The sequence below is a fragment of the Haloarcula sediminis genome (genome assembly GCF_035656455.1).
In the GTDB taxonomy this organism is placed as follows: Archaea; Halobacteriota; Halobacteria; order Halobacteriales; family Haloarculaceae; genus Haloarcula; species Haloarcula sediminis.
Genome location: NZ_JAYMGA010000006.1, coordinates 1 through 57,671 on the forward strand (window position 1 = coordinate 1; position 57,671 = coordinate 57,671).

The window sequence follows — 57,671 nt, forward strand, 5'->3', positions numbered from 1 at the left end:
AGGAGGTCGATAGACTCGGGGTGTGCGCGTCGAGGTAACGAGACGTTGAGCCCACGAGCACTAACAACTCAAAGCCACAATCATACGCACTGTGACTCTTCACCGACGATTACTCGTCGGACTGAACGAGTCCAGGCGCAAACTGGATCGCACGTACGAAACATCTGGAAACTGAGAGCGGTATATCATCGTGGTTCGACTCCACGACTCAGCGTTAGGCGGCCATAGCGGTGAGGTTGCCTCCCGTACCCATCCCGAACACGGAAGATAAGCTCACCAGCGTTCCGCGGAGTACTGGAGTGGGCGACCCTCTGGGAAATGCGGTTCGCCGCCACCATTCATTGCCTACCGGAGAGAGGTATCTCTCCCCGGTGGGTTTTTCGTATTTACGGAGAGTGGCAACGCTGTCGCGTTCGGAACCAACCGAAGAGCTCCGTACAACCCGAGCCAGCAAACAGTTCCAGCAGTTTCGCTGGGTGGTCTGCGTTGAGAGGTAGCGGGGAATTGAGCCCCGAACGGTTTGGGTCACTGAACTCTTTGTCCCAAGCACTGTGAGTAACGATATGACACTCGCTCCGGCTGTGGTTATCCTTCCAGCGTTCACGAACGCGGAGTACACTGGTGACGCGTCGGAGGTAGCCCCCTGGCGTGCTCGATACGACTTCGACCGGCAGGTGAATATCGCCGGGGGCAAACACGAGCTGCTGTATGCCAGCGACTCCGACATCGCCCTCATCCCGACCGGAATCGGCAAGAGTGCGGCTGCCACGACGGTCGCTGCGCTCGCGGCTGGCGACAGGGTCGCACTCGACGAAGCGACAATACTGACCGTCGGTATTGCCGGCTGTAATCCTGCTGCCGGGACGTTGGGCAGTGTCTTCATCACGGATAGGGTCGTCGACGGCGATATCAAACTCCGCATCGGCGAGACCAGACGGCGGATGCAGTGGCTCGTCGATGAGTACGTCTGGGAACTCGACCCGGACCTCGTTGACCGGGCGATTTCGGCTTCACGGGACGTGTCGCTGGCGGATAGTGAGCGGGCACAGGAGATTCGAAACGACTACGACGACGGCCGGTCACCGACTGTCGACACCGGTGTGACTGTTTGTGGCGACGAAGTCTACCACGGGAGAACAGCGGCCACACAGGTTTCGGAGCTCTGTGAGTCGTACGGCATCGATGCGTTCGCCACGACGGAGATGGAAGACGCCGGGACGGTGACGGCGCTGGAGCGGTTCGGACTGCTCGACCAGTATCTCTCCGTCCGAGCAGCGTCGAACTTCGACCGCGAACCGGTGGGCGGTGAGCCGACCGAGAGTATCGAACGCGACGTCTTCGGGTTGGGGACCGAGAACGCAGTTCGTGTCGGTCACGCAGTCGTCCAGGAGTTAATCGAGTAAGTCCTGTCAGAAACGCGGCGAAGGCGGGGCCGTGAACGAGCAGCGCAGGGACGGACCGACCATACACCAGCGGGAACTGCGACAGGAGCCTCCGCATCGAGATGTGCCTCCCATTCCGTCTCTCACTCCATTCGTGCGCTGTTCGCGCCGAGTTGCTGTGGGCGAACCAGCGACTCGTTTTCCGCCCTGTCGAGGACCATCGCGAACAGGAGGAAGGCCACGCCGGCCACCACCAGTAGCGGCGAGAGCACCCCGCCGAAACCGACGCCCGACCCCGCAGCGAGGCCACGCCAGAGGGTGTACACACCGCCGAGGGCACCGAGTCCCACGGCGCCCGCGCCGAACAGGTAAAAAAAGACCAGCGGGTGGAAATCCAGGATGAGGTATTTCGTCTTCAACCGCCAGAGGAACCCCCGCAACAGCAGCGTCGACACGCGTGGCACGTACGAGGAGTACCGGATGTGGCTCTCCTCGTCGGCGTACTCGACGTCGGTCGGTACGTCCGCGATTCGCGTGTCGGCGACGTTGAGCCTGATGAGCAACTCGTTGCAGTAGCCGTAGTCCTCGTAGAGGTTCGTCACGCCGACCGATTCGAGGGCCTCCCGGGAAATCACGGTGTAGCCGTTCTGCGGGTCCATCACCCGCCAGTAGCCGCTCGCGATCTTCGTCAGGAACGTCAGGATGAAGTTACCGACGAGTCTGAGCGTCGGCATCTCGCTGCGGTACTCCCGCCGTAACAGCCTGTTCCCCTTCGTGTAGCCGATGTCGTCTTCGGCGATAGGGTCTATGAGGTCCGAGAGGACCTCGGGGTCCATCTGCCCGTCGCCGTCGATGGTCGCGACCGCGTCGACGCCGTCGACGAGCGCCGCGAGGTACCCGGTCTTTATCGCGCCGCCCGCGCCCTGGTTCGAGCGGTGCTGGATGGAGACGACGCGCCCACGCAGCCGTATCTCGCTCGCCCGCTCGGCGAGGGCCGCGCGAACGCTGTCCCCGTTCTGTGCCATCGATTCGACGCTCCAGGCGCGCTGTGATGTGGGGCGCTCGTCCGACCGGCTCCGGTGGGGTATTTCGGTCGGGTCCGGGCCGTCGCTCGCTGGCTCCCGGTCAGTTCCCCCGTCGCTCGCTGGCTCCCGGTCGGTCTGTCCGTACCGACGGTCGGCACTGCCGTCGCGCGACGCTGCCAGAATCTCGGTCCACGTGTCGTCGGTCGAGTCGTCGTCGACGACGTAGATACGGTCGACGTACTCCGGAATCTCACGGAGTACGTCCCCGATGAACTGTTCCTCGTTGTACGCCGGGACGACCACGCCGACGCGCTCGTCGCCGTACATTACAGGCCCCGGTAGATGAACCCGGACTCGGCCGCCGCCTCGTCCTCGTAGGTACCTGTCACGTCGACCAGTACCGGCGGGTCGTTCATCTCGCTGCTCAGAGCGTCGAGGTCCAGCGAGGTGAACCGGTCGTGTGGGGTCGCCAACAGCACCCCGTCGAACCCGCTGGCGGAGAGTTCCTCCTGGACCGGCACGTCGAAATCGCGCCGGACTCGCTCGTTCGGGACGTGGGGGTCGACACCGACGACGTCGACGACGGTCTGTAGCTGCTCGATGGCGTCTTTCAACACCGGTGAGCGGATATCCGTGGTGTTTGCTTTGTAGGCGAACCCGAGAACGAGCAGCCGGGGTGTCTCCCCCGTCGGTCGCGCTACTGTGTCTACGTTCCTCCCGTCCGCTACCTGTCCCCCGTCGGTGTTGACGACCTCACGTTCGCGGTCCAGCCGCCGCGTCCGCTCGGTGAGCGCGTCGATGGTGGTCGTGACCATCTGGCCCGCGAACCCGTCGTTGACCGTTCTGGCGGCCCGCATGAGCGCCGAGTCAAAGCCGTGTTGCTCGAACTGCCAGATGAGGTAGTTCGGGTCGACGGGGATGCAGTGGCCGCCGACGCTCCCGGGGTGGTACTCGTGGAAGTTCCACTTCGTGGCGGCGGCGTCGATCACCTCGCGGGCGTCTATCGGGAGATCGAGCTGCTGGCAGCCGAAGGCGAACTCGTTCATGAGCGCGATATTGACGTCCCGCTGGGTGTTTTCGAGGCACTTTGCGGCCTCGGCTGTCTCCATCGTCGGGGCGCGGTGGAGGCCCGCGTCGACGATGTCGCCGTAGAGCGCACAGAGCCGTTCGAGCGCGGCGTCGTCGTGTCCGCTGACTATCTTGACGATGTCCGCGAGCCCCTTCTCGGCGTTTCCGGGCACGATACGTTCCGGGGAGTAGCCGACGAAAAAGTCCCTGCCCGCCGCCAGCCCCGATGCTGCCTCAAGCACCGGCAGGAGTACTTCCCGGGTGGCCCCCGGATACACCGTCGACTCCAGCACGACGGTCGACCCGTCGGTGAGGGCCTCGCCGACGGTTTCCCCGGCCGCTTCGACGTACGAGAGGTCCGGCCGTCCGCCCTCGTCTATCGGCGTCGGAACGGTGATGACGTAGTAATCGCTCCCGCCGATCTCGCTTGCCTCCGTCGTGAATCTGATCTCGCTTCGGCTGACGGCCGCAGGACCGACCTCGTCGGTCGGGTCCTCGCCGTCCCTGAACCGAGCTGTCTTCTCCTCGTCCGTGTCGAAACCCACGACATCGTGCCCCTCCGCGTCGAACGCCAGCGCGAGAGGCAAGCCGACGTATCCCATTCCGACGATGCTCAGGTGCGCCATCTTGTCCGGTACCCCCAGTGGGATATGAATAGTTATAGATAGCTTTGCAACAAATAGTGCGAATATAGGCTCGATCCGGTGGTCCGTTCGCCTACTTGTACGTGACACAGCGCGAGAAAATATCGCAGTTTTAGGCGTTGAAGGTGGTGAAAAGCGCGAAATAGTGTTCTTTCCGCTCACGGGGATTCTGTATCACTTCCCGGAGCTATCCTAATTATCAAAAGACCGTGGTTTCATTCGGTACAATCGGCGAGATAGTATGGCCCCCGTCGTCGGTCGTCCCGCTGTGGCGGTTTGTACGCTCTTACCGCGGCGTCCAGCGGTACGGGGTATCGGACGTTTCGGGCCCGTTGTGGGGGCCTATTCGGATAGTCCGGCATTACGGGGGCAGCGCCCAGTCCCGCACGTCGGCCAGACGCTTTCCGGACAGTTCGGTGCGTGCCGCGTGTGCTTTCCGCGCGAGGACCATCAGGTCCGACTTTATCTCGTAGTTGACGACGGGCTCCCCGTTGAACTTGCTCTTGTACCGTGAGATACGCCGATTGAGCGCGTTCCCGAGGTGATAGCGTTCGACGCGCTCCAGTGCGGGGTCCTCGAGGATATCCGTGAGTATCTCCCAGTGGAGCAGGCTGTTGACGCTTACCCCCTCGTAGCTCGCTTTCGTGCCGCCCTGCCAGAATATCGCGTCGCCGTTCGCATACAGGAGTGTGATGCCGCCGAGGAACGCACCGCCCGGTCCGCGCGCGACGTAAACTCTCGTGTTGTCCTCGAAGCGGGTGGCGACCGCACGCGCGAAGGACCGCGGCGTCGGATACGCGAGCCCCTGTGCGGCGTGGCGCTCTTTGAGTTCGCCACAGATTCGCTCGGCCGCGGCCGCCCCCTCTGTCGTGATGGACACGTCGATATCGTTGCCTTTGCGTATCTCCTTTCGCAGGTCCCGCGTGAACGATTTCAGAACCGATTCCGTATCACGCTCGGCCAGTTCGAGGACGTGGTTGAACCGCGGCGCCACGTTCTGGCCGTTCCAGAGATACGGCCGGGGGTCGGCGTACTCGGGGCTCCCGACGATGCCAAACAGCGTCCGGGGCTCACCGGCGCCGACCGCGTCGAGTGCCGCCTCGGTGAACTGCTCGTTGCGCTTCTCCCGCTTGCGCTGTTTCGGACTGGCGGGTAGCAACACCGGGCCGAGCCAGGGCACGGCGAGGTCCGGCGGCGGCGAGATGACGAACTTCAGTCCGAACAGCCTGCGCACGAACACCGGGAGGAGACCGACCGGTTCCTGCCCGCGGAAGCCGCCGAGCAACTGCAACTCCCCGTCCTCGTACTCGTCTATCAGTGCGAGCATCTCCGGCTGGTGGAACGGACCGGTCCCGGAGTCCGGGAGCACGTCCGCCCATTCGTCGAGTGAGAGTCGCTGTATCTCCATACCGGTCAGATGCCGATCTGTTTTCGCACCTGCGGGCCGACCACGCGTGTGACCGACAGCGGGAGGCGCTTCCAGACTTCCTTCGCCCGCTCGTACTTGTCTTCCTCCGGGTCGGGCAGGGCGACCTCCGCTTTCGGGAAGTAGTGGAGGTCGTCGTACCAGGTCTTGGTCCCGCCGAAGCTCTTCTTGAACATGTAGACGCCCGACCCCTCCCGCGTGCGGCCGAACTCGTAGGTATCGAACCCCTCGGCCGCGGCGCGTTCAAGAGACTTCCAGAGGAGGAGGCTGCCGCCGTTTAGCTCCCGGTAGTCGTAGTTGTTCACGACGCCCCACTGGTAGACGGTCGACCCCAGCGAGAGGTCGACCATCCCGTTTATCGCCTCTCCCTCGCGGAGTATCAGGCTGAGACGAAAGTTGCCGTCCGCCTGCATCCGGTCCCAGAGCGTCTCGAAGAACTCGAAGGAGTGAGCCGGGCTCCCGTGGCGGTGCATCGTCCTGAGATAGAGCCGGTAGTACGTCTTCAGGTCGGCCATCGAGTCCGCGACCCTGAACTCCAGTGTGTCGTTGTCGGCGGCCTGGGTTATCTGGCGCAGCCGGCTGTCCCGGATGCCGTCCCGGACCGCCTCGGGGCCGTCGTCGGTCGACACCCGGAACGTGACGTATCTGTTTTTCACGTCGAACGCCTCGGCGCCGGTGTCCCGGCCCCCTCGGAGGCTGACGTAATCGACGCCAAGCTCCGCGGCCATCCGTTTCGTCTGTTCCAGCAGGAGCTGTCTGGCTGTCGACGCGCGTTCCGTCTCGGCACAGACGACCCCGCCGCGCTCGGCGAACGCCGGGGACAGCAGCTTCGATCCAAACAGCCGGCTCTCGACGTGGTACAGCGGCAGTGCGGCCGCTATCTCGTCGCTCTCTCGCTTGCGGGCGACGAGGTGCCATCGGTCGTGACCGTACGACGCGACCGCGTCGCTCCACCCCCAGTGGTTGTACGCCGGCCCGTCCGTTCGCTCGAGGAACTCGTTCCACGCTCGACTGTCGGTACATTCGTCTACGGTGTACTGTTCGGTGGACTGGACCGCGTTCAGCATCGTCGTGTCCCCCCCGCGGTGTGTCCGCGTGACGGGAGCGGTCTCTCCCACACTCGGTGTGGCGCCGGCGACAAAGCAGCTGACATATCACTCCGACCAAACGCGGGTTCGTGTGGTTAGTATACAGGAGTTATTTCGGGGTAGAAACACGTGTGACCGGCTGTGCAGTGACTGTCTCGCCGGCGGCGGTCGCGGACCCGGGAGCTCGCGGGGCGTGCCCCCGCTCACGGGGGGACGTTCTGTCGTGCGGTGGCACCCGCGGTACAGCGCTCGTACACGTCGGTCATCGTGACGAACGAGAACCCCTTCCGCCGGAGCGTGTCGACGACCCGCCTGAACACCCGCTCGGCGTTGTCGATGTTCCGGCCGTAAAAGAACCGCTTGGGGTAGTCGAGTTCCTCGTGGGCTCGCGTGTGATAGAAGTCCTGGAGGTGGGTGTTGAACACGACCACGTCCTGGAGCGGGACGTGTCGAAGCACGGGGAGAAACGGCGTCTCGATGGCCTTGACGTAGGCCTGGGACAGGGGGATTCTGAGTTTCGGCACCACGCCGACCGGAATCTCGTACAGGCCGCCCGCCCGGTACGGTTCGATGGGCGTGTCGAGGTTGTTGTAGACGCCCGGGCGGTACGTCGGGAAGACGCTCGAATCGAACAGGAACCCCTCCGATTCGAGCAGCTGCAGGTCGGACCGCTCGACCCGTCCCTGCGTCGACCGGTACCCCTTGGGCTGTCGGCCGAAAAAGGACCGGTAGGCCCGCTTCCCTCTGCGGACCTCGCGTCCGAGGTCGGCCGTCCCGGAGAGGTCATGCGAGTACGAGTGGAGGTGGAACTCGACCTCCAGGCGCTCCCGGAGCCGGTCGATGGCGTCCGGGCGCTCCTCGATGGTCTCGCCGACGACGAACACCGACAGCGGGAGGTCGAGCGCGTCGATGAGGTCGATGTACTCCTCTAGGTGTTCGAACGTCGCGTACTGCAACTTCGGGTCGTCGAAGTTCCAGTTGTTTTCGAGGTCGAGCGTGACACAGGCCTGTCGCCGGCAGTCGGCCGTCATCCGGCCGCCCTCACGCTGCAGTCGCGGTCGTCGACCGAGTGTCCGGGCCGACCGCCGAGACGTGGTTGGACACTTCCGAACCCCGCTGCACGGGGACAGTCCGAAGACGGACGTCGTCGACCCGTGCCTGACATGGCCGGCATACTCACACCGAACGTAGCAGTGGCAACTCTCATTCGAGCACTGCCGGCTACTGTCACCGAAATATTAGTAATAGCGACGATACGGCCGGTTCGACACTTCCTTTCGCCACCTCACTCCCGAACGGTACCGCAGTTCCCGGCGGTATCGGCCGCGGACCGGGGGGTCGATACCCCGGAACGCGACCCCGGACGCGGACCCGCTGTCGGCGGTTATGGCCGGGCTATCCCCGGACAAGATATTGATACTTATCTCCGAAGTTACACTACGGTCGGAACGTAGGTGCCACATCGGTAATGACAATCGCATCCGACCAACCGGTATCCCGGCGAGCCCGTGCTGTCCGCTCAGCCGCTGGCTCGTCGATACCCACACGCTCCGGGGTTGCTCACTCCCGGCGAGGGCTATGAGCGCATCGTTCCCGAACAGCGCGCCGCGTCGACCGACACGGGGGCTGGTTTCCGCCGACTCACTCCGGCGAGAGACGGGGGCATATCGTGGGTAGCAGCGCTGCGTCGTCGCTGAAGGTGTTGCAGATATCGAGCGCCGGGATGGAGTTTTTCCTGAACCAGCTGGACGTACTCGAGGAGCTTGGCATCGACTGCGACGCGGTGTACACCGGCGACTTCCGGGACGGGGGCCACGTCTACGGCGGGGAGAGCATTCACACGGGCCTGCTGAGCAGTATCGCCGGACACAACCCGGTTTACTACGCGATCCGCGGGTCTATACTGTACCCCCAGATACTCAAATCGTCGCTGGTCGAGGACTACGACTTGGTCCACGTCAACTCGGGCGTCGTCGCGCCCCTGGGGCTGGGCCAGCCACAGCGACCGGTCGTCATGACTTTCTGGGGCGACGACGTGCTCGGCGACCGGCTGGGCGGGTTACAGCCGAAGCTGACGAAGCTCTGTGCCACCCAGAGCGACCACGTCATCGTCCGGAGCCAGGAGATGAAAGACGCCCTGCCCTGTGACGCGACGATTATCCCGAGCGGTGTGGACATGTCGCTGTTCAGCCCGATGGACCAGGCCCAGGCTCAGGAGGCCGTCGGCTGGGACCCGACCGAGCGCCACGTCATCTTCCCCTATCACCCGTCGAACGACAAAAAACGCTACCCCGTCGCAACGGAGACAGTCGAGCGCGTCGACGACGCGGTCGAGGAGACGGTCCGGCTCCAGGTCGTCGACGACGTGGACTTCGACGACATGCCGCTGTACTACAACGCCGCGGACGCACTCTTGATGCCCTCGCTCCGCGAGGGGTCGCCCAACACGGTCAAGGAGGCGATGGCCTGTAACCTCCCTGTCGTCTCGACCGAGGCCGGCGACACACGGACGCGACTGGGCCCGGTGGAGAACTCCTACGTCAGTTCGACGGACTCCGGGCTCGCCGATGGCCTCATCGCCGTTCTGCAGTCGGACGCACGCTCGGACGGTCGGGAGCACGTCGAGGAGGTCAGCCTGGAGCGGATGGGCGAACGGATACTCTCCATCTACGAGTCGGTGCTTGACGACCGATGACCGTGCCGGCGGACAGCCACGCGGCCACGCCCGTCGGCGGACAGGCTCCAGCGGGGACGTTCCCCCCGGGCTCGCACGTCTGTTTCATCAGCCCGTACATCCGGGCGTATCTGGAGCCGGGCGCCGAGACACACGTGGGCGGGGCCCAGCGACAGCAGTACCTGCTCGCGACGCAGCTACAAGAGCGGGGACACAGAGTCTCGTTCGTCTCGTTCGAGTCCGGGGGCGACACCCGCGAGCGCATCGACGGGTTCGACGTCTGGAACACGCTCCCAGCGACGAACGACGTTGCCGATGCGCCGAAAGCACTCGCGAAGATATTCCGGACCATCCGTCGCGTCGACGCGGACCTCTTTTATGTCCGCGGGAACCCGCCCCTCTGTATCCTCGCGAGCTACTGTTCGGCCCTGCTTGGCGAGTCGCTGGTCTACGTCGTGGCCAACGACTCGAACGTCGAGCTCTCGAAGCTCCCGACCCACCACGGGATGTTCGAGCATACCGCTCCCAAACTGGCGTACGTCGACGCCATCAGACGGGCAGACGGGGTCGTCGCACAGACCGACCACCAGCGCGATATCCTCGGGGACGTCTTCGGCATTCCGTCGACGGTCGTCCCGAACGGCTACACCGTCCCGCCCGACGACGCGGTCGTCCCGCCGGCCGAGCGGGGCCACGTGCTGTGGGTCGGGACGCTCGACCCGGACCAGAAGCGGCCGGAGCGGTTCCTCGACCTGGCCGAGCGGCTTCCCGACGTCGAGTTCCGGATGGTCGGCTGGTCCGACGACGTCGACTACCGGACCAGTATCACCGACCGCGCGGACGCGCTTCCGAACCTGCGCTTCGAGGGGTTCGTCCCGCCCGACGAGATCGACCGGTACTACCGGGACGCCGTCGCCTACGTGAACACGTCGGCCCACGAGGGGTTTCCAAACACGGTCCTCGAATCGTGGCGCTTTGCCGTCCCGGTCGTCTCGCTGCGTGCCGTCCTTGATGGGCTGCTCTCGGCGGAGGCGGTCGGCTACCAGACCGACACGATGGACGCGCTCACCGAGACCGTAGAGCGGCTCTGGCACGACCGGGACGAGGTCGCGACGACCGGGCGGAACGGCCGGGAGTACCTGCGGGACAACTACGCGCTGGACGCGGTCTACGAGACGTATGTGGGGATTTTCGGTGATGTCGTCTCGGGGGAGTGACTCGGCGGGGCGGAGCCCGACCGACGCCGCGCGCTCGTTCGCGACGGCCCGTCCGGACCCGGCCCCCGGCTCCCCCTGCTCGGCCTGCTTGCCGTGAGTTGCCCCTTCTTACCGCGGAGTTGGCCGGACATAACCATGGTACCGTTGCCGACATACGGTAGTAGAAACCGACACGATGCGAGTACACACACTTGCGAAGAGCGCGCTTTTCGTCGGGTATCTCGGGATTAGCGTCGCGGTCGCCGTCGCGTACACCAACCCGGTGACGGGCTACGAGCTGGATATCTACGCCGGCACGCCGACGGCCTTCTGGGGGCTTGTCGCCCTGGCGCTCCTGCTCTCCGTGCTGGTTGTGTTCTCGGCGTCGAACCCGCACGTGCGCGCCGCGGGTGGCTTCCTCGGCCTGCTGACGATGACCGTGACGGTCTCGCTCCCCATCGTCCGGGGGTATCACTACATCGGCGACCACGACCCGCTGTCCCATCTCGGGACGGCCAAGCTCCTCAGCGCCGGTGGCATGCAGATGACGGAGAGCCGCTATCCGGTCGTGCACACGCTCGGCAGCGCGCTTCACGCGGTGACCGGGCTCTCTGTCCGACACGCGATGCTCGCGACCGTCGTCGTGTTCCTTGTCGCCTTCTTCGTGTTTGTCCCGCTTGTGGTCCGGGAGCTGACGGGCGACACCTGGACGACGTACGTCGGCCTCTTCTCGGGGCTGTTGTTGCTCCCCATCAACCACCTCGGGGCCCACCAGTACGTCTTCCCGACGAGCCAGGCGGTCCTGTTCGCGCCGGCGTTTCTCCTGGTCTTTTTCCTGGTATTCCACCAGCGAACGGCCGGGCTGTCGGTGCTGTTTCTCGTCCTCGCGACGGCCTTCGTCATGCTGCACCCCCAGCAGGCGGCGAATCTGCTCCTTCTTTTCGGCGTCGTCGCCGCGGGACAGGTCGCTTACGACTTCTGGCGAGGGGTAAACACCGAGGAGTGGAGGCGGTGGCTCCTCCCCGAAGTCGGCTTCTTTGCGACCGTGTTCTCACTTTGGGTCTGGAACCTCGATATGTTCTGGGGGACGCTCCAGCGGGTCGCGATGATCCCTTTTCAGGATACGACCGTTGGCGGGAAGGCCGCGACGCGGACCGGCTCGCTGGAACAGATCGGCGGCAGTCTGCTTGGCATCTTCCTGAAGCTCTTCTCGGTACAGCTGCTGTACGTTCTGCTGACCGGTCTCTTGCTCGTGGTGGTCGTCAGGCGTGTCCGCGGGAGACGGCTGTGGGACACTCGGGCTGGCAGCACTAACGGACAGATGCTGCCGATGTATCTCTACGGCGGGCTCGTCGGCCTCGTGCTGCTGTTCGTCGTCTTTCTCGTCGGTGGCATCTCCGACCAGTACTTCCGCCACCTCGCGATGATGATGGTGTTCGGGACGATCCTCGGCGCCATCGCGCTCGGGCGGGGGCTACAGTACTTCCGGGAACGCGTCTCGCCCGCCGCGTCGAAGGGACTCATCGCGGTCGTGCTCTGTCTGTGTCTCGCGCTCTCGCTACCGGTCGCCTTCGCCTCGCCGTACATGTACTACGACTCCCAGCACGTCACTGAAAAGCAGATGCACGGCTACGAGACGACCTTCGAGTACCAGGACAGGGAAATCTACTTCGACGACATCCGTTCGAGCACGTACCGGTACGGGCACGCGGTCCGGGGCACGGACCGACCGGGCGGCGCCTACTACCCTGATGGGGATGAGGGACTCCACTCCGGGGACCACGGTATCCCGGACCACTTCGCCAACCGCTCCCTGCGGACCTATTACGACCAGCAGCGGTACATCCCGGCCCCGGAGTCGGACCGGGTCCGCGACCCCGTTCTCTGGGACGGCTTCCGGTTCAGCCACGAGGACTTCGCGTATCTGGACGGGGAACCCGGAATCGACAAGGTCCAGGCCAACGGCGGCTACGACCTGTATCTGGTCCACCCGGCCGGTAACCGAACGTCCGGTGCGTGAACCGACACTGCCTGGCCGTCCCTGTGTGCCTGGACGAGAGGCCGTGGAGACAGCCACTTCGCCATCGCTCAAAACGCCCGTGGCCGCGCGAACTCCTCGCTGTGTGCTGTCCTGCCCACCGCGGTGTCACACCAGTCTGGCGGTATCCCCCGGAAATAGCCCGCTACCGTGACAGTATGGCTGTGTTACGCGCCGCTCTCGGGGACTCTCGGCCAGTAGTGTAGGTGTTACTATATAATCTGGCTGAAATAATTTCGGCAAGTATCTGGGGTACGGAACTGACTTACTGGGCGCCAAGCCAGTCCAACGGTAGCGAACTTGTAATAATACTTATCTTAGAAAAAGGGCCCTACCAACACATGGTTCCTGACCATACCCGAGCGACGGACCCGATAAGCTCTCCCTGCTTGGGGGGTGGCGTATCGAGCCGGCGCTCGACGGCTGTGATGGACACCACGGATGGGCCAAACGCGGACGACTACAACGACAATGACTACTGAAAATCGCGATTATAATCTACCGGATCAGGGCGAACTGGATTGGCACGTGCCGATAAACGAGAACTGGCAACTCATCGACGAGGACGTTCAGGCCGCACTGGACGCAGCCAGTGGCGGGGACGAGTCGGTCACCGGCATCGACTCCGCTCGGACGAACGTCGGCGCGCTGGTCGGTGGCACCTATCACGACTCCGCCTACAGCGGCGGCGGGTACGGCGTCGTGTTCGCCGCGTCGGATCTCCATATCGACAGCGTCGTCGTCGACGCCGATCTGGAGGGCATCTCGGACGCTGACCTCACGATAGAGCTCCGACAGTACCGGGGCGGCGCCGACGACCCGCCCGTCGTCGCGTCACAGACGACAACGCTGTCGGGCGGCCCCGAGCGGGTCGACCTCGGCTTTACGGTCCCGGAATCCGGCGCGTCGGATGCCGACCCGAACGACGAGTACGTTCTCCAGCGCGGGGCCCCGAGCGGGGACCCGATTCCGCTCCGCCGCCGGTTCGCGGACGAGAACGACTGGAGCACCGCTGATTACACCGACGAACGGTACAGCGACCCGGACGTCGACTTCCTGCAGGGCACGATAAACACGCCCACCGCGACCTGGGACGAACCGGTCGGTAGCTGGTACTACTTCTTCGACTGGCTGGTGGGGTCCAGCGAACGGACCGTGACCGCCCCGGTCTCGACTGACGTCGACGAGATATACATGCGACCGCGGGACCCGGAGGAGGAGTTCGAGAACGTGAGCCCACGGGCGCTGTGGATAGACACCTCGGAGTACCAATGAAGTTCAAACAGGGCGGCAGCTGGAACCAGGGGACGCCAAAGCTGCGGCGCAACGGCCAGTGGGTCACGGCCGGCGCGGCCGGCGCCAGCGGGAGCGATACCAGTACCGCACCGACCGACAGCGGGTTCGGCTGGGACCAGACGTTCACGGACACCTCCTGGCTGGAGGCCGCCGGGGACGACCTCAACGTCGAGAAGGTCACGACGACTGACTCGACCGGGTCCGGCTCTATCAAGGCGGCACTGGACAACGCCGCTGGCAGCCCGACCGTCATCGTGTTCGAAGTTGGCGGGGTCATCGAACTCGACCCCGACGAAGCTATCGCCGTTCGGTCCCCGGACACCTGGATCGCGGGAGAGACGGCACCTGACCCCGGTATCACAATCACGCGGGGGCGGGTCAGAATCTACGAGCCGCGGGTCGTTATGTCCCACATCAGCGTTCTGATCGGGGACGAGACCGACGGTGCGTCCGACGGGCTCGTTCTCGACGCGGACGACATCATGGTCGACCACTGTACGGTCGCCTGGGGGACCGACGAGAACGCGGGCGCGTCCAACGCCGTCGCGCGCGGGTCGTTCATCAACTGCGTCGTCGCGGAGGCGCTGTACGACTCCATCCACCCCGAGGGAACCCACTCGCGCGGGATGCTGTTCAACGACGAGGGGAGTACGGATCTCGCGGTCATGGGCTGTCTGTTCTCCCACAGCAACCGCCGCCACCCGATGAGCCGGGGCGACATGGTCCTCGCGAACAACTACACCTACAACTACGGGGGGCTGATGGCTCACTTCAACGGCTCGTCGAACCCCGACGTCACCGCGGCCGGACTGCTCTACGAGGAAGGTAACGACTCCGACAGCGAGGTCGAGGTCTTCCGCTACGGTGCGAAGCTGTACACCCAGAGCGTCGAGACCGAGCCAAACGACCACCCGCTTACAGACGGCGACTCGGAGATCGTCGACTCCCCGCCGACCCTGCCCGACGGGCTCGACATCGAACAGGACGTGGTTCCGGCCTCCGAGGTCAAGGAGTTCGTCCTCGCGCGCACCGGCCCCCGACCGGCGCGGCGGCCTGAAGTCGAGCAGGGCATCGTCAGCCGACTCAACAGCGACTACGGCCTCGTCGACAGCCAGGACGACGTCGGCGGCTATCCCGACTACGACGAGCAGACGCGAAAACTCGACGTGCCGAGTTCGGGGCTGCTCGACTGGGTCCGTGGTTACAAACGCGACGTGGAGGTCTCGACCGAGAAGAACTCCGCCTCGAAAACGCCGAACTGAGCCGCGCACGTTTTTTACGGACGCGTCCGCCGGCGCGGGCTACTCCAGATACCCCAGCTGCCGTAACCGCTCCGCGCGCTTTTCCGTGTTCTCCGGCGACGCGGTCGCTATCTCGCCCGCCGTGACCGAGCGCCGCTGGGCGGCCGGATACTCCACCCACGGGACTTTGATGAGGTCTTCGAGCCGGAACCCGTAGGGGTGGCCGAATAGCCGCATCGGAATCGGCCCTATCTCGCGGCCGAACACGTTCCCGTGGTCGGACGAGACCACCGAGAGCCCGTTCAGCGAACGAGCGAGTTCTTCGGCGTGTGGGAGCACCAGTTCCAGGTTCTCGCGATAGGCGGTCGCCACGAGCTCCCGGGAGACCTCGCCCTCTCTGAGTAGGGTCCAGATGTCCTCATGGGCCCGGCCGTCCGCTCTGAGGCCGTTCCCGGTGAACGACCCGTGTGTCGGCAGCCGCTCGCGGCCGGTCTCCCCGATGAACGGGTAGTGCGGTTGCATGAAATGCGCAACCAGGCGTTTTTCCGGGTACTGTTTTGCCGCCGCCAGTGTCGCCTCCACTACCGCCGCCGGGGGCACGGTCTGGAGCTTCTCGTCCCAGTGGGTGTCCCACAGCTCGACCACCCCGAATATCCGGTCGTCGAACTTGCTGACGTGTGGGTTCGCGGTCACCCAGACTGTGTCGTCGGCCTCGTATCCCTCCAGGTTGAACTCCAGGAACTCCTCGGAGTTGGAGCCGCCGGACCACCGGGCGGCGACGGCCGTCTCGAAGACGTCCGCCGCGAGGTCGAACCGACAGGCGTCGAGCAAGAGCAGGTTGTCCCAGTCCTCCTCGAACACCCGGGTCCGGTCGATATCCGGATGCCGGACCCGTGTGTCGTACTGCTGGTTCACCGCCCGGAGGATTTTGCGTGGCTCGCTCACCCCGGCTTTCACTTTCTCTAGCATCGTCATCAGTTACTACCGGGAGCTGTCAATCCTATAAGTAGATAGGGGGTATCGCGAGTTCCCGGCGGGTACCGCCCCCGTATGACACACCGTCAGCGCCAGCTTCCGCTTTCCGTGTCGTAGACGGCGTTGTCGCGGGCGACCGACCCGCTGTTCAGGCTGACCGGGTCGGCGGCGGGCGAGGGCGCGTAGTACGTGTTGCCGGTCACGCTGTTTGCAGTCGAGTCGACACCGTCTGCGTACATCCCCGCGGCGGACTCTGACTCGAACGTGTTGTCCGAGATGTCACACTGCTTGCTGTGTGCCAGCCGCACGAACGTGTTCTCGCCGGTTGGCTGTCGGAATCGGTTGTCGACTATCTGCAGATTGTTCACGTCGGTGTTGGGGGTCTCCCGGGCGAGAACATGTGACTCGGACAGGGCGTCGCCGAAGTCGTTGCCTTCGATGACGCCGCCGTCGATACGGTTCGAAATACGGAACCCCTCCCCGTCGACCTCGTCCCAGTAACAGCCGCTGACGACCAGCTCGCGGACGCGGTCGATGTTCTCGGCGTCGAGGTTGAAAAACCGGCCACACCCGTTGGCTCGCACCCCGTCGAGCTGCACGAGCTTCCAGCTGGGGGCGAACTCGAACTCCGCCTCCCCGTCGAGGTGGACCGCCGTGCCCGCACCGTAGATGTCGGTGTCGGTGACCGTGAGTTGCATCTCCTGGCCGTCATCACGGGTGTCGATGGCGTTGTGCCCGTCCATCCGGAACTCACACCCCGTAACGTTCGTTTTCCTGGCACCTGTTCGAACGCCGGGGTCGTCCTGGGTGTGGACGGTACACCCCTCGAACCGCACGTCGTGGGCCGAGCCACCGTGACAGTTGAGGGCCGCCGACCCGTTGGCCGATGTGAAACAGTCGCGGAACGTGACCGACCGCGAGGCGACCTCCCGGGGGCCGCCCGCGGTCACCGAGAGCGGGTGTCGACACTCCTTTGCGGCACACCCGTCGACGAGGATGTCGTGACATCCGGCCCAGACCTGGATCCCGTAGCCGTTCCCGTTCTGGATGTCGGCGCTTCGCAACACGGTACAGTCACGCACGCGACAGTTGGCACAGGCTTCGAGCAACAGTCCGCGGTTACCGAACTTATCGAGCCACAGGTTCTCGAAGCGGGCGTCCCGGCAGTTCCGGGCGAGCACGCCGAAGTAATCCCCGTTCTTGTCCGGTGACTGCAGGCGAAAGCCCGACATGTGGACGCTGATGGGGTCGAGCACGTACACGCGCGTGCCCGCGTCGTAGCCCCCCGGCCAGACGACCGAATCCTCGAGTCGGACGGTGCGCCCGTTTCTGGCCAGGACGCTGTGGGGCTCGCCGGGCGGTTGGCCACGGCCCAGCACGCCGTCCCCCTCCGCGTCTTCGAGGAGAACCATGTCACCCCGCCCGACCCCCGACGCCCTGTCCAGTTCGACAGTGGTGTCCCCGTCCGCGGCGCTGTCGGCGAGGGCCGTTTGGAACCGCTCTTGGCCCTGAAAGCGGAACGCGAAGTCGCCGGCCTCCCGGTGGTCGATGACTGCGTCCCGGCCGTGTATCCTGAGCGACTTTCCCACCGCTATCGACGGCCCGCCCGTGTACTCCCCGTCGACGAGGATGGCACCGCTGTCCGGGACGGCGCCGATACTGTCCCGGAGGACGCTCCAGCTATCCGTTCCCGAGCGGACTGTTCCGCCTTCCGGGTCGACGGCTCTGTATCCGTCCTCGGTCTCCGAGAGGACGACGTCGTACTGGCGCGAATCGTTCGTCCCGCGTACGTCGACACGCTCGTCGAGCCCGTCCCCGTCGCGGGAGATGGCATCGAGGCTCACGCCGACGGCCCCGCCGAGGATTCCGGCACCTAGAAGCGACAACACCTGGCGGCGACTCGTGTGACCTCCGCTGTCCTGCCCCTCGTCGGACATACCGCCGGTTTCGCCGCTCGATAAATCAGTATGGGCCGACTGTCGGGGGCCGTCAGATTGTCACCGTCCCGCTGTACGGCGACGTTCCGGCGGAAATGACACCTTACTGCTCCCCGACTGGACTGTGCAGCCGTGCTGACGTGTCTCTACGGCGGCCGGGCGCGCCCGGCCGCTGGGACACCCGGCGCGTTGCCACACGACCCGCCGGCACGTCCCCGGGTGGTACGGCCGCGAGCCGATATGTGCTACATACCAATGGCCGGCTTTTCCCATACGTCCGCCCATGCACAGCGGTCGACGCCCTCCCGCTCGCACCGTCGGGGACTGCCCGAGCTGACTCTACACCGATAGCATGCACTGTTGGCCACGCCGACACCGACTGTGGACCCACCGTGGTATCGATAGCGATCAAAAGGGCTGTCCGCCCGCCCGGAACGCATGGGTCTGAGAGACGAACTCGCCGGGCGGTTCAGGGCCCAGCTGGCGGGGAAACTCATCAGAGCCGTCGGCGGGTCCCTGCTGACGGTCGGGCTGGCGCGGTTGCTCGACCCCGGCGGCTACGGGCTCCTCTTTCTCGCGCTGTCGGTGGTGACCGTCTTCCAGCTCGTCACGATAGGTATCGGTCGCTCTGCCGGCCGGTACATCGCCGAGTATCGGGAGACAGACCAGTCCCAGCTGACCCACATCGTCCGTGACTCGGCATTCGTCCTGATCGCCGTCATGCTGGTCGCGGTGGCCCTGCTTTCGGTCACCGCGACCCAGATCGCTGCGCTGTTCGACGAGCCGGGCTTGCGGCCGTTCCTGCTGGTCGGGGCGCTGTTTGTCGTCCTCTGGATGGCTATCACGTTTCTGGAGAAGGTCCTGCAGGGGTTCGAGGCGATACGGTTCGTCGCGGTCATGGGGAGTGTCGGCCGGCTCAGCCGCGTGGCCCTGGCGCTCGGGCTCGTCGCCGCCGGCTTCGGCGCGCTCGGCGCGCTCTGGGGCTACGTAGCCAGTGCGCTACTGACCACCGCGCTCGGTACCACCTACCTGTTCCGGAAGCTCCGGCAGTACGACACCGACGCGAGCGGGCCCGAACCCGGACTCAGACGCCGCATCTTCGAGTACGCCGTCCCGACCACGGCGACCAACATGTCGAGATATCTGGACCACCAGGTGGACACCCTCCTCGTCGGCTATTTCCTCTCGCCCGTGGCGGTGAGCTTCTACGTCATCGCCGAACAGGTGGTGAACTTCCTGGAGACTCCGCTGTCGGCGCTTGGCTTTACGCTCTCCCCGACGTTTGGCTCCCAGAAGGCGGCGGGCAACGTCGAACAGATGTCCCGTATATACGAGGACGCCCTCCTGAACGGACTGCTGCTGTACGTGCCCGCGGGTGTGGGGCTAGTCCTCGTGGCCCGGCCGACCGTCACGCTCGTGTTCGGCCCGGCGTACAGCGGGGCCGTCCCCGTCCTGCAGGTCCTCGGGCTGTACGTGATACTGAAGGCGATCACGAAGGTCTCGGACAACGGCCTCGACTATCTCGGCCGGGCCCGGGAACGGGCCATCGCACGGGTGATCACGGCGCTGCTCAACGTCGGCCTGACCGTGGCGCTCATCCAGCCTTTCGGCGTGACCGGGGCCGCGCTGGCGACGCTTGTCACACACGGACTGTACACCGCCACGAACGTCTACATCTCCGCCCAGGAGTTCGAGCTCCGCGTCGGCTTCCTCCTCAAGCGGGCCGGCAAGATAGTCGCCGTCTCGCTCGTGATGTCGGCCGTCGTCTTCGCGCTCTCGGGCTACATCTCGGGCTGGCTCACGCTCGGGCTCGTCGTCGGCACCGGTGTCCTCGTGTGGGCGCTGCTGTCCGTGACGACCGGACTGCTCGAACTCCGGCAGGTGGTCGCCGTCGTGACGTGAGTCCCGCCGCGCCTGCGGGCGGTAGGCGTCGCTTAGCGGGGGTAGCCGCTCTCTTTTTATGCCCACGGACACCCCGGTCACCGACAGACGAGTGGCGTGTGGAAACCGCCGCCTCGCTGTGGGCGGGTCGACACGCCAGCAAGCTATGACACAGGGACAATCTGCGTTACGAGACGGGGTCGATCTGGTCGCGATCGTCGGGCTTGTCGCATTGGTGAACCTGGTGGTGTTCCGCCCGGGCATCGACGGGTCCGTCCTCCGGGTCGCTCTCGGTGCCTTCCTCGTGCTGTTCGTCCCGGGATACGTGTTGCTCGCCGCGCTGTTTCCCGCGGCCGGGCGGTCGCCGACCGACGACCGGGCGACCGACGCCTCGGTATCGCTGTTCGACAACCAGCGACCGGACCGGAGTATCGACGGCCTCGAACGCGCCGCGCTGTCGTTTGCGCTCAGCATCGCGCTCGTCCCGCTGTTCGTGTTCGGGCTGATGGCCTCGCAGGTCGCGTTCGCTCCCGTTCCGGTCACGCTGACTATTACCGCCTGGACGGCGCTCCTGGTGCCGGTCGCGGCTTTCCGCCGCTTTCGGCTCCCCCGGCGTCAGCGGTTTCGCGTCCCCGTCGGGCGCTGGCTCGCCGCGCGCACGCGACTCACCGAGGCTGCTGACAGCCGATTCGACGCCCTGCTGAACGTCGGTCTCGCCGCCGTCGTCGTGCTCGCGCTCGGGACTTCCGCCTTCGCCGTCGCGGCGCCGCCGGCGGGCGAACGGTACACCGAGCTCTACGTCACGACGGCAAACGGCGAGGGGAACCTCTCGTTTTCGGACTACCCCGAGACGCTCACTCCCGGCGACCTGGAGTCGGTGTACGTCGGTATCGAGAACTACGAGGGCGAATCCGTCGACTACTCCGTCGTCGTCCAGCTCCAGCGTGTCGAGGGGAGCGCCGACGACCCGGTCGTCACCGAACGCGAGTCAGTCGACCGGTTTTCCACGACGCTTGGCCACAACGGGACCCGGCACCTGAACCGGAGTCTGGCGGTCTCAGACCGGCTCGCCGGTAACGACCGCCGGCTGGTCTTTCTCCTCTACGAGGGGGCGGTTCCGGACTCGCCCACTGCCGAGAACGCCTACCGCTCTGCCCATCTGTGGGTCGATGTCGGGACCGGGGCAGTGACAGTTCTGCCGGACGGCGCGGCACAGACAGGTGCGGGAGCGGCTGGCGGGACGGAGCGGGCGACGCCGTAATGATGCCCTGGACCCACGCGGTGTTTGGCTACATCGCGCTCTCGCTCACCTCGCATGCGCTCGCCCGGACCGCCCCCACGACCCGAGAGACGGTGCTGGTCGTGTTCGGGGCCGTCTTCCCGGACCTGGTCGATAAGCCACTGGCCTGGCAGTTCGGTCTGTTCGGGGGGCGGACGCTCGCTCACTCCGTGTTCGTCGCATTTCCGCTCTCGGTTGCCGCTGTCGTCGCCGCCAGCCGGCGGGGTCACCCACGTCTCGGGCTGGCGTTTGCCGCCGGCTATCTGTTGCATCTCCCGGGCGACCTGCTACCGGCGTTTCTCAAGAGCGGACGCCTGGAGCTATCGACGCTGCTCTGGCCGGTCACGGACGGCGGCGGCGGCCGGGCCGACAGCTTCGTCAGGGAGTTCATGGTCAACGTCGTCCCGTACGTCCGGGACATCGCTGCGGCGATACTGGCTGGCGACCTCTCGGGCCAGTTGCTCGCTCTCTTCTCGCTGTGGGCGCTCACGTTCGCGCTGTGGGTCTACGACGGGATGCCGGTCCTCCGGGACGGCTACGACTGGCTCCGCCACGCTGTCGCTCACAGGGAGTGACGAACGGGGGGCTCGTACGACTCGCGGTTTTCGCAACCCGGCGAGGGCGATACCGAGGCGGTTAGGGTCGTCCCGTTCGGCCCCACAGCTACTCGACGGTGGGTGCCCGCTCGTCGGTGCGGCCGGGGAGCTCGATTTCGATTTCGAGTTCCGGCTCGCCCATCCCCTCGAAATCAAGCTCCAGTTCCACCGGCTCGCCGAAGGCAAAGGGGAGCTCCCACTCGTCGTCGACGATGGTGAGCTCGTCGCCGTCGCGTAGCTGTTCGCCGATGGCGATGAGGAACTCGCCGGCCTCGCTCGCGTCCAGTCGGTACTCCTGTTCGAAGTCCCGGCCGGGACGGATAACCGACCGTTCGTTGTCGGAGTCTGTCATCACCCTCTAGTCCGTGCCCAAGATTACATCGGTTTCGCTTCACTTTGTGTCGGCTGTCGCTTCCCGCTGTCACTGACGCCCGTCTCAGAAGCCAGTTACAGATGTCTGTAACGAACGTCTGTATAAGGTTTCGTCCGTCGAACGCCGTCACTGGCGACCGTGGCGTCGTCGATGGGAACAGCTACCTGTACTGCCCATCTGTCTGTAACAGCCGAAATAGGCATTTGTAATAGACGCCTGTAGCAAATATCTGTAGCAGATAAATGTAACAGACAACTGTAACAGATACTAGGGCTATTGACCCCCGATTACCCAGAGAAACCACTGGAAAGCAAGCGGTACAGCAAGCCATAACAGGCAGCTGTTACAGACAACAATAACAGATGTATGGGCCGAATGTCTGACACAGATTTATGGGAACGGCACGCGACAGCCCGTATATGATAACGGCCGTCGTGTACTCGGAGTCGGGCGGGACCTACAAGACGACGATGACCGCGAACCTCGCCGTGGCGCTGCGACGGATGGGGCTGCGGACGCTCGTCATCGATCTGGACCCACAGGAGGGGAACCTGACCAGTCTCTTCGACGCCGGGGCAAGCCGGAGCGACCCCGACGCCGACAACCTGGTCAAGCACATCCTGGACATGCCCGACGGTCCCTTCGAAGACCTCATCGAGACGACGGCCGAGGGCGTCGATATCGTCCCGAGCCACGACATGCTGGGCGATTTCACTTCGAATCTGGAGCAGAAGATCTCCTACGAGACGGGGATGCAGAACATGAGCCGCGAGGAGTACCCCCGCTTCGAGCTCCTCTATGACCTGCTGTGGGAGCGCGAAAGCCTGCAAGAGGAGTACGACGTCGTGCTCATCGACCCGAACGCCCGCGCGGAGGACCTGCTCTATAACGCTATCTTCGCGCTCAGAACGCTCGTCGCCCCGGTCAAGCCGGCGGGGAAGGGGAACCTGAGTCTGGACGGGCTCGGGGAGCTCGTGGGGAACATGGAGTCCCAGCTGGACATCGAGGTCGGGCTCGCCTGCGTGGTTCCCTCGGGCGTGGGCCAGACCAACGCCCACCAGCAGTACCGCGAGCAGTTCGAGTCGACGCCGGAGTTTGCGACGCCGGTCAGCATCGGCGACCGGGAGAGCCTGATGGACGCGATGTGGGAGGCCCGGGGCTCGGCGTTCAAGGTCGTCGAGGAGCGCTGGAAGACCTTCGAGCGCGACGGCGAGATGGTGAGCGAGCCCGGCCAGCGCCGGGTGCGCGACCGCGAGATAGCGACGCTGGAGCGGCTCTCCGAGCTCGCGTACTTTCTCGCCACCGAGACGTTCGACGCCGACGTGGAGCCGGTACTCGACATCGATGTCGTGGACGACGAGACGCGACAGCTAGACCTCCGCGAGCACCGGGAGGTGACGACGGCGTGACGAACTTCAAGTCCGGCTCCGGGAACCTCGACTTCGACGGCGACGACGAATCCGCGGCCGACAGCTCGGCGCCGACAGCCGGGCCGTCCGACGATACCGGGCCGGAGGAAGGGGAGCCGACGACCGACGCGGCCGCCCAGCCGGACAGCGCCACCGGCTCGGATACCACCGGGGACGGACCGGCGGCCGACAGCGACGGGGCGACCTACCCGTACTTCGTCCGCCGGAACAACGTCGGCGACGAGCGCGACACCCGCCTGGAGATACACGTCCGGGACAAGGTCGCCGAGGGGGAGGCACAGTTCCGTCACGCGCTGGCCACACAACTGGGCGCAAGCGACGTCTCGAAGACCGACGCCCGGGAGTTCGCGCTGCTTGCGGCGTACCGCCACCCCGAACAGGTCGCCGAGCTCATGCGCGAGGAAGGGTTCGACTCGCTTGGCTAACCACCTGCGTCCCACTCCCTTTTAGTTCCCCGACGCTGAGAGGCTGGTATGACAGCGTCGGGAAGCGACCGGACAGCCGCGTTCGACCTTGTGGCGGCGGTTGTCGCAGTCGCGCTCGTGGCGGTACTCGTCGTCTCACCGCTGGGGGCGGTGCGACCGGTCGCTATTGCCGTTGGCCTCCCCTTCGTGTTGCTCGTGCCCGGCTACGCGCTCGTCTCGGCGGTGTTTCCGTCTGCCGGAGAGACCGCGCCCCTGCCCGGGGAGACCACGTCGTGGCTCGGGCGGCTCGGCCTGAGCGTCGGCGGGAGCGTCGTGGCCACCGCGGTCGTCGGCGGCGTTCTCGATTTCACCATCTGGGGGTTCCAGCGCGAGGCGGTCGCGGCTGGGCTGTGTCTGGTCACCCTGGCGGCGGTTGCGGTCGCCTGGTACCGGCGGCGGGCGCTCCCGCCCGAACGGCGGGCCGGCACCGACGCCGGGACGCTGGTCGCCCGAACCCGCTCGGTCGTCGTCGGTGAGGGGCCCGCGGGCACGCTGCTGACGCTCGTCGTCCTCCTGTCGGTCGCGGGCGCGGTCGGCGTCGTCGCACAGGAGTCGAGCCAGCGGGGCGCCGTCACGGAGTTCTACGTCCTCGGAGAGAACGACTCGGGAGGACTGGTCGCCGACGAGTACCCGTCGGCGGTGTCCGTGGGCGAACCGACGACCGTCGGTATTGGCGTGGGAGCGACCGGCGAGCGGCCGTTCGACGGGACCGTCGTCGCCAGTCTCGAACGGGTGACTCGGGAGGGCGACACCGTGCGTATCCGGGAGTCGACCCGTCTCGACCGCTTCAACGTGACCGTGGCGGCCGGCGAGACGACCGTCCGGCGCCACACTGTCCAGCCGCCCTTCGCGGGCGAGCGGCTCCGCCTCACCTACCGGCTCTACCGGCCGGGTTCGGACAGGCCGCTCAGGCAGGTCCACGTCTGGCTAGCTGTCACCGAATCGACCTGAAATATCCGGGAACCGGCGATACCTATATGCTTGGATCGGTCGTGTCTTGATACGTATATGGGTGGGGGATGACGTCGATGAGTGAGTATTCGGTGGGTGAGTCCGGTGGAACGGATGCCAAAAGCGGTGTTTCCGTGCGTCGTTCCGTCGTGGAACTGGACGATGAGCACCACCTCTGTGTGCTGTCGCTCCGGAGCGGGGCGACCGAGACGAGGCCGGTACGGGTCGTGGAGCGAATTCCCGACACGCACTCGCTCCAGCTCGGGGCAACTGAGACCGCGCCGGCCCCGGGTGGGGTTCTCACCATCGAGCGGACGGTTCCGCCCGACGAGGCGGTTCGGTTCGGTTACCTGCTTGCGGGCACGGCGACCCCGGAACTCCCCGAACCGTCGGTCGGACTGCAGCCCGACGTACTGGACGACGACGGGGTTCAGGCCGTCTGGACCGGACCGGGCGGAGAGACGACGGCCCTCGAAGTGGCCCCCGACCGCCAGGAGCTGTCGCTGCCGGTCGTCGCCCGTCCAGCGGCGTCGGAGCTGTCCGGAAGTGCCGCCGAGGAACGGGCGGGGTCGTCGATGGGCGACGCCGCCATCGGGCTCGTGCTCCGGCCGACAAACGAGGACGCCGCGCTCCGGACGGTGTTGCGCGCGACCCAGCGCGGGCATCCCGTGTTCGTGACCTACAGCGGGACGGCCGCGGACGTGGAGTCGCTCGACCGGCTGTCGTCGCTCGGTGCGGTCGTCGTGGACCCACCGGGAACGGACGCCTCCCAGTCCGAGCTGAACCGGTTGCTCTCCCGAACGGCACGCGAGCGGGGCCTGCCCGGACTCGTCCTCCAGACGCGTGACTGCCCGCGCATCGACTACCGGCGCACGGCCGACGCGTACGACCGGGCCGACTACGAGGTCGTCGCGATTCCGGAGAACTGGTCGATACCGTCCTCAGAACCGAGAGTCGTGGTCGGTATCCCGGCGTACAACGCCGCGACGAGCATCGCCGAGGTGGTCGAGCGTGCGGCGGCCTTCGCCGACGACGTGGTCGTCGTCGACGACGGGAGCCGTGACGAGACGGCCGCTCGGGCCCGCGAAGCGGGCGCGTCGGTGGTCCGCCACGAGTTGAACCGCGGCTACGGCGGGGCGCTCAAGACCCTCTTCCGGACGGCCGACGACCGCGGCGCCGAACATCTTGTCGTCATCGATGCGGACGGGCAACACGACCCCGCCGACATCCCGACGCTGGTCGAAACCCAAAAGCGGGGCGGGACGGACATCGTCATCGGCAGCCGGTACGTCGGCGACCGCGACACGAAGATTCCGCTTGTCCGGTCGGTCGGCCTCGCGGTCATCAACGGGCTGACGAACGCGAGCATGGGGAAACTCCGCCCGAGCGGCTACGTCCACGACACCCAGAGCGGTTACCGGGTGTACAGCCGCCGGGCCATCCACTCGCTGGCGGCCGACTCGATGATCGGGGACAACATGGGCGCCAGTACGGACATCCTCTATCACGCACACAAGGCCCGCCTCTCCGTGAGCGAGGTCCCGACGACCATCTCCTACGACGTGGACAACGCCAGCTCCCAGGGCTCGCTCTCGCACGGCTTCGACCTGTTGCGCAACATCGCCTGGACCGTCGAGTACGGCCGGCCGCTCCTGATCGTGGGGATGCCAGGCGTCGTCTCTACGGTGATGGGTATCGCGGTCACGGTCCTGCTGTTGACCTCGTATCTCAACACGGGCACCGTCGCCGCCCACCAGCTCATCGTTTCCACCCTCTTTGCTGTCGGCGGGATGTTGCTCTGTATCGCGGCGATACTGATGCACGTGCTGAACGTCCACCCGACCATGCGGCGTCTCACGACCGACACGAACGACTGAGACGCCGTGTCGTCGCCGCTCGATAGCGGGCTAGAAACTGCCGACGAACTTCTCGAGCGTCCGCGTCCCGACGACGACCAGAAAGACGAGCGTGCCGGCCACGAGCGGCCAGCGCAGCCGCAAGCGCCAGGCCGGCGCCGCGTGGACGGGCGCGGTCAGCGCTGTCAGTATCGCAAACCCCAGAAAGGCCCCTACGAAGAGGAGTTCGACCGACAGCACCCCGGCAGTTGCCAGCAGGACGATACACGCCAGTGTCCAACCCGCCTGCGCGCAGAGGAACTGACGCTGGCTCGCTGTGACCATCTCCGCGAGCCTACGCCGGCGGCGATTATAGTACCGTCGGGTCGCCGAGTGCCTGCGCTCGGCCGCCGGGTTCAAGCCACCCGGACCCGTCCGGTAGACAGTAGATGTTCCCGTGGACACACGCCGCCTTCGGCTACGCCCTCTTCGTGGTCGTGGCCGGCGCGCTCGTCGCCCTCGGGGTCCGGGGGCGGATTTCCCGGGCGGAACTGCTCGCCGCGGTGGCGGCGACACAGCTTCCCGACCTCGTGGACAAGCCCCTGGCCTGGTATTTCGCCGTCATCCCCTCCGGGCGGTCGCTGGGCCACTCGCTCATCGTCACCGTCCCGCTCTCGCTGGCCGTGCTGGCCGTCGCCCGGCACCGCGGCCACGCCGAGGTCGGCCTCGCCTTCGCCGTCGGCTACGCCAGCCACCTCCTTGGCGACAGCTACGTCGCCCTCTACTACTGGCGCGTCGAGGAGTTCACCTTCCTGCTGTGGCCCGTCCTGCCGGCCTACCCCTACGACGACTTCGCGGGCCTTGGGGCGCTCGTCGACGGTGTGGCGCTGACGGCGCCGCTGCTTGCCGCGCTCGCGCTCGCCGCCGTCGGCGGGCTGGTCTTTCTGGGCCACTTCCTCCGGGCGCCATGGTGGTCGCCGCCGCGACCGGACTGACCGGCAGAGAGAACCGGGAGCCATCGCTTTAGGTCTGCTCTGCCAGTGCACCTGCTTCGCGGATGATCGGTCCTCCTCAGATACGTCGGTCTGCAACCCGAATTCACACGTTGAATCGGGGATATAAGGGTTTAAATCAGGAACCGAATAGCGTCGACAATATTTTATCTTCTTACTATAACTGTTCACATATGCCAACAAAGTCGAGCGGTTCGCACGCCGGCGGTCATCTGATGTCGCTTGTGGCATCAGCGCTGTTAGTGGAACACGTTACGACGTTTCTCCCGTCGTTCCGGGAGCTGTCACACTTGGCAGGCAACCTATTTACGGGTGTGACAGGCGTTTCCCTGCCGGACCAGGTCAGCGGTATGCTTCTCATCTCCTTGGTGCTGATGGCGGTTTGGGGTGTCGGATTTCATTTCTATCACGCCTAAGCCCGGGCATTCTACCGCCAGTATTGCTCTGTATCGCGCAGCTCCGGCAGAAGCCCGCGGCGTCGCTGCTCTCGCCGCCGTTCGCACCGGATTTAAATAATAAAACGTCTACAGACCAGAACATGCGGAACAACCGCGGGCTGGACGAGGCGACGCTTGATCGGCTGGAGCCGCTGGTTCCCGAGACGGTCTCGCGCCTGCGAAACAGCGGTGGCGACCCAGGGAACGCCACCCAGCTGTTGCACCGCGGTATCGAGGAGGCCGTCGCGTCCGGGGAGCTCTCGATGACCGTCGTCTCGCCCTACGGCACCGAGTACGAGCTGGTCAACCTGCCGACGGAGTTTCGGGAGGTGGAGCTTTCAGTTCCCGAGGGACGGTATCATATCGGAACCATCGAGGGGCAGGTCCGTGCGTGGCTTGACGACGAGGCGACGTCTATCCGGGAGCTATCGTTCGCCATCGAGGGGATTCTGGAACAGCAGGCGGCCATCGAGCAGTACGTCTCGGAGCACGAACGCGAGTTCGAAACCCGACTCCAGTCGGTCGAGAGCGACGTCGAATCCGTGCGTGCGGTTGCGGCCCAGATCGACGGCCAGGTCGGGGAACGGGCGCGCCAGCTCGTACTGGAGAACCGCCACGCGGAGTTCGATGGCGTCACTGCCATCACAGACGGACTCAGCGACGCCAAGCGCGCGCTACACCGGTGTGCCTTCGACGGCGCGATGACCCGCCTCGGAAAGCAGGAGGCGGCGGTCGACGGGCTGCTCACCGCGGTGGACTTCCTCCGGAGCCTCATGGGGGGTATCGAGCACGGTCAGACATCCGTCCGCCTCCCCGGCGGGAAGACCGAGCAGCTCTACGCCGAACTCGAACCGCTGCTCGAAGAGCAGCTCGACGTCGAGCTCTCGGTCGCGGGCGACAGCATCGTCGTCGAGGGCGGCGAGGCCGACAACGACAGCGACGACGGCGGACAGCCGTCCGTCGAGGCGGCTGCTGGCGGGACCGATAGCGGGCCCGACCACTCGGTCGATACTGTCGCTCCCGCCTCGGTCGCCGACGAGATACTGTTTATCCTCCGGGAACTCAAAAACGGGGCCAGCTCCGGCGGGACAATCGAGTACCAGACCGAGCAGCTACCGGACGCTATCGGGCGCCCGGACGTCCTCGCCGCGCTCGCCGCCTTCTGCCGCCGGCAGTCCACTGTGGTCTCCTCGGTGACCGTCCAGGAGGGGGCGCCGCCGGGCTTTATCGAGATCGAGTTCGTCGACGGCACCGGTACGGCGGCCGGGCTGGAATCGCTGACGACCGCTTTCGTCAACCGTCACGGGACACATAATTGAGGGCCGTGTCGTGTTGAGTAAACCAGTGCCTCTTTAGCGGAGGTATGCTGTTACTACATACCAAGTAACCGACAATGGCACGAGTGTGTAAAATCTGTATGGAGCGCAGCGGGCAGTGGAACGCGGGCTCGCTTATCGAACACATCCGAGCGGCGCACGAACACGAGCAAGAGTCAATCGAGAAGATGTACCCGGACCTCGTCGACCAGGTGTACGCGGAGGGGGACGACCCCGCCGACTCGTCGGGCGCGGAGACGGTGACCGTCGACTCGGGGACCGGGCCCTCCCCCGGACTGACCGACGACCACATGGACGACGCCTACGGGAAGAAGTGGTATCTCATCGGCGTGGGCGGAGCGGGGAACAACATCCTCGACGCCATCCTGATGCGGCGTGACACGCTAGAGGAGAACCACGAACAGCGGGCCGTGATCTGGAACGGCGGTCTGGCGGGTTACGGGTCGCTCAACACGAACGTCAGCGAGCTGGAACAGACGTACTACGCACAGGAGGAACACGGGTACAGCCGCAACGACCTGCTCCCGAACTGCATGATCGGCTTCGGGAAACACGACTACGCGGGAGCGGGGTTCCGCTGGGACATCGGCCGGGACCTGGTCGAGGCGGACTTCGCAGACGGCGCGAACCCGTTCAAGGACCGGTGGGACATCAAGACCCAGCGGCTCAAAGACTCCCAGGCGGTGATGTTCGTCCACAGCGTCACGAAAGGGACCGGCTGTGGGGCGACACCGGCGCTGGCCGAGATGGTCCGCGAGCGCGTCCTGAACGACGATTTCGTCGTCGAGAAACCGTTTTTCAGCAGTATCGTCCTCCCCTCCCGGGGCGGTCAGTACGCCAACTTCGGCGGGCGGGCCAAGGTCAACGGCATCGTCGGGCTCACGCGCGCCTCGAAGGCCGTCGACGCCATCATCCCGTTTGACAACCAGCGCCTCAGCGAGGTGACCGGCGACATCCGGCCGCGTATCCACCGCCTCGACGAGTACAACCCGCCCCAGTACGAGGAGCTGAACAAGCCACTGGTCGCGTTCCTCGAAGCGTTCACCATGTCGTCGGTGCCACAGTTCCTCGACCGGGAGGCGACGATGTCGATTATGGGCGACGTATTCGACCCGGCCGACAGCTTCCGCCCGGTCCAGGACAAGTATCAGGTCGACCCGGACAGGGAGTACACGCCGGCGGTGATACTGGCCCCGGTGCTCGGTCGCTCCCGGGCGGAGACGTTCGACCGGTCGAAACTGGAGATTCTGGTGCGGAACGCGCTGTTCCAGAACAAGCTCGCGGAGTTCGACCCGACGACGGCGTGGGGCGGGACCTTCCTCCTCTATGGCCCCAACGAGAAGATGGCCCAGATATCGGAGTTCATCAGCGACAGTGTCATCTCCGATATACTGGGCAGCGAGGAGTTCCTCGACGCGGGGGACCAGTCGGGGGCCGAATCGATCGATATCCACATCAACCAGCTCGTCACGCCCCATCTCGACGACGTGTTCCTGTGGGGGACGCTGTGGAACCCGGAGATGCCTCCACTGGAGGAGATGTACGACCACGCTCGGGAGCTCAAACAGGAGGGACAGAGCGAACAGGCCGAAAACATCAGGGACGTCTGGCAACACATCGAGCCGCTGTTCTCGTGTCTCGGCCGCGAGAACATGCCCTGAACTGGTATCGCCGAGACACGCCGGTCGCTGTGGCCCAACGCGTGCCGGCGGCCGTCCCTCGTCAGGCTTTACGCCGCGTCGACTTTCTTGGCGACTGTCGTTGATGCCCCGCTCTTCGTTACGTCTCCGACCTGGCGGGCGGATTTCGGTTTGAACCCGTTCCAATACGGGAATCTTCCATCACTTCTGTGATGGTATTTATTTGGGATTTCGGGACACACGATTGTTGAGCCGTTAGGAAGTTTTTTCACTTCTGTTGCATGCATTGAGTATAATGGCCGGTGGAGATATCAACGGGTTCGTCTGGAAGATTGGGTGGAGCCCCTGGCTCACGACCCTGGGTGTCACTGTCCTCGCTATCATCGTCGGTGCTGTAGTCAAAGCTATCGCCCCGCTGGCCGGTGTCGGGCTCCTGCTTGGGGTCGGCATCTACTTCTACGGGACACGCGTCATAAATGCGAACTACGAGCACCTGCTGGACCAGTTCATCTCCGAGACGGAACGCGGTGCTGCGCGGGACATCGACGTGGCCAATTCCAGCACCTACAGCCTCACGTGGGGCGTAACGAGTTCCCCGATATTCGTCGAGCCGTGGAAGGTGTACAAGACCACGACGCTCGTCGTTACGGGCACGTCGGTGAACATCAATCAGGGCGCGAAGTACACGATGTCGTCGAGAGCGAAGAAAGCCGGCGGCACGAACAGGGAGTTCTTCTACGACCAGATTACGGCCGTCGAGTCACACCAGGACGGGACCCATTCCACGCTCGAACTACGGACCTCCGGGGGCGAATCTATCGAGGTCGGGTCCGGGGCTACTGACACCGTCGACGCTGCCATCAGTGAAATCCGGAAACGTCTCCGGGACGTCAAGTCAGGCAGGAACCAGTCGATGGGGCAGGCCGTCGACCAGCAGGCACAGGAACAGGCGGACAACGTCTCCCCCGAAGCGGACGACGGCACCGGCGACCGTGAGAGCGCGTCGGGCGATTCGACTGGTGGCGGGGACGCGTCGCCCGAGGCGGAGTGTGCCAGCTGTGGCGAGAGCGTGGCAGCCGATGCCGCCTTCTGTCCCGCCTGTGGTGTCGAGTCGCCCCTGGAAGCGACTGTACCGGACGAGTCCGCAGCCGCAAGCGCCGACGCGGAGGCGGCGGCGACATCCCCCGCCGTTGCCGACGTGGCCGAACGCCTTGAGGACCGCCTGAATCCGGAGTCCTCGGCGTCCAGGCAGCTCTGTCGGGTGCTGTCGGACCCGGGGGCGTCGGATGACGAGATTCAGTCGGCGATGGAGGAGGCCATCGACCAACTGGACGCGGCCTCGGCCGTCGAAGATGCGGTTCAGCCAGCCGACCGCCGGGCCACGACCGACGTCTTCGAGGACGTCAAACAGGACCTCGCGGGACAGCGCGGACGGCTTCCGGCGGCCGTTGAACTGCTCGTCGACCAGTTGCTCGACGCGAAGCGGGAACTCGAACACCAGGAGGACAGCCACAGTGACCTCGCCGAACCGATGGCGACCATCTGCCGGGTGGCCGAACGGTCCGAGGCGGTGTCGTTCGAACACCGTGATATCGACGAGCGCGCCGAGGAACTCGCGACGGCGCTGCAGACCGACGACGTCACTATCGCCGGTCAGGGTGTCTCCGTCCCGGCCGTCGCGGACGACGTCGACCGGCGCGTTCGACCGACGAGCGAGGAGGCCCGGGAACTGCTTGCCGAACTCCGCGAGCCCGAGGGCGAGGCGGCCCTGTCGGAGACGATAACCGAGGTCGTGTCGGTCCTCGACGACTACGGCGAAACCCGGGAGATGCTGGCCGATATCAGCGTCACGGACGTGACGCGGCGACTGGAGTCACTCGAACGCGAACTCCAGAGCCAGGACACGGCGGTTCACAGCCGGCTGGCGACCCGTGTCCGGGAGCTGACGTCGATGGTCGAGGACGGAAGCGTCGACGACATCCAGCTGTATGCCGTCTACCAGGAGGTGTCGTTCTACGACCGCACGCTGTTGCCCGGCCTCGACCAGAGCGGGTCGGCGGGGGGCTCAGCCGACACGGCCCAGCTCCAGTCGACGGTGGCACGCCGCATCGAGGCTATCGAGAACGACTACGTCTCGGTCCGTGCGGACCACAACCACTCGATACCGCGGCACTTCCTCACACTCACCGAAGAGCTGGCCGCCGAGGCCGACGAGGCGATGGCCAGTGACCCCGACCGGGCGGCCGGGCTCTTGCTCGCCGCCGACTCGCTCCTCGACCACATCGAGGCGCTGTACGAACGCAACGAGTACAGCGTGATGTTGCGCCGACTCCGGGGGTAACTGGTACGTAGATACCGGCCATTGTCAGGCTAATCGATAATTATTTTAACAAGGAATTAAAATGAATTGGTCGTGAATCAATGACATATCTGTTTGTGGGAGCAGGGCAAGCCGGGAGCGCCGTTATCGACGCGCTGTTCGAGTTTACCGACGATTCGATGCTCGGACTGTTCTCGAATCCAGATATATCCACGCTCGGAACACCAATTGTCTTCAACTCGACAATTCGAGATCTGGAGAATTTGTCAAATATACCAAACGAAAATCAGCTGGGGATCGCCGAGCAACACGGGCTGGTCGAACGCTCCGAGCCGGGGTTCGAGGAGAAGGTGACCGGCGGCTTCGGTCGGAACCCCGTCAAGGCCGACGAGGTGATGAGCCAGTACGACGGGGAAGTCGAGGCGGCCCTCGACCGCCGGTTCGGTGATACCCCCACCACGGACCCGGACCCGGACGCGGACGACGAGGAGGTAAACCGGGCCGAGACCGAGACGATAGACTTCGTTTTCCTGTGTCTCGGTCTCGGCGGTGGAACGGGATGTGGCATCGGTCCGCACCTCGCCCGACAGATAAAGGAGTACACCGACGGGCACGCGAAGGTCATCGCGATCGCCATCCTCCCGAACACGGCCGGGTCGGCGGCAAACGACAGCGCGGACGGCGGCGGCGCGGGGCGACAGGCCTGGAACGCGAACTACGGCATCGACCGGCTCGAAGAGGAGGCGGACGGTATCATCCTGGTCGACAACCAGCGTATCTCACACCTCGACTCCTCGGCCGGCCAGTTCAGCCAGTACAACGAGTACGTCGCGGCCTCGCTGCACGACCTGATAACGGGACCGGTGTTCAGCGGTGTGGACGCGAGCGACGTGTCAGGGGTCGATACCCCGGACATAGACGTGCGCGACATCCTCACGTCGCTGTCGTTCGGGGTGGGCTCGGGCGACTCACAGCCGGGCTACGCGGCGATCGGCCGCTCGGTCACGATGACCCACAGCCTCGGGGGCTACCTGCTCCCGGCCATCGGGCAACAGGACATAGACAGCGCCGCGCTCTCGCGGCTGTCGGCCTCGAAACAGACCCTCGCGAGGGCCGACAGCGCGGAGGTACAGAAGGCCATCTCGCTGATACGGGCCCCGAGTTCCTATCTCACCGACGGGAAATACAGCGTCGAGATGGCGACGGTCCAGCAGTTCCTCGAAGAGAGCTGCAGTCTCAACGAGGTCAACCTGGGCATCGCCCTCAGCGACCGTCGGCTGGTCTCGCTGACGACCCTGCTGACGTACCGGCGTGAGGACGTGACGCGGCTCAACGAGATCGCGGACATCGCCGCCAACTACGAGGCGGAAGCCGAACAGCTGACAACATGATGGGCACGGTCTCGCAGGCGGTGACACACGCGATGGCGGCGCTGGCGACGGCCTCCGACGGGGCGATTGCCGCCGGCTCCCGCGCCAGAGCCGTCAGTCGGCTGGCCGAGCAGGTGCTGGTGCTCGCCGGCTCCGGTGTGGTACTCGGGCTCGGCCTCGGAATCACCGTCTCCGGCGTCGCGACGTATCTCTACAAACGCAAACAGATCAGGGACAAGCTTGACTCATGAGCCGCCAAACCCCGGTCATGGTACTTCTGCTCGTTCTGCTGGTCGGCTCGGTGGCCGGCGGAGTGGCCGCTGCCCCTGGTGCCGGTGAGACATCGACCGAGCGGCTCGGTCCGGCGGACGGCGCCGCTCAGGCCCCGGCAGTCACGCAGCCAGCCGTCGACTGTCCGTCGACAGCCGACCTCTCGGAGAGCTACCTCGTCGCGTGCGAGCGGTTCCGTGAGGCGAACAACTCCATCCGCAACGCGTCGGCCTCGCTCAACGAGACGACGGCGACGATACGGAGCGCAGACACCTACACCAGCGAGACACATTCGGCGGCTAAGGACAATCTGGAGACGATTGGGAAGAACCGAACGAAACTCGATTGGGCCTACGAGAACCTCACGCACGCTGTCCTGACCGGCGAGATGGCGCCGGCACAGCAGTTCGTGGTCCTCCGCTCTTTCGAGCGCCGGTACACGGAGACGGAGGCCGCCGCCGCGGCGTCGGTCGAACGGTACAACAGCACTGTCGATACCAAGCGCCAGAGCGCGGCGTCGACGGTGACTCAGTACTTCGGCGCCGCGGGCGCCGTCAGTCTGGTCGTCGGGGCGATCCTCGGTGCGTTCGTTCCGCTGCGTGAGGCGCGGAACGTCACCGAGCAGATGCGACTGAGCAGCAACGTCAGCTACAATCGGCGGGCCGGCCTCGTCCCGCTGGCGGTCGGGATCGCGCTGACGCTGGTCGGCCTCGGCGCGCTGTGGTTGCTGGGAGCGGTGGGAATAATCGGTGTGATTGTATGAGTTCAAGCACGCGTACGAGACTCGGAATCGGTGGTATCATCCTACTGGTAGCGACCGTCGGCGCCGGCCTGTTCGTGTCTACCGGCTCGACCGAGGTAGTGTGGGCGACGCTGGTGGGGATCCCGGTCGTCGTCGTCGGCGCTATCGCGCTGTACGTCCGGGGCATGCTGACCCGGACAAAGACGAGCGAACAGCAGTTCGTCCAGAAACGGGCCGGGAGCGTCGCCGAGTCGTTCCAGTCGACGCTTCGAACGCTCAACGAGCTCCGTGACACCTACCCGCGCTGGACGCCCAGCCTGGACGCCCAGGCCGACTCAATCGTCGCGGACTTCCGGACCCAGGGCGTCGAGTTCGACCCCGACTCCGGCTCCTTCGAGGTCACTAGTAGCGTCTCCGATGCGGACATCCAGGAGTTCGACCGGCTGGAGACGGAGGTCGAGAGCTTCGGCGACCAGATGGAGGCGGCGTTTGGCACGTTCGTCCGGAGCGAGGTCGCGGAGATAGAGAGCGCCTTCGAGCGCCTCGAATCGGCCGACCTCATCGACGCGGTGCCGTCGACGACGGTACCCGACACCGACTCGGTGCCACAGCTGCGCGATACGCTCGATGCGATTCGGCTCCAGTCGGACGAGGCGGTCGCGACCGCGACCGAGGGCATCCGCGAGATGAGCCGGGGCGAGAACCGGCCCGACGACCTAGAGCCCGTCGAGTCCAAGCTCGATGCGGCACAGTCGGCCGCCGACCGGAGCGACTACCAGAGTGCCGTCGAGTCCGTTCTGGAGGCACAGGACTGGCTCAGAGACCAGTTCTCGGGGTCCTTCGAGGCGGAGCGGGAGTCGCTGACGACGCTGATCGAGACGGTGATGGACTCCGACGTCGAGCAGTACGTCGACGCGGACCAGTTCGACACCGTCAGACAGATGCAACAGACCGTCGAGGGCATCGACTCGGCGCTGGAGCTGTCGGAGCTGACCAGCCGCCGCGCGACGCTGCGGGAGACCTGTATCGCCATGGTCCGGTCGATGGAGTCGGAGCTGGAAGACTCTGCACGGACCCTGCGGACGGCGGACCTCCCCGGGGGGTACTACACGGAACCCGACGTCGTCGGGGAGTCACTCGCCGACACGCTTGCGGGCATCGACGAGATGGAGCGATTCACCGCCGAGTTCGCCGACGGCGCCGCCCGGCTGACTGACGCGCTGGCGACGACGACGACCAAGGCGTCGGTCGTCGACGCCTACGACGACTTCGCCGGGGAGATAGACGAGACGCTTCAGGAGACGGGCGAGGTCACTGGGGACGACCTGCCGGTCCGCCACGCCGAGCAGTTCCTCGGGCTCTACAACCGACGGAACCCGTCGGTCGAGTTCGACCCGGAGACCGGTGTGCTCCATCGGGGCGACGTCGAACAGTACGACGTGACTGTCGGGCTCGAATACGAGCGCGGCGGCGAGCCGCGACAGGCCACCGTGGAACTGGACGGGGGAGCCGTCTCGCTGACCGAGACAATCGAGACGCGCGTCGCCGGCTCGGTGACCTTTGAGGAGGTCCCGTCCGGTGTTTACACCCTGTCGGCGGACCCCGGCGTCGACGAGTTCGGCTCCGTTTCCGAGGAACTGACCGTCGAGGACGAGGTCGAGACCAGCGTGGAGTTCACCGGACTCTCGCTGCGAGAGCGGGTGTGTGACGGCTTCGACGAGGACATGACCGACCACCTGTCGGCGGTCGACAGCCAGGTCCGGTCGACCTTCGAGGAACAGGACTACGTCTCCACGGCGATGGAGCTCCCGGTGCGGGACGCGTACGCGCCCTGTCTCGTCGCGATCTGGGGGGAGGAGAACGGTTACGACCTGACCGAGTTCGAGGACGACATCGTTGTCTACGACCCGTCCCAGGTCCGACGCGAGATAGAGAACATCGTCCAGTACAACCTGGAGGCGGGCGAGCAGCTCCGGTTTGACGAGGCGAGAGAGAACTTCCTGTCGGTTCCCGTATCGGACGACGTCATCCGCGGTGTCGTCTCCGAGCTCGACCTGGGGGCCGACGTGACCACGTCCGCGACGGCTATCGAGATAAACTAGAAAATGTCAGCTAATAATACGTACACCAGATGGAGCGTCGTTGCATCGGGCGAAGGCGGCGGCCGAATCGCCTCACAGTTCTTCAGCCGCGCGGAGAACCCGGGCATCGACGACCGGATACTCGTTATGAACACGAACCGGTCCGACCTCCGGAACACGATAAACCGCCTGCAGGAACACATGGGGTCTGCGGGCAACGAGGAGGAGCTGATGCAGGAGAACGCACTGGAGTTTGGCTCCCAGGAGGGGGCGGGCAACTTCTTCCCGAACGGCGAGCAGTGTGCTCGCGAGGACCTCGACCGGGTCGTTGGCCGGATCGAAGACGAGATGCCAAACTCCGACGCGTTCATGCATATCGCGACGCTGGGGGGCGGGACCGGTAACGGCTCGATTCCCTACGTCATCGAGCAGTTCAAGAACGGGCTGACCGACGCCGAGATGGACGTCCCGGGCTGGATAGACAGCGTCATCCACACCGCCTTCGGCGTGTGGCCGTACTACTACGAACAGCCCCAGCGCCACTTCAACGCGGTCTGTGGCCTCTCGCGGCTGTTGCGCACCGAGGACAACGTCCAGAACGCGGACATGGTGTTGCTGGCGGCCAACTCCCAGATAGAGCAGGCAAGCGGGGACGGCGCGGAGCAGTACGACTCGATAAACAGCGCGATCATCGAGGCCATCGATCTGATGATCGGCGCCGGGCGGGAGACACGGAGCGTCATCGACATCAAAGACTACGTGACGATCCCGTCCCAGATGGACGCCTACCACTTTACCCCGGCCGTCGCCACCGACGTCGACGGCTCTATCTTCGAGCTGGAGTACGTCCTCGAACAGGCCGCGGAGAACACTTTCGTCCCGATGAGTATCGACACGACTCAGGCCGCCTACGCCATCGTCCGGGCCCCGGAGTCGATGATAGACAGCGGCGAAATCTCCGAACCGGACGTCTACGACGCGTTCCGGAGCTGGACCGACAGCCACGACATCAACGTCGCCGGACAGGCCAGTCTCACCCCAAAGCGGGGGAAGGGTACGGACGTCGACGTGTTGCTCCTGCTTGGCGGGTTCGACCTCAACCCGCTGTTGGACCACTCCTGGGACAACTTCGAGATGCTCAGAGAGAGCCTGGCCGGGTCCGCCGGCGGCGGCGGGACGAACCTGACCCACGCCGAACTCGACCGCGTCGTGTCGAACCTGAAAGAGTACGTCGACCAGAACGCGGGATAACATGTTCGGGGAACGCACTCGACGCGGGACGTTGCGGGGGGTCGGCGCCGCCCTCTGTGTGCTGGTGGTGGTGCTGTCAGTCGCGGGACCGGCCGCCGCGGCCGCCGCGGCGGACGCCGACCGGAGCCAGCGCCTCGCCGCCGCGGATACCGGGGACGGGTCGACGGCGGTCGCCCAGAGCAGCGGGACCGCGGACGCGAACTTCACGGTCAGACGGACGGCTCACAACAAGTTCACCGTCTGGGTGGACGAGAGCTATGTCAGCGGCGCCAACTTGACCGACGACGTGACCCTCAACATCAGCGACTCGGAGGGCAATCTGGTCGGTACACAGACGTGGGACATCGGGGAGTCGACGGTCTGGAATGGCACCCGCAACGAGACGTTCAAAACGCCCGGGCACGGTCTGTCCGTCCGGGGCTCGCTGGCTGAGGCCACCGTCGAGCTGAACGGGACGGGCATCAGCGACACGGCCCCGCTTCACTCGGTGTTCCTCGGCGAGGGGCCCGTCTGGACGAACGGCAGCCAACACTACGTCGTTACGGCCGGAACAACCGGCGTCGGCGCGAACGACACCGTCACCGCCGAGTTCGGGGAGCGGGAGGTGGACGCCGACCTCCGAAGCGATGGGAACCTGCTCGTCCTCCAAGCGAAGGCTGGTGACAAGCCGACGCCGGATCTGACGGTCAAGAGCGACGGCGTCCCAATCGCGGAGCCCCGGTCTGTCGGGCCCGATATCCGCCTGACGACCGACGAGGTACAGCTCTGGCATCCGGCCGTCGATTCCGGGACCGAGTACACCGTGACCGTCCACAGCATCGACGGCACGTCGGTCGACAACTCGATGCCGGCGGAGGCGACTGGCGCCGGGACCGTCCCGATTCCGAACGCGACGGACGTGGTCGGTGCACAGAAGGTGAACGTCTCCCTCACCCGCGGCGAGACGGCGCTGCTGAACCAGTCAGAGATAACCGACGTGGACCAGCCGGTACAGACTGACGCTGCGGTCACGAGCAACGGGACCGTCCAGTTCAAATACTCGCTCACGTCGCTCGGTATCGACGCGGCGACGATTACTGGCGATAGCGCGAACGACTCGGCGTATCTGGAGGGCGACTCCCTCAGCCTCGACGGGCAGACGCTCTCTCTGTCCGGAACGACGGTCAATGCCACCGACACGCTTCGTCTGCAGACTGACGCGGGCGTGCTGAACGTGTCGCTGTCGGAGGCCAGTGGGGGCGGCTCGAACGGTTCACAGCCCGGCGGTAGCGGCGAGGACCAGTCCTCGCTCCTCGGCGGCGTGCTCTCGGTCCTGTTCCCGGCCGGACTACTCGTTCCCTTCCTCGCCGGCGCCATTGGCGCTGGGCTGTACATCGGCCGCGAGCGCGGCGAGCCCGACTACATCAACGTCGGCCTCGGCGTGGTGGCGGTCGCCTGTGTCATCGTCCTCGCGTACTTCATCGGCCAAATCTTCAAGATATCTCCCCTCCAGCAACCGCTGGTCATCGGCGGGGCCCTGGGGATGCTCCTCGTGGGGGCAAGCAGCTACGCCGTCGGCGGTCGTGCGCTGCACGACGGCACGGCCAGCCGCGGGCGACACAGCAGTGGGGCCGTGACACACGACGTCACGGTCACTGTCAGCGACGGGAGCGGCCCGATCTCGGGCCGCTGTGAGATATCGGCTCGCAAACAGGGGAGCGACGAGCGGGTCACCGAGACGGTGCGTGACGGGCGGGCCGCTCTGCAGCTCTCCAGCGGGAACTGGGTCGTCGAGGCCACACACGGCGGTTACTCGTCGTCGCCGGAGACGATACGGTTCGGACAACTGGAGAGCCCCGATAGCCTCAGGCTCCCTATCGACCTTCCGGAGGTGTCGCTGACAGTCAGGGACCCTGACCGCGACGCCCCGATTCCGAACGCCTCGGTCCGACTGGACGGGGACGGCCAAACGCTGACGAAAAAGACGGACAGTGATGGTGCCGTGTCGTTCGACCCGCCGTCGGGCGCCGAACGGGTGACGATTACGACGGTCCACGACCGCTACCACGAGTCCGTCTCCGAGTTCGCCCTCGATGGCTCCGTCACCGAGACTATCGCCCTCGACGCCAAGACGGGCACACTCTCTTTCGTTACCAGTATCGACGGCACGCGCACGGGCGGAATGGACATCACCATCTCGCCGGCCGACGACCACCTGAACAAGCTCTACGGCTCGGACGTGAACGTGACCTCGGAACCGGACGGGACCCACCGGTCCAGCAGCATACCGGTTGGCCGGTATCGGGCGGCGATAGACCCGCCGGCGTCGACTGAGGGGCTGTACCGGAGCAGCGAGGTCACGTTCGAGGTGACCGAGGGCGACCGGACCGAAGTCGAGATGGACGCCGCGTTCACCTGGGAGCTATCGCGAGCTCACCGCGACCGCATCAGCCAGATCCGCCGCGATATGGACCAGATAACTGGCAAGTCAGGTATCGACCTGGCGATTCCCAACTACTACGCGAGCGTCATCGAGACCGTCCTCGACGCGGTCGAGGCGTTCCCCGAGCAGGGGGACCAGCTCATCTCGGCCGAGGCACACCCCGACGAGATAACCGAGGCGACGCTAGAGGCCGCGGGAGCGGCAGTCGAGACGGTCGCCGACGCGATGTCGACGAAACGGAACCGCGACCTCTTTACCGCGTGTGCGGACATGCCGGACGCGACCGTCCGCTGGCAGGGGGGCTTCGACCTCCCGGCGCTGGTCGAGCGCCTCAACGAGGACCAGATGGCGGTCCGCCGGAGCTACGCGGCTCGGGCGGACAGCGTCTCGGACCGCATCGACGCCGAGCGGGGCGCGGTCTCCGAGACCGCCCCGGCCCGGTCGATGCTGGACGAGGTCGGCATCGAGTCCCGGGGTGACCACGTAGACGAGGTCGTCGCGACACACGTCGCGATCATGTTGCTCGATGCGGTCGACGAGCTGTTCGACCACCCGGAACTCACTGAGCGGCTCTCACGGACGGTGTTTTAACGTATGGCAACCGAGACTGAACGGCGACGAATTGCGCTCCTGGCCGCGCTGCTCGCGCTCGTGGCGGCGAGCCCCGCGGTCGGTGTCACTACCGCTCAAGAGAGTCCCCAGACGTCGAGCGAGTACTTCGAGACCCTCCGCGAGCTGGAAGAGCTCGGCGTGATCGACAGCTACAGCGAGCTTGAGACCGTCCACACACAGTCGATAACGGCCGTCCAGGTCGGGACGTTCACCGACGAGGAGGCGGCCGAGCTCGACAGCGTCATCGCGATGTTGCGGTCGTTCCAGACGGCACAGACGCGGTTCGAGGCCGGCGAGTACGAGGCGAGCCTGGCGGCCGCAAACGACACCGAGGAGAACATCTCCCAGCTCCGACAGCGCGACCAGTCGCTCGCGGCCCTCTCCGAGCTCGCGTTGACCCGTTACTACGAGCAGATCGGGACCGAGCTCGCCTCCGAGGCTGACACCGCCAACAGCACCCGGGCGGAAGTCGAGCTTCGGGGGATGGCCGCCGTGGCTTACAGCCGTGCCAACAACCCCGACCAGGCCAGTGAGTACACCCGACAGATCGAGCGTCTCAGGGCCGAGCTGGCCGCGGACCGCGAGCAAATCAACGAGTCACAGGCGGCGATGAACGGCTTCGAGAGCCGGTGTACCGACTGTGAGAGCGTGGTCGGCGCGATAACGACCCACCATGTCGGCGTGTTCGGGCTGTACACGCAGGCCATCTCCGTCGAGCCGCGCCTGCGTGACGCCGCCGGCCGCGCCGACCAGCACGGGCTCGAGGAGCGCCGCTCGACGCTCTCGGCGGGGGCCGAGACCGCGTCGACGATGCGCTCTGCACTCGCCCTCGGCGCGACGGCACTCATGATCGTCTACGGGGCCGTCGTCGCGCTGGTGACGGTGCTTGTCGCCTCGCGGCTGTTCGCCTGGAAGCGCGCATACGAGTTCGCACAGGTGGATTCCGTCGTCGTCATGGGGGACAACAATGTTTAGCCACCGGTTCCTGCTCCCGCTCGTCGTCCTCTCGCTCGTCGTCGGCGCGACGGCGGGCGCACAGGCAAACACCACGTCGTGGCAGCTCGATACGGACTCACAGACGGTCACGTTCGAGCCCGGCGACGGCGATACCCTGCGACACACCGTCGAGGTGACGAACAACGACCCGAACGTGTCAGTCCAGCCCACGGCCAGTATCGGCGGCGGCCACTCCGTCGTCTCCCAGCCCGGACAGCTGGGGCCGGGCGAGACCGGCGAGATAGTCGTCGAGCTCGACGCCGACGGCAGCGAGTCGGCCACGCTCGACGTCAGCGGCGGCGGCAAGACCGAACGCGTCGACTACACGGTCCAGACGCCGGCCTACGTCGAGCTGTCCGACGTCCCCGACTGGGTCGAGGACGACGGCGTCCTCAGGGGCGAGTCGCGGACGGCCACCATCACCGTCGAGGAGGTCGGCGGCTACAGCGGCTTCAGGGGCATGTCGGTCAGCGGTGACACCGCTGGTCTGGACGTTGGCGGGCTCGAAGGGGCGACCGTCTCGGCCGGCGGGTCAACGACTGTCCGGGTCCGGTTTACCGCAGACTCGGGGGCCTCTCAGTACGATGATATCGGCGGTGATCTCCGTCTCGACCCCGACGACGGACTGTCAGTAGAGCGCGAACAGACCCTGGAGTCGTTCGTGGCGTATCCGGCCCAGTTCGGGTCGGTCGATCTGGACCCCAACCGGATCACCTTCGACGAGCCACGGAGCAGCGGCCAGATAACGAAGACGGCCGAGATAGACGTCGAAAACGCGGGCGACCGCCAGCTCGAATTCCGGGGTATCCGGTTTGAATCGGGGGAGTTCGACGTGTCAGTCGTCGACGAGCCGCGGGTGATACCGGCCTCATCGACCGAAACCGTCGAGGTCGAGGTGACCGCATCGACCGGGCTGTCGGAGGGCACGTACGACCTCGATGGGACCGTCGAGTCCAACGACGCGAGCGTCGCCGACCGCCAGTTAGACGAGCGGGTGACGGTCACACACGGTATCAGGATGGGGCTCAGTTCTGACGACGTCTCGGTCGGTGACATTCCGATCGGCAACACCAAGTCGACCACCGTCACCGTCAGCGAAGAACTGGGCTACCGGGACGTTCGAGACGTGAACATGCGTCTGGTCGACGGGCCTGCCGACTGGATAACCGTCGTCAGCCCGCCCGGCGACAGTATCAGCTCCGGCTCGTCCCAGACCGTGAACTACCGGGTCGAGTTCCCGCCGGCCGCGGACATCGGGACGACCTACACTTGGACGTACGCCATCGAGGGTGAGGATGTCGAATCACGGGACGTGACCGTTCGGGCGACGCCGATTCCGCTGAACCTCGACCCGATACGGACGGACCTCAACGACGCGTCGACCGACAGCGGCTCCCTGGACCGCGTCTCGGAGCAGACGCTGGGGATGGTCAACGACGCCGACGAGCGCATCCGTGACGGCGACCTCCCCCGCGAGGACCTGCCGCGGGTCCTGACGTTCAGCGACAGCGTCGTGCGCTACCTCGAGGCCGTCGACGCCGCCGAGCAGGCCATCGGGAACGGGAACAACGACGCGGCACAGGCTGAACTCGTTCGGGCGGCCGTGGCGTTTGACACCATGTCGACCTACGGGGACGCGATTCAGGACGACCAGCTCCGTTCTCGCAGTGACAGTATCCGCGAGACCGCCGCCCCCGAACTCGAAGGGCTGTTGAGCGAGCAGGAACAGCACTATCAGGAACAGCTCGCCTCTAACAGCACGTCGCCGCTGCAGGAGGCGACTATCAAGGGCGAACTCGCCCGTATCGCGTCGCTGCAGGGCGACACGGAGCGGGCCAGCCGTCTGGAGTCCGAGAGCGGCGCGGCCTTCGAACGCTACCGGACCCGGGTCGCCGAGGGCGAGGCAGCGCGCCAGAACGCGACACAGGCCTGGGACGGTATGCAGTCCGACATCTTCGTCACCGTCGCCGGCCAGCCGCTCGTGTTGAACCCGCTCGCGTACGACGAGTTCGAGGCCCGTTCGGAGACGGTCCTGACGGCGTACAGCGACTCAAGCGACGCGTTCTCGGCGGCCGGCGAATCGGCGCGGGCCGAGACCGTCGCGAGCGAACGCTCACAGCGTGCGAGCCAGATTACCACCGCGCGCTACTCGCTGTTTGCCGTCAGCGGCCTCACCGTCCTGCTCGTCCTCGCGCTGACAGTACACACCGTTCGCGGGATGTACTGGTACGTCCAGGACTCCGAGGCGTCTATCAGCGGGGACTTCCTCGTCTAAACGCGTTTGCGGGCGGAGCCTTCCCGTTATTCTGACCGGCTGTAGTCGGTGGCGACTGTCGACGGGACCGCCCCGGTGTTGTCGGTCGCGGTCGTCGTGTCGGTGAGCGTCCACGCCTCGCGGTGCTCGTCGGTCCACTCCGACTCGGTGTTGACCGCGGGGCCGCTCGCACTGAAGGTGCGTGTCTGGCTCGCATCGCCGGCCTCGAAGGAGGCGGTAAACTCGATGTCGACCGTCCCGGCCGTGGTCTTCAGGTCGACGTAGTGTTCGATTCTATCGCCCGGCGCCAGCTCGTCCCGGTGGGCTTTGGAGTAGAGGATGTCGTTTATCATCTCCCCGTCCGCCCGGACCGTGATGTCTCGGAGGGGGCGCTCGGTTTCGTTCTCGACGACCAGGACGACCGTCCCGTAGTCGCCGGCGACTTTGGTCGCCGAGCCGATAGCTGTCGCCAGCGAGCCGGCGGCGTCGCCCCCGTCGTCCAGCGGGCTGACGACCAGGACGACACTCGCGGTCCCGCTGTCGGCCGTCGTCATGGTTCCGATGACCACGTCCCGCCCCGCCGCCGGCAGCGAGCCCAGACTTCCGGAGAGCTGTTCGGACTCGCCGGCCGACAGCGCCAGCCCGTCCGAGACGAGCTCCTCGCCAGCCACCTCGAACCCGGACAGGCGGGCCGTCCCGTCGGTCCGGTTCGTGAGTTCGACCTCGTACTCCCCGCTGTCGGGGTCGACGACGCCACGGACACCGACCCCGTCGGCGTCGGACTCGACCGACGCCGTGGGGAGGTCGTCGACGGTGGTGCCGTCGACCACCAGCTCGGCCGCCGGGACCGACAGCGGTCCGCCGTCCGGACTGAGACAGGCGAGCCGGCGCACGAGTGTCACGCTCTCGCCGGCCTGGAGCTCGCCGATCTCCCGCGCCTCGTCGCCAAGACGCAGTCGCGGGGCGACCGGCGCCGCTCCCTCGTTTGTGATGGTGAGCCGCTCCCGGACGGCGTGTCCGACGGCCGCGGACGCGGCCGAGAGCTGGCGGTCGAGCCGACACTCCGCCGTGTCCTCGCTCGACGCTGACGGCGTCGTGGCTCTTCCGCCGTCGTCGGTCTCCGTCGCCGCCGGTCGGTCGGTGTTCGACTCGCTCCCGACGCTCTCGTCGTCCGTGGCTGCGTCCGATTGGGACGACCGCCGCTCGGGTGACCGCTCAGTCGCGCTCGCGGGGCTGTCGGTCCGCGTCTCCCGGCTTCCGAGGTCGGCCAGCGGCCCGTCCGACGTCCGACTGCGCTCCGAGACGCCGAGCCTGGAGAGCCCGACGCGCGCGACGCCGCTCTCGTAGACCGGGAGGACGACAAGCAGGTCCCCGTCGGTTATCTCTATCGGGGAGCGCACCCGGCCGGCCCCCGGCGTCTCGATGACCAGTTCGTCGTTCCACGTCACCGACTCGTCGGCCTCGATCCGGGCGTGGAGGGCGTCGCGTCGCTGCTCTAGGTCGATGGACGGCCGGGCCGGGAGCTGACACGTGGGCGCGAGCTCGGTGCGGCGGTTCGCCCGGAGCACCTCCAGCCCGACGGTGAGGCGCTGGTCCGGCTCGAACGGTTTCGTGAGCGTCGCTGTCCACGTCTCGCCGGGACCGAGCTCGGTGACACGCTCGCCGCCCGACAGCTCGCTGACGGCGTCGAGCGTGACGCCGCCGGTGTTCTCGACGGCCAGTTCGACCTCGACGGCGTCGTCGGTGACTGCGACCGGTTCCAGGCTCGCTTCCGCGGAGACCGTGCTCTGTGCCGCGTCGCTGATACCGACGTCGCGACGGGCGACGACCCGGTCGCCGACGGTCACGGTGAACTCGGCCGACCCGTCGGTCCGGACCGACTCGACCGGGAAATCGGCGACGGACGACTCGCCGGCCGCTATCTTCAGCCGGCGGTCGCTCGGCGCGAGGTCACCGTGAGACAGCGCCCCGGTCACGGTAAGCTGTTCCGCCGTGTCGGTTCGGTTCCGCGCCTCGATCTCGATAGCGCCGCCCGCGCCCACCGACTCGGTCAACACCTCGATGTCGAGCAGTTCGTCCGCGGGCACCTGCTTGATGACGGTCCCCTCGCGAACCGAGCAGACGAGCGACCCGTCGGACCCGGCGTGGATGTCGCCGGTCGACACGGAGCCCGCGGAGTCGAGCGCGCCGTCCGAGCTGACGGCCTTTACGCCGTCGTCGGACCTGAGCAAGAGGGTCCCCTGGCCCCTGTCGGCCAGCTGTCTGACCGGGAGCTCCGTCTGCCACCGGGGGGCCCCGGTCTCGGCGTCGAACCCGCGCAGCGTCCCGTCCTGCAGGGCGACGACGAGCACGCCATCACAGTAGCCCATGTCCCGTATCGCCGCATCGAGGTTCTCGTCGAACAGCACCTCGCCGTCGAGGCCGAAACACTGCAGGACCGACCACGTCGCCGTCACGAACCCCGCGTCGGTTCCGAGCAGGCGGTCGTCGTCGGGTCGGCCCGACGGCTCGCGGTCCGTCGCGACGGTCTCCCCGCCGGTGTCCGGGTCGACAATCCGGAGCGTGTCCGGCCCGAGAACGCCGATATCCCCGGAGTCGGGATGTATCGCGACGGCGTGTGCGTCGGGGGCCGTCAGGTTCCATATCCGGGCCCCAGTCCTGTCGTACGCGGTCAGCTGTGACCGCGAGAGGACGAGCACCCGGTCACCCACCGCCACGTCGGTGACCGGTTCGTCGTGGTCGAACTCCAGCCGGTCGTCGGCCGTCACGAGCGTCACCCGGCTGTCGCCGGCGACCGCGATTCGCCCCGCGGCCACGCCGACAGCGGCCGTCGACGAACACTCGAAGGAGCCGACACGCTGGTAGTCCGTCATATCGACCCGTCACCCCCGCTGGCTGACTCGCCGAGTGCCGATTCGAGCGCGGAGGGGCCACGGGAGAGGCTGATTCCGAGGTCCGCGGCCTGCTGTTCGACGTAGCGACGCATCTCCGGGTACCCCTCGATGTCGTCGAGCTGGTCGCGCACGCTCGTCACGTACTGGCGTATCGTCTTTGGCTCGGTCTCCGCCAGCCGGGAGCTGAAGTACTCGGTGTCGGGCTCGATGGGGTCTCTGTCCGAGCGGTAGACGCTCTCGACGAGTTCGCGCTGGAACTCGCTCCCGAGGACGCGGTCCGCAATCTCCGCGGGCGTGTATCCGACCGAGGCCTCGCCGAGGCGCTCGTAGTCTATCTGGCCCGCCCCGGTGAGCTCGTTGAGGTGTTTCCGCCAGACCTCGGCCATCACCGCGGCGTCGGGCTGGGGGATGAACTGCTGAATCGGGAACCGCCGGGTCGCCGCCGGGTCGATGGAGAAGGGCATGTTCGTCGCTCCGATGACCAGCAGGTTGTCCTCTATCTCGTTCATCTCTTGGAGGAAGGCGTTGGTCAGGGACCGCTCGTGGCGCTGGAGCGAGTCGTCGCTGCGGTCGGGGATGAGCGTCTCCACTTCGTCGAAAAAGAGCACCGCAAACCCCTCCTGTGCGACGCCGTGGGCCTTCTCGAATATCGCCTCGACGCGCTTTTCGGACTCCCCCGAGTACTTCGAGAGGACGTCGCTCCCCTTGACTTCGAGGAACTTCACCTCGCCGAAGTCCTCCTCGATGTTCGTGTTGTACTTTGCCTCGTAGGCGATGGCCTCCGAGACCAGTGTCTTGCCACAGCCCGGCGGGCCGTACAGCATCATGCTGTTGCCACGGGACGTGAACTCGTCGCTGTAGCGCTCGACGACCTCGTTTCGGACCGCGGGGTCAAACAGCGCGAGCAGCATCTCGGCGGTCCGTTTCACCTCGGAGAGACCGGCGACGTCATCCTCGAAGCTGACCGTCGGCTTCTTGGGGTCGAGGTTGACCGACACACTCTCCTCGTCGTCCTGGGTGGGACCGGCGCCGCCGGCGCCGCGCCCGTCCCGGGCGGACTCCAGCTCGCGGAGTTCGCCCGTGTCGATGAACTCGATGTCCGTGGCGTCGGTCACGCGCAGCGTCGTGTAGCCCGTCGGGGACATCTCGGCGACGGTGAACGTGACCAGGTCATCGCCGCGGGGGACGACCTCCTCTATCTGGTGGAGCAGATAGTCGTTCTCGCGGAGGAACGGCTCCAGTTCCTCCTCGGCTACCTCGTTGGTGAATATCTTCACCGAGTCACAGACCTCTATCTCGCGTTTGGTTGCTTTCGCGTCGATTTTGAAGTCCGAACCCCGGTCGATACCCCCGAAGATGTCGGCCACGTTCCGGTGGAGCTTCACCTTGTTGCCGATCTCGTCGACGACGGCGTCGTCGACCGGGTCGACGTAGAAGTGCGCCCGCGTCCCGCGATGTCGTATCTCGACGAGGTCGACCCCCGGGCCGAGCTTCTTCTTGCCGATCTTGATTCGCGACGACGGCTGGTCCTGTTTGACTATTGGCGTGTAGTTAAGCATCCGTATCACCCGAAAAGGCGGTCATCTGTCGCTTCGCGGTCTCGAGTAGCTCCGTCTGGTCGTGGTCCGTCCGGATGGAGACGTAGTCCCGAACCGTCGTGAGCCGTTCCAGGCTGGACCGTAACACGTCCAGCATCTCACGGACGGTGTCACAGGCCCGGCGGTGAGACGCCGCCCCCTCGGAGTTCCGGAGCCGTCTGGCGAGTTGGCCGTACCGGTCGCTGATGCCCTCCAGCCGGTCACTGAGGACCTCGAACACCGACCGCCAGTTCCGGCATATCGGCTCGGCCCGACCGAGTGGGAGGAACAGCCACCCGTCGCGTTCGACGAGCCCGGCCCCCTGCCTGGCGACCGAGACGGCCTCGGAGTCGACCGCCGTCTGTCGCACCTGGCCCCGCTCGTACACCGCCTCGACGACGTGTCGGACGGCCGCTCCGACCCGGTCCTCGTGGCGTTCCAGGCGGAACGGGCGGTGGCTGTCGAGCAGCTCGGCGACCTCACAGAGCATCAGCTGTGCGTCGCGAAACGTCGCTGTCGGCGTCCCCTCGGCGAAGGACCTCCGCTCCAGCAGCTCCCGCGCGCCCGCGTCGACTCGCGCGACTGTGCCGACCAGTGACACCGCGTACATCGGTCACCCGCTCATCTCGAGGTCGCCCGACGGCTGTGTCAGCTCTTCGTCCGGGGCCGTTTGCGTGGCCGTGTTGGCTGTCTCGGTGGCTGTCTCCGTGATGTCGTCGACCAGCTGTGCCACCCCGTCCGGGTCCGTGTTCTCGGCGGCCTCTTCGACGCCTTCCACACCAGCGAGCTGGGTGGCCAGTTCGCCCATGTTCTGGACGATGTTGTCCGCCCCCTCGGGGAACTCCTGTTCCTGAAGGGCCAGGGTCCGGAACTCCCCCTGTTTCTGTGAGAGTGCGGTCTGGGCGGAGCCGAGCTGCTCCAGGCTGTCGCCGAGCTTGTTTGTTCCCTGTCTGACCTTCTCGGTCAGGTCCGTGTCGATGACGTCCATCATCTTGTTGTGGTAGATGAGCTTTCGCTTGAGCTCGTCGTACCGTTCGCGCTCCTCGGGCGGGAGCTCGCTGGGGTTCTGGGGGACGCCCTGACCGTCGCCGAGGCTCTTGAGCTCCTGTGCCGTCTCTCTGGCCTTCTCCTCGACGTGGCTTGGGTCCTGGTCCATGTCTTCGAGGCGGCTCTCCAGTTTCTCCTTTGCGGCCCTGATCCGGTCTTGCGTATCAGCTATCTTCTCGACGCAGGCCTCTATCCCGGCCGCCCAGTTGAGAATCATTTCGCCGCTGACTTCGTCTGTCTCCTGGGGGTTCTGGAGGATGAGAACCTCGTTGCCGTCGAGTTCGACGATTCCCTCCCGGGCGAAGTACTCGATGAGCGCATCGGCCTGGTCCTCGCTGGTCACGATGGGCCCGTCCTCGTCCTCGACCGAGGCGAGCGTCTCGACTACGCGGCTCCGGTCTATCCGCCCGTTGCCGTTCTTGAGGTCCATCCCGCCCAGCAGGTCCCGCTTGATGACTGCGCCGATAGCCCGTTCCCACTCGCCTTCGATGTCGTCGCCGTCTATCCACTTTGCCCGTAACCTGACCGGGTCGGCGGTCTCGTTGACCGGGTCAGCGACAACGTATTCTCCACCCTCAAGCTCCTCGAAATTGTACTTTGTAGCCATAATTCAGTTACCAATAGTTGTCGTATCCAACAGTATCGTTCTTTGGTATATTTTCGGGACTGAGCTCATAATACCATACCGCCGAACTCCTCCTCGTCGACAACTTCCCGGTAGCGCTCCTCGATGACCGACCGGATGTGGTCGTTGACCGCGCTCGTGTTGCTCACTCGCACCTCCTCGAAGTGTTCCTCGGCGGCCGTCACCCACTCCCCTAGCTTGCCGGGTTCCGTGTCCAGTTCGGCTTTCACGTCGTTGAGTATCCGGCGCGCCTCGCCGGTGGTGTGTTGCTCGAACTCGTCGGTCTGAATCGCCATGTTTCGGTCGAACTCGACGCCGAGGCTGTCGGCGACGGCCGACTCGACCGCGTCGAGAAGCTCCGACTCGATGTCCCGAACGTGCGAGAGGACGTCGAACCGGCTCCGTATCTCGTTTTTGACGATTTCGCTGTACTCGCTCGACTGGAGGATGAAGTTCGCCGTCTCCAGCTCGGACTCGACGGCCTCGTCTATCTCGTTTGCGAGGAACTCGGCGTACTCGTCGAGCAGCGACTTCACCAGATACTCCCCGTCCAGGTCGATGATGAGGTCCTCCTTCTCCAGATACCGGATGACGTCGGTCGTCGCCGAGACGTCGATGACACTCTCCAGTTCGCTGTGGGAGATACGACCGTGGACCGCGTCCTGGGCGAGTTGGGAGTCGAGTCCCACGTCGTCGGCCCGCTCCTTGAGCTTCGGCCCGATGGTGTAGTAGTCGTTCTGACCGGCGCGGATACGCCGCAGGTACCCCCGCGACTCGAGTTCGTCCACGAAAAACTCCAGGTCGTCGATAGCGAGCGAGAACACCGACCGGAGCCGCTCGCCCGTGACGACGAGCTTCTGGCTGAAAACCATCGTCAGCTCGTTGGTTATCTCCTCGTTGCCGACCGCCCCGAACTGGTCGATGTAGAAGACGCCGTCCCGTATCTGTTCGAAGTCCGTCAGGTCGTTCCCGGCGATCTCGCTCAGCCCTTTCCGGATATCGCTCGTCGAGAGCTTGCCGGCGCTCAGCGGGCCCGTGTCGGCCTGTTCGTACGCCGTCTTGACCTCGTTCTTGTTGTCTGTTATATAGATAAAGCCGTAGTTCTCTCTCGCGACAGAGTCGCACACGTCTTCCAGCACATCTGTATCTATAGGCCGGAGTGGCATGTGCTGATTTATCAGGTGTTCTTACTAAACAATACCGATGACATTGACTTTTCAAGCCGAGACGCCGCGAAATTCGGCACCTGCAGTCCCGACGGACGTATAATCGGAGATCCGATACGTCCCGCCGCCGGCGACGTCCCGCCGTCTTTCCCTGCCGGTGTCGACGGGGCCGACGTTCGCCGACCACCGCGAGCCGTTCAATGGGTTCCGACCGGCCACCGCACACTCTGCTGCGGCAAAGTGACAGACTAATTTCATAATGGGGTTGTTCTCCCGTCGCTGTCGACTGGTCGATGTCATCGCTTCCAGTGGGCCGGCCGACAACTGGTGCGTACCGGGACATCCGCCACCGCCGTTCTGTGCGCGACGACACCGACAGCCGACTTCGACTGCAACACTTTTGCTACCGCCCCCTGAAGGGGGAGTAACGTCTCGATGGTCTCTCTTTCCCAGTTCCGGCAGGGCATGTCCGTCCCGGTCGCCGTGGTCCTGCTTGCGGTCGCCGGGCTGGTCACTGCGGTCGCTCTCGGACTGGCGCCGCGGCCAACACTTCTCCGTGCGGGGTTTACCGTCCTCGGCGCGCTCGTCGCGCTGGGCGTCTTCGCCGCGTCCCGGGGCGGCCAGTCGACGCCTGCACGCCCCGTTCCGCCGGGCAACGCGACGAAGCTGGTCGTGGCGCTGTCCGCGGCGGCCGTCCTCCTTACGGCTGCGCTGGGGTCGCGGCTGCTCCCCTTCGCGGTCGTCCTCCCGGCCGGGTTCGCGCTCGTCGCCGTCCAGCTCCGTCGCGACCCGTCCGTGCCGGCGGTCCTGACACAGCTCTGTGCGCTCTTCGTGGCGCCGCGGCTGGGCAAGTACCTCTCGACGGGGTTTTACTACGGCGGCACCGACACCTTCGCCCACGTCGCCGCCGTCGACCTGCTCGTCGAGGCCCGCTACACGCCCGCTATCCCCCACGGCTACGACCTCTATCCCGTCTTTCACTTCTTCGTCGGCGCGGTCACGCACTTTACGGGGTTGCCGGCCTACGACGCGCTGGTGTTGACCGGCATCGGGCTGTTCACGCTGCTTGTCCCGCTGGCCTACCTCCTTGGCAGCGCCGTGTTCGGTGATACCCGCATGGGCCTGCTGACGGCGCTTGCCGTGACCATCGTCGAGTTTTTCGCCTACCACGCGGTGTACTTCTACCCGCAGGCGCTTGCCGTCGTGCTCATCGCCGTCGGGCTGTATACGACCCGGCGACTCGCCGACGCCCGCGCCGAGGGGCCCTACCGCCACCACTCCGTGTTCGCACTGGCGCTCGTGGCGACGATGGTCGTCACCCACCACCTGACCTACCTGCTGTTCGCCGCGGTTGTGGCCGCCGCCCTGCCGGTACTGCTCGTCCGCGCCCGGCTGTTTCACGGCGCGAGCATCCGGGAGACGCTCCGCTATCGCTACCTGTTCCCCGGCTTCGTCGGCGCCCTGCTCTTGCTCACCTACTGGGCCTACTCCCCCAGCCGCATCCTCGTCGGCATCGTCGAACTGACCGCCGGGCTGGTGTTCGACGTGGTGGCCGTCCCGACGGCGCGGCTGTTTACCTACGGTGCCGTGCTGCCCGTCGACACCCTCTCACGTGCGGTCGCGTGGCTGTTGACCCCGACCGGCCTGTACGCCACCGGGCTCTCCGCGCTGTTGTTGCTCGCGGGCTACGAGCTGCTCGATGACTACGCCGGTTACCGCCGGGGCTTTACCCTGACAGTCACCGGGCTCGGCCTCTCCGCGCTGCTGTTGCCACTGCCCGTCCCGATACCCCAGATAGAGCGACTGAAGTTCGTCGTCTCACTGCTCGCGCTCCTGCCCCTGGCCGTCGGGCTCCGGCGCGTGCTGGCCGTCGAGTCGCGGTACGCGGTGGCGTCGCTGCTGGTGCTCGCGACGCTTGGCGGGGCAACGGCCTTTACCGTGCTGGCCGCCGACGACATGGAAAACGTATACATCGACGAGCGCCGCGAGCAGGTGTCGATGTCCGACACCGAGTTCCGGTCGGTCGGGACCGCGTCAGCGTTCCTCCGACAGCGCGGGAACGGAACCGTCGCGACCGACCGGGTCACAAACCGAGCGTTCGAGACGAACGGGTTCAACGCCACGCGGGCCCTGCGGGCGGAGGCCGGGGGGCTGGGGAGCGACGCCACCTACCTCGTCGCCCGCGAGCGCTGGACCGACCACGTCGTTGCGCTGGGCGCGGGCGTTCGCACCGGCGACCTGAACCGCTTTGCCGTGGGGCAGCGACGCTTCGAGGCGGCCGGGGCGATGCAGAACCGGATCTACACCACCGACTCGGTCAGGGTGTACCGGAGCGAAGACGGCTACGACGGGCTCTACGGGAGCGCGCGGAACAACACGGCCCGGAACAGGCACGCAACCGAGTAGGGGTGCGGTGAGATGCGGACTGCCCGCCCCAGGTACGTGACCGCGCGGTCGTAGTCGCCGGCCTCGTGACAGGCCACGCCGAGGTCGGTGTACAGCTGGTTGTAGTAGATCGGGAGGTACGGCTGGGCCGCGGGCACCCGCTGGCCGACGAGCTGGCCAAAGCGCTTGGCGTGGTCGCGGTACTCGTCGACGGCCATCCCCGAGGCCATCATGCTGGTCTCGTGACGGCGGCGGGTAAAGAGGTCCGGGCAGCAACAGACGCCCGCCTCGGTCGCGGCCTCCATGACGTACAGGAGGTCCTCGCCGCGTTGCAGCCCCGTCTCGAAGCGGGCGCTCACCCGCTCGGTGTCGACGAGGATGGCCGACGTGACCTCGGAGACGTCGCCGACGAACACGTCGTAGACGAAGTCGTCGAGATTCGTCGGCTCGCCCTGCAGACAGAGCCCGGCGCCCGTCTCGGCCATCCGTGCCAGCTGGCGCTCCAGCTTGTCGGCGGTCCAGAGGTCGTCGGCGTCGAGGAAGGCGACGTAGCGGGTGTCGGCCCGCTCCAGGCCGGCGTTGCGGGCGTCGGCCGGGCCGGTGTCGACATCGTCGACGACGAGCAGCTCCGTCGGGACTGTCTGGTCGGCGACGGTCGCCTTTGCCTCGTCGAGCATGGACTCGGGCGTGTATCTCGGGCTGTAGGGAACGACGACCGACACCGGCTCGGTCACCATTCGTCCATCACCGTCCGGTGTATCTCGTTGAGCCGCTGGGCGTGGTGCTGCCAGGTCCACTCCTGGTCGAGCAGGCGCTGGTGGCCGGCCGCCCCCATCGCCCGCAACCGCTCGGGGTCGGAGAGCAGCTCGTCCAGCACCCGGCTCAGTTGCTCCGGATCGTGTGGGGGGACGAGGACGCCGGTCTCGCCGTCGACGACCATCTCCGGGATGCCGCCGACGTTCGACGCCAGCACGGGCGTCTTCGCGGCCATCGCCTCGTATATGACCGTCGGGCGCCCCTCGCGCCAGCTCGGGTGGACGAGCACGTCGGCCGCGATGTGCCAGCGCCGCAGCGCCACGGGGTCGAGCTGCCAGAACGAGCGCGAGGCCTGGGGCAGCGAGCCGAGCCGGTCCAGCAGCCACCACCGGAGGTCCCCCTCGTGGCCCACGGTCACGAGCAACACGTCCTCGTGGTCGAGCCCCTCGACGGCGCTGACGAGTTCCTTGATTCCCTTCTCCTTGCTGTAGGCCCCGACCGACAGAACCACCTTCGTGTCGGGGTCGATGCCGAGCTCGTCGCGTATCCGCTCGCGCTGGTCCGTCGGGAACTTCGTCGGGTCCTCGCCGATGGGGACCGTCACGACTTTTGCCTCGTCGGCAAAGCGGCGGGCGACGCCGGCCAGCTCGTCGCTGACGACGAGGATGCGCGAGGCGTACTCGACGGTCTCGCGCAGCCGGCGTTTGGCCCCCTCGGTGAAGGAGTCGTAGTTGTGGAGATCGACGGCGTGGCTGTTGACCACCAGCGGGATGTCGTGGCGGCGACAGTAGTTCAACATCCCGTAGCCGTCGAGGTAGATGTCGGAGACGTGGACGATGTCGTGGGGCGTCTCGAAGGTGTCCTCGACGTAGGGTGTGACCCGTCGCTGCAGCGAGTCCCCGGAGCGGTGGTAGAAGTACCGCTTGGGGACCCAGTAGACAAAGCGGGGGTAGTGGGCGACGTAGGTCCCCCATCGCTCGGTTTCGGGGACCCGCGCGTACTCCGAGTGGGGGCCCACCGGCGGGGCGTAGGGCGTCGGCACCACCAAATCGAGCTCCGCGGCGGTGCGGTTGAGCGAATCGAACGAGCGGTGGTTAAAGGGCGAACGGACCGGCAGCGCGTGGCTCTGGTGGTGGATACAGCAGCCAAGCACCCGGTAAGGCGCCCCGCCGTCGCCGCTGTAGCTGGGGCCGCTCATCGTTTACCCCCACGAGTACGCGCTTGCAGTCCCAGGACCGACCAGAACGCCAGCCGGGCGAGGTTCTTCGGGCGGGCGACGGTCCCGGCGTCGAGATACGACCTGGCCTCGCCGAACCGGCCCTCGGCGAGGAAGTGCCCCACCAGTCCCATCCGGTGGACCCGCCGGACCGGCACCCCGCGTGCTTCGAGGTCGGCCACGAGGGCGGCGTTGCGCTCCAGATACCGGCGGTCGTTCGCGACGTAGGCCTCGGCCGGGGCGTCCCCGGTGAAGTGGGTCAGCGCGAGCGGCTCGTCGACGTAGGCGAGCTTGCCGACCGACAGCACGCGCAAGACGAGGTCCCAGTCCTCGTAGATGGACAGCCCCTCGTCGAAGCCGCCGGCCCGCTCCAGGGCGTCCCGTTCGACCAGCAGCGTCGAGCCCGGGCCCATGAACACCCGCATCGCGAGCAGCGACTCGGCCAGTTCCCGGCCGCCCTC

Annotated in this window: 44 protein-coding genes and 1 rRNA gene (1 of these 45 running past the window's edge); 28 read left to right on the plus strand and 17 right to left on the minus strand. The window is 66.0% G+C overall.

Annotated elements, in window-relative coordinates; genetic code table 11:
• Positions 1-214 precede the first annotated feature (214 nt).
• Together rrf and VJ162_RS10955 are read left to right on the plus strand one after the other, a co-directional pair.
• Positions 215-337: ribosomal RNA gene (rrf, locus tag VJ162_RS10950) — 5S ribosomal RNA — on the plus strand.
• Positions 338-563: 226 nt separating this feature from the next.
• Positions 564-1,403, plus strand: a complete 840-nt coding sequence (locus VJ162_RS10955) for a phosphorylase family protein (protein WP_324664257.1) — start codon at positions 564-566, stop codon at positions 1,401-1,403.
• A 122-nt stretch (positions 1,404-1,525) separates the two neighbouring features.
• Here VJ162_RS10955 and VJ162_RS10960 read toward each other — a convergent pair whose 3' ends face one another.
• The 5 genes from VJ162_RS10960 to VJ162_RS10980 form a co-directional block, all read right to left on the minus strand.
• Positions 1,526-2,734, minus strand: coding sequence for a glycosyltransferase family 2 protein (locus VJ162_RS10960; protein ID WP_324664259.1), 1,209 nt, complete (start codon positions 2,732-2,734; stop codon positions 1,526-1,528).
• On the minus strand, positions 2,734-4,101 hold the full coding sequence (locus VJ162_RS10965; RefSeq protein WP_324664261.1) for a nucleotide sugar dehydrogenase: 1,368 nt from the start codon (positions 4,099-4,101) through the stop codon (positions 2,734-2,736). Before VJ162_RS10965 ends, VJ162_RS10960 begins: the two co-directional genes overlap by 1 nt.
• A gap of 379 nt (positions 4,102-4,480) precedes the next feature.
• A complete protein-coding gene (locus VJ162_RS10970; protein ID WP_324664263.1) occupies positions 4,481-5,527 on the minus strand; it encodes a GNAT family N-acetyltransferase in 1,047 nt (348 codons plus the stop codon).
• 5 nt (positions 5,528-5,532) lie between these two features.
• Positions 5,533-6,663, minus strand: a complete 1,131-nt coding sequence (locus VJ162_RS10975; RefSeq protein WP_324664265.1) for a GNAT family N-acetyltransferase — start codon at positions 6,661-6,663, stop codon at positions 5,533-5,535.
• 173 nt (positions 6,664-6,836) lie between these two features.
• Positions 6,837-7,664, minus strand: coding sequence for a polysaccharide deacetylase family protein (locus VJ162_RS10980; RefSeq protein WP_324664267.1), 828 nt, complete (start codon positions 7,662-7,664; stop codon positions 6,837-6,839).
• A 638-nt stretch (positions 7,665-8,302) separates the two neighbouring features.
• On the opposite strand from VJ162_RS10980, the gene VJ162_RS10985 reads away from it, so the two are divergent.
• From VJ162_RS10985 to VJ162_RS11005, 5 genes are all read left to right on the plus strand, one after another.
• Entirely contained in the window at positions 8,303-9,328 is a 1,026-nt protein-coding gene (locus VJ162_RS10985) for a glycosyltransferase family 4 protein (RefSeq protein WP_324664269.1), read from the plus strand.
• Entirely contained in the window at positions 9,325-10,524 is a 1,200-nt protein-coding gene (locus VJ162_RS10990; protein WP_324664271.1) for a glycosyltransferase family 4 protein, read from the plus strand. Before VJ162_RS10985 ends, VJ162_RS10990 begins: the two co-directional genes overlap by 4 nt.
• 175 nt (positions 10,525-10,699) lie before the next feature.
• Positions 10,700-12,523 carry a hypothetical protein gene (locus VJ162_RS10995; protein WP_324664273.1) on the plus strand — a complete coding sequence of 608 codons (1,824 nt, stop codon included), beginning with the start codon at positions 10,700-10,702 and terminating at the stop codon, positions 12,521-12,523.
• A gap of 489 nt (positions 12,524-13,012) precedes the next feature.
• The gene (locus VJ162_RS11000) at positions 13,013-13,816 is read left to right on the plus strand and encodes a hypothetical protein (protein ID WP_324664275.1); all 804 of its coding nucleotides are present in this window, start codon (positions 13,013-13,015) and stop codon (positions 13,814-13,816) included.
• Positions 13,813-15,099, plus strand: a complete 1,287-nt coding sequence (locus VJ162_RS11005; RefSeq protein WP_324664277.1) for a hypothetical protein — start codon at positions 13,813-13,815, stop codon at positions 15,097-15,099. Before VJ162_RS11000 ends, VJ162_RS11005 begins: the two co-directional genes overlap by 4 nt.
• A 39-nt stretch (positions 15,100-15,138) precedes the next feature.
• Here VJ162_RS11005 and VJ162_RS11010 read toward each other — a convergent pair whose 3' ends face one another.
• Positions 15,139-16,053 (minus strand): hypothetical protein, encoded by a 915-nt coding sequence (locus tag VJ162_RS11010; protein ID WP_324664279.1) that lies wholly within the window; start codon positions 16,051-16,053, stop codon positions 15,139-15,141.
• A gap of 86 nt (positions 16,054-16,139) precedes the next feature.
• On the minus strand, positions 16,140-17,990 hold the full coding sequence (locus tag VJ162_RS11015) for a right-handed parallel beta-helix repeat-containing protein (protein WP_324664281.1): 1,851 nt from the start codon (positions 17,988-17,990) through the stop codon (positions 16,140-16,142).
• Positions 17,991-18,428: 438 nt separating this feature from the next.
• On the opposite strand from VJ162_RS11015, the gene VJ162_RS11020 reads away from it, so the two are divergent.
• The 3 genes from VJ162_RS11020 (at position 18,429) to VJ162_RS11030 (ending at position 21,725) form a co-directional block, all read left to right on the plus strand.
• Entirely contained in the window at positions 18,429-19,892 is a 1,464-nt protein-coding gene (locus VJ162_RS11020; protein WP_324664283.1) for a flippase, read from the plus strand.
• A gap of 145 nt (positions 19,893-20,037) precedes the next feature.
• Positions 20,038-21,132 carry a DUF1616 domain-containing protein gene (locus tag VJ162_RS11025; RefSeq protein WP_324664285.1) on the plus strand — a complete coding sequence of 365 codons (1,095 nt, stop codon included), beginning with the start codon at positions 20,038-20,040 and terminating at the stop codon, positions 21,130-21,132.
• Entirely contained in the window at positions 21,132-21,725 is a 594-nt protein-coding gene (locus VJ162_RS11030) for a metal-dependent hydrolase (protein WP_324664287.1), read from the plus strand. The genes VJ162_RS11025 and VJ162_RS11030 overlap by 1 nt, the downstream gene beginning before the upstream one ends.
• Positions 21,726-21,813: 88 nt before the next feature.
• Here VJ162_RS11030 and VJ162_RS11035 read toward each other — a convergent pair whose 3' ends face one another.
• On the minus strand, positions 21,814-22,098 hold the full coding sequence (locus VJ162_RS11035) for an amphi-Trp domain-containing protein (RefSeq protein ID WP_324664289.1): 285 nt from the start codon (positions 22,096-22,098) through the stop codon (positions 21,814-21,816).
• 440 nt (positions 22,099-22,538) lie between these two features.
• Between VJ162_RS11035 and VJ162_RS11040 the strand changes: the two genes are divergently transcribed.
• The 4 genes from VJ162_RS11040 (at position 22,539) to VJ162_RS11055 (ending at position 26,841) form a co-directional block, all read left to right on the plus strand.
• Positions 22,539-23,528 (plus strand): ParA family protein, encoded by a 990-nt coding sequence (locus VJ162_RS11040; RefSeq protein ID WP_324664291.1) that lies wholly within the window; start codon positions 22,539-22,541, stop codon positions 23,526-23,528.
• Positions 23,525-23,974 (plus strand): acyl-CoA dehydrogenase, encoded by a 450-nt coding sequence (locus tag VJ162_RS11045; RefSeq protein WP_324664293.1) that lies wholly within the window; start codon positions 23,525-23,527, stop codon positions 23,972-23,974. Before VJ162_RS11040 ends, VJ162_RS11045 begins: the two co-directional genes overlap by 4 nt.
• 48 nt (positions 23,975-24,022) lie before the next feature.
• Complete coding sequence (locus VJ162_RS11050) at positions 24,023-24,964, plus strand: DUF1616 domain-containing protein (RefSeq protein ID WP_324664295.1); 942 nt, start codon at positions 24,023-24,025, stop codon at positions 24,962-24,964.
• Between the two features lie 149 nt (positions 24,965-25,113).
• Complete coding sequence (locus VJ162_RS11055; protein ID WP_324664297.1) at positions 25,114-26,841, plus strand: glycosyltransferase family 2 protein; 1,728 nt, start codon at positions 25,114-25,116, stop codon at positions 26,839-26,841.
• 30 nt (positions 26,842-26,871) lie between these two features.
• Here VJ162_RS11055 and VJ162_RS11060 read toward each other — a convergent pair whose 3' ends face one another.
• A complete protein-coding gene (locus VJ162_RS11060; RefSeq protein ID WP_324664300.1) occupies positions 26,872-27,144 on the minus strand; it encodes a hypothetical protein in 273 nt (90 codons plus the stop codon).
• A 104-nt stretch (positions 27,145-27,248) separates the two neighbouring features.
• Here VJ162_RS11060 and VJ162_RS11065 point away from each other — a divergent pair, with 104 nt between their 5' ends.
• From VJ162_RS11065 to VJ162_RS11125, 13 genes are all read left to right on the plus strand, one after another.
• Positions 27,249-27,794, plus strand: a complete 546-nt coding sequence (locus VJ162_RS11065; protein ID WP_324664302.1) for a metal-dependent hydrolase — start codon at positions 27,249-27,251, stop codon at positions 27,792-27,794.
• Positions 27,795-27,985: 191 nt separating this feature from the next.
• Positions 27,986-28,228 carry a hypothetical protein gene (locus VJ162_RS11070; RefSeq protein ID WP_324664304.1) on the plus strand — a complete coding sequence of 81 codons (243 nt, stop codon included), beginning with the start codon at positions 27,986-27,988 and terminating at the stop codon, positions 28,226-28,228.
• Positions 28,229-28,350: 122 nt separating this feature from the next.
• Positions 28,351-29,568, plus strand: a complete 1,218-nt coding sequence (locus VJ162_RS11075; RefSeq protein ID WP_324664306.1) for a hypothetical protein — start codon at positions 28,351-28,353, stop codon at positions 29,566-29,568.
• A gap of 98 nt (positions 29,569-29,666) precedes the next feature.
• Positions 29,667-31,247 (plus strand): cell division protein FtsZ, encoded by a 1,581-nt coding sequence (locus VJ162_RS11080; RefSeq protein WP_324664308.1) that lies wholly within the window; start codon positions 29,667-29,669, stop codon positions 31,245-31,247.
• Positions 31,248-31,521: 274 nt separating this feature from the next.
• Positions 31,522-33,567, plus strand: coding sequence for a hypothetical protein (locus VJ162_RS11085; RefSeq protein ID WP_324664309.1), 2,046 nt, complete (start codon positions 31,522-31,524; stop codon positions 33,565-33,567).
• Positions 33,568-33,809: 242 nt separating this feature from the next.
• Positions 33,810-34,937, plus strand: a complete 1,128-nt coding sequence (locus VJ162_RS11090) for an FtsZ/tubulin family protein (RefSeq protein ID WP_324664310.1) — start codon at positions 33,810-33,812, stop codon at positions 34,935-34,937.
• Positions 34,934-35,167, plus strand: a complete 234-nt coding sequence (locus VJ162_RS11095; RefSeq protein WP_324664311.1) for a hypothetical protein — start codon at positions 34,934-34,936, stop codon at positions 35,165-35,167. Before VJ162_RS11090 ends, VJ162_RS11095 begins: the two co-directional genes overlap by 4 nt.
• Entirely contained in the window at positions 35,164-35,949 is a 786-nt protein-coding gene (locus VJ162_RS11100; RefSeq protein ID WP_324664312.1) for a hypothetical protein, read from the plus strand. The genes VJ162_RS11095 and VJ162_RS11100 overlap by 4 nt, the downstream gene beginning before the upstream one ends.
• Positions 35,946-38,030: a hypothetical protein gene (locus VJ162_RS11105; protein WP_324664313.1), complete on the plus strand. Its 2,085-nt coding sequence runs from the start codon at positions 35,946-35,948 to the stop codon at positions 38,028-38,030. Before VJ162_RS11100 ends, VJ162_RS11105 begins: the two co-directional genes overlap by 4 nt.
• Positions 38,031-38,033: 3 nt before the next feature.
• A complete protein-coding gene (locus VJ162_RS11110; protein WP_324664314.1) occupies positions 38,034-39,260 on the plus strand; it encodes an FtsZ/tubulin family protein in 1,227 nt (408 codons plus the stop codon).
• A gap of 1 nt (position 39,261) precedes the next feature.
• Positions 39,262-42,273 (plus strand): hypothetical protein, encoded by a 3,012-nt coding sequence (locus tag VJ162_RS11115; protein WP_324664315.1) that lies wholly within the window; start codon positions 39,262-39,264, stop codon positions 42,271-42,273.
• Between the two features lie 3 nt (positions 42,274-42,276).
• A complete protein-coding gene (locus tag VJ162_RS11120) occupies positions 42,277-43,269 on the plus strand; it encodes a hypothetical protein (RefSeq protein ID WP_324664316.1) in 993 nt (330 codons plus the stop codon).
• Positions 43,262-45,565, plus strand: a complete 2,304-nt coding sequence (locus VJ162_RS11125; RefSeq protein ID WP_324664317.1) for a hypothetical protein — start codon at positions 43,262-43,264, stop codon at positions 45,563-45,565. The genes VJ162_RS11120 and VJ162_RS11125 overlap by 8 nt, the downstream gene beginning before the upstream one ends.
• A 26-nt stretch (positions 45,566-45,591) precedes the next feature.
• Here VJ162_RS11125 and VJ162_RS11130 read toward each other — a convergent pair whose 3' ends face one another.
• The 5 genes from VJ162_RS11130 to VJ162_RS11150 form a co-directional block, all read right to left on the minus strand.
• Entirely contained in the window at positions 45,592-48,417 is a 2,826-nt protein-coding gene (locus VJ162_RS11130; protein ID WP_324664318.1) for a COG1361 family protein, read from the minus strand.
• Positions 48,414-49,997 (minus strand): ATP-binding protein, encoded by a 1,584-nt coding sequence (locus VJ162_RS11135; RefSeq protein ID WP_324664319.1) that lies wholly within the window; start codon positions 49,995-49,997, stop codon positions 48,414-48,416. Before VJ162_RS11135 ends, VJ162_RS11130 begins: the two co-directional genes overlap by 4 nt.
• Complete coding sequence (locus VJ162_RS11140) at positions 49,990-50,625, minus strand: hypothetical protein (RefSeq protein ID WP_324664320.1); 636 nt, start codon at positions 50,623-50,625, stop codon at positions 49,990-49,992. The genes VJ162_RS11135 and VJ162_RS11140 overlap by 8 nt, the downstream gene beginning before the upstream one ends.
• Positions 50,626-50,628: 3 nt before the next feature.
• Positions 50,629-51,669, minus strand: a complete 1,041-nt coding sequence (locus VJ162_RS11145; protein ID WP_324664322.1) for a hypothetical protein — start codon at positions 51,667-51,669, stop codon at positions 50,629-50,631.
• 65 nt (positions 51,670-51,734) lie between these two features.
• Complete coding sequence (locus tag VJ162_RS11150; RefSeq protein ID WP_324664323.1) at positions 51,735-52,853, minus strand: hypothetical protein; 1,119 nt, start codon at positions 52,851-52,853, stop codon at positions 51,735-51,737.
• Positions 52,854-53,288: 435 nt separating this feature from the next.
• Between VJ162_RS11150 and VJ162_RS11155 the strand changes: the two genes are divergently transcribed.
• The gene (locus tag VJ162_RS11155; protein WP_324664324.1) at positions 53,289-55,259 is read left to right on the plus strand and encodes a hypothetical protein; all 1,971 of its coding nucleotides are present in this window, start codon (positions 53,289-53,291) and stop codon (positions 55,257-55,259) included.
• On the opposite strand, the gene VJ162_RS11160 is transcribed toward VJ162_RS11155, so the two are convergent.
• The 3 genes in view from VJ162_RS11160 to VJ162_RS11170 are tightly spaced (each overlapping or abutting the next) and all read right to left on the minus strand, a layout consistent with a single transcriptional unit that may run on beyond the window.
• Complete coding sequence (locus VJ162_RS11160; protein ID WP_324664325.1) at positions 55,208-55,975, minus strand: glycosyltransferase family 2 protein; 768 nt, start codon at positions 55,973-55,975, stop codon at positions 55,208-55,210. The genes VJ162_RS11155 and VJ162_RS11160 overlap by 52 nt on opposite strands.
• A complete protein-coding gene (locus VJ162_RS11165) occupies positions 55,969-57,192 on the minus strand; it encodes a glycosyltransferase family 4 protein (protein WP_324664327.1) in 1,224 nt (407 codons plus the stop codon). Before VJ162_RS11165 ends, VJ162_RS11160 begins: the two co-directional genes overlap by 7 nt.
• Positions 57,189-57,671, minus strand: the 3' portion of a protein-coding gene (locus VJ162_RS11170) for a glycosyltransferase family 2 protein (protein ID WP_324664328.1). The gene runs 435 nt beyond the window's last position; the window shows 483 of its 918 coding nt (coding positions 436-918); its start codon lies off the right edge, out of view — the gene reads right to left on this strand; the stop codon is at positions 57,189-57,191. Before VJ162_RS11170 ends, VJ162_RS11165 begins: the two co-directional genes overlap by 4 nt.

Excerpts from the sequence above, each read along its gene's own strand:
- VJ162_RS10955 (WP_324664257.1), top strand. The coding sequence starts at position 564 with ATGACACTCGCTCCGGCTGTGGTTATCCTTCCAGCGTTCACGAACGCG.
- VJ162_RS10960 (WP_324664259.1), bottom strand. The coding sequence starts at position 2,734 with ATGTACGGCGACGAGCGCGTCGGCGTGGTCGTCCCGGCGTACAACGAG.
- VJ162_RS10965 (WP_324664261.1), bottom strand. The coding sequence starts at position 4,101 with ATGGCGCACCTGAGCATCGTCGGAATGGGATACGTCGGCTTGCCTCTC.
- VJ162_RS10970 (WP_324664263.1), bottom strand. The coding sequence starts at position 5,527 with ATGGAGATACAGCGACTCTCACTCGACGAATGGGCGGACGTGCTCCCG.
- VJ162_RS10980 (WP_324664267.1), bottom strand. The coding sequence starts at position 7,664 with ATGACGGCCGACTGCCGGCGACAGGCCTGTGTCACGCTCGACCTCGAA.
- VJ162_RS10990 (WP_324664271.1), top strand. The coding sequence starts at position 9,325 with ATGACCGTGCCGGCGGACAGCCACGCGGCCACGCCCGTCGGCGGACAG.
- VJ162_RS10995 (WP_324664273.1), top strand. The coding sequence starts at position 10,700 with ATGCGAGTACACACACTTGCGAAGAGCGCGCTTTTCGTCGGGTATCTC.
- VJ162_RS11000 (WP_324664275.1), top strand. The coding sequence starts at position 13,013 with ATGACTACTGAAAATCGCGATTATAATCTACCGGATCAGGGCGAACTG.
- VJ162_RS11005 (WP_324664277.1), top strand. The coding sequence starts at position 13,813 with ATGAAGTTCAAACAGGGCGGCAGCTGGAACCAGGGGACGCCAAAGCTG.
- VJ162_RS11010 (WP_324664279.1), bottom strand. The coding sequence starts at position 16,053 with ATGACGATGCTAGAGAAAGTGAAAGCCGGGGTGAGCGAGCCACGCAAA.
- VJ162_RS11015 (WP_324664281.1), bottom strand. The coding sequence starts at position 17,990 with ATGTCCGACGAGGGGCAGGACAGCGGAGGTCACACGAGTCGCCGCCAG.
- VJ162_RS11020 (WP_324664283.1), top strand. The coding sequence starts at position 18,429 with ATGGGTCTGAGAGACGAACTCGCCGGGCGGTTCAGGGCCCAGCTGGCG.
- VJ162_RS11025 (WP_324664285.1), top strand. The coding sequence starts at position 20,038 with ATGACACAGGGACAATCTGCGTTACGAGACGGGGTCGATCTGGTCGCG.
- VJ162_RS11030 (WP_324664287.1), top strand. The coding sequence starts at position 21,132 with ATGATGCCCTGGACCCACGCGGTGTTTGGCTACATCGCGCTCTCGCTC.
- VJ162_RS11035 (WP_324664289.1), bottom strand. The coding sequence starts at position 22,098 with ATGACAGACTCCGACAACGAACGGTCGGTTATCCGTCCCGGCCGGGAC.
- VJ162_RS11040 (WP_324664291.1), top strand. The coding sequence starts at position 22,539 with ATGATAACGGCCGTCGTGTACTCGGAGTCGGGCGGGACCTACAAGACG.
- VJ162_RS11050 (WP_324664295.1), top strand. The coding sequence starts at position 24,023 with ATGACAGCGTCGGGAAGCGACCGGACAGCCGCGTTCGACCTTGTGGCG.
- VJ162_RS11060 (WP_324664300.1), bottom strand. The coding sequence starts at position 27,144 with ATGGTCACAGCGAGCCAGCGTCAGTTCCTCTGCGCGCAGGCGGGTTGG.
- VJ162_RS11065 (WP_324664302.1), top strand. The coding sequence starts at position 27,249 with ATGTTCCCGTGGACACACGCCGCCTTCGGCTACGCCCTCTTCGTGGTC.
- VJ162_RS11070 (WP_324664304.1), top strand. The coding sequence starts at position 27,986 with ATGCCAACAAAGTCGAGCGGTTCGCACGCCGGCGGTCATCTGATGTCG.
- VJ162_RS11075 (WP_324664306.1), top strand. The coding sequence starts at position 28,351 with ATGCGGAACAACCGCGGGCTGGACGAGGCGACGCTTGATCGGCTGGAG.
- VJ162_RS11080 (WP_324664308.1), top strand. The coding sequence starts at position 29,667 with ATGGAGCGCAGCGGGCAGTGGAACGCGGGCTCGCTTATCGAACACATC.
- VJ162_RS11085 (WP_324664309.1), top strand. The coding sequence starts at position 31,522 with ATGGCCGGTGGAGATATCAACGGGTTCGTCTGGAAGATTGGGTGGAGC.
- VJ162_RS11095 (WP_324664311.1), top strand. The coding sequence starts at position 34,934 with ATGATGGGCACGGTCTCGCAGGCGGTGACACACGCGATGGCGGCGCTG.
- VJ162_RS11100 (WP_324664312.1), top strand. The coding sequence starts at position 35,164 with ATGAGCCGCCAAACCCCGGTCATGGTACTTCTGCTCGTTCTGCTGGTC.
- VJ162_RS11105 (WP_324664313.1), top strand. The coding sequence starts at position 35,946 with ATGAGTTCAAGCACGCGTACGAGACTCGGAATCGGTGGTATCATCCTA.
- VJ162_RS11110 (WP_324664314.1), top strand. The coding sequence starts at position 38,034 with ATGTCAGCTAATAATACGTACACCAGATGGAGCGTCGTTGCATCGGGC.
- VJ162_RS11115 (WP_324664315.1), top strand. The coding sequence starts at position 39,262 with ATGTTCGGGGAACGCACTCGACGCGGGACGTTGCGGGGGGTCGGCGCC.
- VJ162_RS11120 (WP_324664316.1), top strand. The coding sequence starts at position 42,277 with ATGGCAACCGAGACTGAACGGCGACGAATTGCGCTCCTGGCCGCGCTG.
- VJ162_RS11125 (WP_324664317.1), top strand. The coding sequence starts at position 43,262 with ATGTTTAGCCACCGGTTCCTGCTCCCGCTCGTCGTCCTCTCGCTCGTC.
- VJ162_RS11130 (WP_324664318.1), bottom strand. The coding sequence starts at position 48,417 with ATGACGGACTACCAGCGTGTCGGCTCCTTCGAGTGTTCGTCGACGGCC.
- VJ162_RS11135 (WP_324664319.1), bottom strand. The coding sequence starts at position 49,997 with ATGCTTAACTACACGCCAATAGTCAAACAGGACCAGCCGTCGTCGCGA.
- VJ162_RS11140 (WP_324664320.1), bottom strand. The coding sequence starts at position 50,625 with ATGTACGCGGTGTCACTGGTCGGCACAGTCGCGCGAGTCGACGCGGGC.
- VJ162_RS11145 (WP_324664322.1), bottom strand. The coding sequence starts at position 51,669 with ATGGCTACAAAGTACAATTTCGAGGAGCTTGAGGGTGGAGAATACGTT.
- VJ162_RS11150 (WP_324664323.1), bottom strand. The coding sequence starts at position 52,853 with ATGCCACTCCGGCCTATAGATACAGATGTGCTGGAAGACGTGTGCGAC.
- VJ162_RS11155 (WP_324664324.1), top strand. The coding sequence starts at position 53,289 with ATGGTCTCTCTTTCCCAGTTCCGGCAGGGCATGTCCGTCCCGGTCGCC.
- VJ162_RS11160 (WP_324664325.1), bottom strand. The coding sequence starts at position 55,975 with ATGGTGACCGAGCCGGTGTCGGTCGTCGTTCCCTACAGCCCGAGATAC.
- VJ162_RS11165 (WP_324664327.1), bottom strand. The coding sequence starts at position 57,192 with ATGAGCGGCCCCAGCTACAGCGGCGACGGCGGGGCGCCTTACCGGGTG.